The sequence below is a fragment of the Acinetobacter sp. OYA S30 genome (assembly GCF_033599315.1).
Lineage (GTDB): Bacteria > Pseudomonadota > Gammaproteobacteria > Pseudomonadales > Moraxellaceae > Acinetobacter > Acinetobacter baumannii.
In genome coordinates this window covers 1-57,671 of sequence record NZ_JAWVAV010000022.1, presented here as the reverse complement: position 1 = coordinate 57,671, position 57,671 = coordinate 1, and the positions used below count along the sequence as shown (strand labels likewise).

At 39.0% G+C, this 57,671-nt stretch carries 43 protein-coding genes (1 of these 43 running past the window's edge); 29 read left to right on the top strand and 14 right to left on the bottom strand.

Translation table 11 applies throughout. The annotated features are described in order from the left end of the window. Positions 1-76: the 5' portion of an acinetobactin utilization protein BauF gene (gene bauF / locus R5R67_RS12080; RefSeq protein ID WP_000160890.1), read on the bottom strand. Its footprint begins 785 nt before the window's first position; only the first 76 of its 861 coding nucleotides appear in the window; the start codon lies at positions 74-76; its stop codon lies off the left edge, out of view. A 390-nt stretch (positions 77-466) separates the two neighbouring features. Between bauF and basA the strand changes: the two genes are divergently transcribed. After that, entirely contained in the window at positions 467-2,314 is a 1,848-nt protein-coding gene (gene basA / locus R5R67_RS12075; RefSeq protein WP_000910249.1) for an acinetobactin non-ribosomal peptide synthetase subunit BasA, read from the top strand. Between the two features lie 70 nt (positions 2,315-2,384). Here the strand turns inward: basA and basB are convergent, their stop codons facing one another. Further along, on the bottom strand, positions 2,385-4,415 hold the full coding sequence (basB, locus tag R5R67_RS12070) for an acinetobactin non-ribosomal peptide synthetase subunit BasB (RefSeq protein ID WP_009519595.1): 2,031 nt from the start codon (positions 4,413-4,415) through the stop codon (positions 2,385-2,387). Positions 4,416-5,045: 630 nt separating this feature from the next. Between basB and bauD the strand changes: the two genes are divergently transcribed. The 5 genes from bauD (at position 5,046) to bauA (ending at position 11,065) form a co-directional block, all read left to right on the top strand. Then, positions 5,046-5,987, top strand: a complete 942-nt coding sequence (gene bauD / locus R5R67_RS12065) for a ferric acinetobactin ABC transporter permease subunit BauD (protein ID WP_001210793.1) — start codon at positions 5,046-5,048, stop codon at positions 5,985-5,987. Further along, entirely contained in the window at positions 5,987-6,934 is a 948-nt protein-coding gene (gene bauC / locus R5R67_RS12060) for a ferric acinetobactin ABC transporter permease subunit BauC (RefSeq protein ID WP_001223290.1), read from the top strand. Before bauD ends, bauC begins: the two co-directional genes overlap by 1 nt. Then, a complete protein-coding gene (gene bauE, locus R5R67_RS12055) occupies positions 6,931-7,701 on the top strand; it encodes a ferric acinetobactin ABC transporter ATP-binding protein BauE (RefSeq protein ID WP_000582111.1) in 771 nt (256 codons plus the stop codon). Before bauC ends, bauE begins: the two co-directional genes overlap by 4 nt. Positions 7,702-7,707: 6 nt before the next feature. Beyond that, on the top strand, positions 7,708-8,676 hold the full coding sequence (gene bauB, locus R5R67_RS12050) for a siderophore-binding periplasmic lipoprotein BauB (protein WP_001104134.1): 969 nt from the start codon (positions 7,708-7,710) through the stop codon (positions 8,674-8,676). Positions 8,677-8,761: 85 nt separating this feature from the next. Continuing rightward, positions 8,762-11,065 carry a TonB-dependent ferric acinetobactin receptor BauA gene (bauA, locus tag R5R67_RS12045; RefSeq protein WP_001073037.1) on the top strand — a complete coding sequence of 768 codons (2,304 nt, stop codon included), beginning with the start codon at positions 8,762-8,764 and terminating at the stop codon, positions 11,063-11,065. A gap of 64 nt (positions 11,066-11,129) precedes the next feature. Here the strand turns inward: bauA and basC are convergent, their stop codons facing one another. Then, positions 11,130-12,440 carry a putative histamine N-monooxygenase gene (gene basC / locus R5R67_RS12040; protein WP_000717772.1) on the bottom strand — a complete coding sequence of 437 codons (1,311 nt, stop codon included), beginning with the start codon at positions 12,438-12,440 and terminating at the stop codon, positions 11,130-11,132. A 47-nt stretch (positions 12,441-12,487) separates the two neighbouring features. Then, entirely contained in the window at positions 12,488-15,430 is a 2,943-nt protein-coding gene (gene basD / locus R5R67_RS12035) for an acinetobactin non-ribosomal peptide synthetase subunit BasD (RefSeq protein ID WP_001177729.1), read from the bottom strand. Between the two features lie 161 nt (positions 15,431-15,591). Here basD and basE point away from each other — a divergent pair, with 161 nt between their 5' ends. The 9 genes from basE (at position 15,592) to basJ (ending at position 25,691) form a co-directional block, all read left to right on the top strand. Next, on the top strand, positions 15,592-17,220 hold the full coding sequence (basE, locus tag R5R67_RS12030) for a (2,3-dihydroxybenzoyl)adenylate synthase BasE (protein WP_000744370.1): 1,629 nt from the start codon (positions 15,592-15,594) through the stop codon (positions 17,218-17,220). A gap of 17 nt (positions 17,221-17,237) precedes the next feature. Continuing rightward, positions 17,238-18,107 (top strand): acinetobactin biosynthesis bifunctional isochorismatase/aryl carrier protein BasF, encoded by an 870-nt coding sequence (basF, locus tag R5R67_RS12025; protein WP_001018265.1) that lies wholly within the window; start codon positions 17,238-17,240, stop codon positions 18,105-18,107. Between the two features lie 117 nt (positions 18,108-18,224). After that, positions 18,225-19,376, top strand: a complete 1,152-nt coding sequence (gene basG, locus R5R67_RS12020; RefSeq protein ID WP_000603880.1) for an acinetobactin biosynthesis histidine decarboxylase BasG — start codon at positions 18,225-18,227, stop codon at positions 19,374-19,376. A 97-nt stretch (positions 19,377-19,473) separates the two neighbouring features. After that, complete coding sequence (locus R5R67_RS12015) at positions 19,474-19,629, top strand: hypothetical protein (RefSeq protein ID WP_001176141.1); 156 nt, start codon at positions 19,474-19,476, stop codon at positions 19,627-19,629. After that, entirely contained in the window at positions 19,622-21,232 is a 1,611-nt protein-coding gene (barA, locus tag R5R67_RS12010) for an acinetobactin export ABC transporter permease/ATP-binding subunit BarA (RefSeq protein WP_001281553.1), read from the top strand. Before R5R67_RS12015 ends, barA begins: the two co-directional genes overlap by 8 nt. After that, positions 21,229-22,824, top strand: coding sequence for an acinetobactin export ABC transporter permease/ATP-binding subunit BarB (gene barB, locus R5R67_RS12005; protein WP_001095750.1), 1,596 nt, complete (start codon positions 21,229-21,231; stop codon positions 22,822-22,824). Before barA ends, barB begins: the two co-directional genes overlap by 4 nt. Positions 22,825-22,896: 72 nt before the next feature. Continuing rightward, the gene (gene basH / locus R5R67_RS12000) at positions 22,897-23,631 is read left to right on the top strand and encodes an acinetobactin biosynthesis thioesterase BasH (RefSeq protein ID WP_002040594.1); all 735 of its coding nucleotides are present in this window, start codon (positions 22,897-22,899) and stop codon (positions 23,629-23,631) included. Between the two features lie 10 nt (positions 23,632-23,641). Further along, the gene (gene basI, locus R5R67_RS11995; RefSeq protein ID WP_001093101.1) at positions 23,642-24,397 is read left to right on the top strand and encodes an acinetobactin biosynthesis phosphopantetheinyl transferase BasI; all 756 of its coding nucleotides are present in this window, start codon (positions 23,642-23,644) and stop codon (positions 24,395-24,397) included. A 124-nt stretch (positions 24,398-24,521) separates the two neighbouring features. Next, positions 24,522-25,691, top strand: coding sequence for an acinetobactin biosynthesis isochorismate synthase BasJ (basJ, locus tag R5R67_RS11990; RefSeq protein ID WP_000983826.1), 1,170 nt, complete (start codon positions 24,522-24,524; stop codon positions 25,689-25,691). Positions 25,692-25,811: 120 nt separating this feature from the next. On the opposite strand, the gene R5R67_RS11985 is transcribed toward basJ, so the two are convergent. Further along, positions 25,812-27,059, bottom strand: coding sequence for a L,D-transpeptidase family protein (locus R5R67_RS11985; protein ID WP_000498089.1), 1,248 nt, complete (start codon positions 27,057-27,059; stop codon positions 25,812-25,814). Between the two features lie 299 nt (positions 27,060-27,358). Between R5R67_RS11985 and hemE the strand changes: the two genes are divergently transcribed. The 4 genes from hemE (at position 27,359) to R5R67_RS11965 (ending at position 31,802) form a co-directional block, all read left to right on the top strand. After that, positions 27,359-28,432, top strand: a complete 1,074-nt coding sequence (gene hemE / locus R5R67_RS11980) for a uroporphyrinogen decarboxylase (protein WP_000209397.1) — start codon at positions 27,359-27,361, stop codon at positions 28,430-28,432. A 6-nt stretch (positions 28,433-28,438) separates the two neighbouring features. Beyond that, positions 28,439-29,233, top strand: a complete 795-nt coding sequence (locus R5R67_RS11975; protein WP_001199671.1) for a DUF817 family protein — start codon at positions 28,439-28,441, stop codon at positions 29,231-29,233. Positions 29,234-29,377: 144 nt separating this feature from the next. Then, entirely contained in the window at positions 29,378-29,848 is a 471-nt protein-coding gene (locus R5R67_RS11970) for a DUF3015 family protein (RefSeq protein ID WP_000914200.1), read from the top strand. 61 nt (positions 29,849-29,909) lie between these two features. Continuing rightward, entirely contained in the window at positions 29,910-31,802 is a 1,893-nt protein-coding gene (locus tag R5R67_RS11965) for a DUF4105 domain-containing protein (RefSeq protein WP_000055517.1), read from the top strand. Positions 31,803-31,867: 65 nt separating this feature from the next. On the opposite strand, the gene R5R67_RS11960 is transcribed toward R5R67_RS11965, so the two are convergent. Together R5R67_RS11960 and folE are read right to left on the bottom strand one after the other, a co-directional pair. After that, entirely contained in the window at positions 31,868-33,019 is a 1,152-nt protein-coding gene (locus tag R5R67_RS11960) for an extended-spectrum class C beta-lactamase ADC-249 (protein ID WP_001211200.1), read from the bottom strand. Between the two features lie 161 nt (positions 33,020-33,180). Next, a complete protein-coding gene (folE, locus tag R5R67_RS11955) occupies positions 33,181-33,729 on the bottom strand; it encodes a GTP cyclohydrolase I FolE (protein ID WP_001187844.1) in 549 nt (182 codons plus the stop codon). Between the two features lie 262 nt (positions 33,730-33,991). Between folE and xdhA the strand changes: the two genes are divergently transcribed. From xdhA to xdhC, 3 genes are read left to right on the top strand one after another with little or no spacing between them, the layout of a single operon-like run. After that, entirely contained in the window at positions 33,992-35,491 is a 1,500-nt protein-coding gene (gene xdhA / locus R5R67_RS11950) for a xanthine dehydrogenase small subunit (RefSeq protein WP_000893679.1), read from the top strand. A gap of 1 nt (position 35,492) precedes the next feature. Then, on the top strand, positions 35,493-37,868 hold the full coding sequence (xdhB, locus tag R5R67_RS11945) for a xanthine dehydrogenase molybdopterin binding subunit (protein WP_009519537.1): 2,376 nt from the start codon (positions 35,493-35,495) through the stop codon (positions 37,866-37,868). A 6-nt stretch (positions 37,869-37,874) separates the two neighbouring features. Then, positions 37,875-38,858 (top strand): xanthine dehydrogenase accessory protein XdhC, encoded by a 984-nt coding sequence (gene xdhC / locus R5R67_RS11940; protein WP_001180528.1) that lies wholly within the window; start codon positions 37,875-37,877, stop codon positions 38,856-38,858. Positions 38,859-38,868: 10 nt separating this feature from the next. On the opposite strand, the gene R5R67_RS11935 is transcribed toward xdhC, so the two are convergent. The 3 genes from R5R67_RS11935 to trpD are packed head-to-tail and all read right to left on the bottom strand — an operon-like array spanning position 38,869 to position 41,439. Next, complete coding sequence (locus R5R67_RS11935) at positions 38,869-39,564, bottom strand: Smr/MutS family protein (RefSeq protein WP_000066126.1); 696 nt, start codon at positions 39,562-39,564, stop codon at positions 38,869-38,871. Positions 39,565-39,573: 9 nt separating this feature from the next. Then, positions 39,574-40,380: an indole-3-glycerol phosphate synthase TrpC gene (trpC, locus tag R5R67_RS11930; RefSeq protein ID WP_000608305.1), complete on the bottom strand. Its 807-nt coding sequence runs from the start codon at positions 40,378-40,380 to the stop codon at positions 39,574-39,576. Between the two features lie 9 nt (positions 40,381-40,389). Further along, positions 40,390-41,439 carry an anthranilate phosphoribosyltransferase gene (gene trpD, locus R5R67_RS11925; protein WP_001982145.1) on the bottom strand — a complete coding sequence of 350 codons (1,050 nt, stop codon included), beginning with the start codon at positions 41,437-41,439 and terminating at the stop codon, positions 40,390-40,392. Positions 41,440-41,794: 355 nt separating this feature from the next. On the opposite strand from trpD, the gene R5R67_RS11920 reads away from it, so the two are divergent. Together R5R67_RS11920 and R5R67_RS11915 are read left to right on the top strand one after the other, a co-directional pair. After that, the gene (locus tag R5R67_RS11920) at positions 41,795-44,527 is read left to right on the top strand and encodes a TonB-dependent receptor plug domain-containing protein (protein WP_000281153.1); all 2,733 of its coding nucleotides are present in this window, start codon (positions 41,795-41,797) and stop codon (positions 44,525-44,527) included. Between the two features lie 13 nt (positions 44,528-44,540). Continuing rightward, complete coding sequence (locus tag R5R67_RS11915; protein WP_001189796.1) at positions 44,541-47,306, top strand: M1 family metallopeptidase; 2,766 nt, start codon at positions 44,541-44,543, stop codon at positions 47,304-47,306. 95 nt (positions 47,307-47,401) lie between these two features. Here the strand turns inward: R5R67_RS11915 and R5R67_RS11910 are convergent, their stop codons facing one another. The 3 genes from R5R67_RS11910 to R5R67_RS11900 form a co-directional block, all read right to left on the bottom strand. Then, positions 47,402-47,986, bottom strand: a complete 585-nt coding sequence (locus tag R5R67_RS11910) for an anthranilate synthase component II (RefSeq protein ID WP_000925673.1) — start codon at positions 47,984-47,986, stop codon at positions 47,402-47,404. Between the two features lie 297 nt (positions 47,987-48,283). Further along, positions 48,284-50,086 (bottom strand): aminopeptidase P family protein, encoded by a 1,803-nt coding sequence (locus tag R5R67_RS11905; RefSeq protein WP_000999150.1) that lies wholly within the window; start codon positions 50,084-50,086, stop codon positions 48,284-48,286. After that, positions 50,083-51,624, bottom strand: coding sequence for a peptide MFS transporter (locus R5R67_RS11900; protein ID WP_000872628.1), 1,542 nt, complete (start codon positions 51,622-51,624; stop codon positions 50,083-50,085). Before R5R67_RS11900 ends, R5R67_RS11905 begins: the two co-directional genes overlap by 4 nt. A 734-nt stretch (positions 51,625-52,358) precedes the next feature. On the opposite strand from R5R67_RS11900, the gene glnA reads away from it, so the two are divergent. The 5 genes from glnA (at position 52,359) to R5R67_RS11875 (ending at position 57,163) form a co-directional block, all read left to right on the top strand. Beyond that, entirely contained in the window at positions 52,359-53,774 is a 1,416-nt protein-coding gene (glnA, locus tag R5R67_RS11895) for a type I glutamate--ammonia ligase (protein WP_000061267.1), read from the top strand. 125 nt (positions 53,775-53,899) lie between these two features. Then, entirely contained in the window at positions 53,900-54,409 is a 510-nt protein-coding gene (locus tag R5R67_RS11890) for a chorismate--pyruvate lyase family protein (protein WP_001231791.1), read from the top strand. Further along, the gene (gene ubiA / locus R5R67_RS11885; protein WP_000205472.1) at positions 54,406-55,284 is read left to right on the top strand and encodes a 4-hydroxybenzoate octaprenyltransferase; all 879 of its coding nucleotides are present in this window, start codon (positions 54,406-54,408) and stop codon (positions 55,282-55,284) included. Before R5R67_RS11890 ends, ubiA begins: the two co-directional genes overlap by 4 nt. A 110-nt stretch (positions 55,285-55,394) precedes the next feature. Then, entirely contained in the window at positions 55,395-56,852 is a 1,458-nt protein-coding gene (locus R5R67_RS11880) for a lipase family protein (RefSeq protein ID WP_000830589.1), read from the top strand. 110 nt (positions 56,853-56,962) lie between these two features. Further along, positions 56,963-57,163 (top strand): hypothetical protein, encoded by a 201-nt coding sequence (locus R5R67_RS11875; RefSeq protein ID WP_000082790.1) that lies wholly within the window; start codon positions 56,963-56,965, stop codon positions 57,161-57,163. Between the two features lie 9 nt (positions 57,164-57,172). On the opposite strand, the gene R5R67_RS11870 is transcribed toward R5R67_RS11875, so the two are convergent. Further along, positions 57,173-57,616, bottom strand: coding sequence for a DUF2726 domain-containing protein (locus R5R67_RS11870; RefSeq protein ID WP_000464147.1), 444 nt, complete (start codon positions 57,614-57,616; stop codon positions 57,173-57,175). Between the last annotated feature and the right edge of the window lie 55 nt (positions 57,617-57,671).

Sequence of the window (57,671 nt, the reverse complement as noted above, 5' to 3'; positions counted from 1 at the left end):
CCATATCTTGTAAATGGTCTTTTTCTTTTAGTAAGTCGCCATATTCTTGTTTCGATTTTTCTGCAATTTTTGTCATATATATAACCCAAGCTTAATGATTACTATAGAGCGCGATAATTGATATAGATGTAATCTCTCTATGGCTACGATAACCAAGTTAGCCCTTAATGTAAATAATAATCATTATTAATTGTGGGTTTTAGACGATAGAAATAGTTCACTAAACGACTAAACCGAATAGAAAAATTATTTTATTATTTTGATATTTATCATTTTTTATTAATAGTTTTTAAAGGAGAGAAATGATATTTCTCACAATATTAATTGTAAATGATTATCATTTATATTATTGTGCTGGGGTATCTATTATTCAAACAAACAGCGATGAAAACGACATTTTTATAACTTTGTTTTGAATATTAGGTTGGGTGGTATTGCATAAAGAATAGGGTGAGGACCAAGATAAATGCTAAAAGATTTGAGTCAAAATTTAGGGCAAATGAATGATAAAAATAACAACGTAGAAAATTTCTTAAAGCAAATTTATGAAAATATTTTTGATAAAAATTCCAATCGAACAGCACTCATTTTTGAAGATCGTAGCATTAGTTATGCTGAGGTAGGGACTCAGGTCGCCAAAGTCATGTATGCGCTAAAAATGCAAGACTTGGCAACAGGGTCAGTGGTGGCAATTTGCCTGAGAAAAAGTCCTGAGCATATTTATACAGCTTTGGCATGTGCGCTTACAGGTATCATTTGGCTACCTGTAGATATGGATTCTCCGCCGTCGCGACTGAACTATTTATTGACGAATAGTCGGGCAAATGTTGTGGTGAGTGACTCATCCATTGCAGGTGTGCAAACACTAAATATTAATGAGATTTTATCGGCTACAACTAAGTACAAACCGAGCTTAAATGCCGAAATTAACCGACGTCCGGCTTATTATTTATATACTTCGGGAAGTACAGGGACTCCAAAATGTGTGGTCCTAAATAATCAGGCCACAGAAAACACGCTACAACAGACGATCTCGGAATGGAAAATTACTGCTGACGATGTGATTATGGCGGTAACACCGTTTCATCATGATATGTCGGTATTTGATGTATTTGCTTCAATGGCAGTGGGTGCAACTTTAGTGGTTCCATCTTTTGAGCAAAGTAAAAATGCTGTTGTCTGGGCCGATTTAGTAGATCGTTACAAGGTTACGATTTGGAGCAGTGTGCCTGCCATTGTCGATATGTTGTTCAGTGTAGCTCAAAAAGAACAATTACAATCTTTGCGTTTAATTGCCCAAGGCGGCGACTATATCAAGCCCTCACTTATAACGAAGTTAAGACAACAATTACCTAACGCTCGTTTATTTTCATTAGGTGGGCCTACCGAGACCACAATTTGGAGTATATGGCATGAAATAAATGAGCAGGATCAGGAAATTATTCCGTATGGAAAAGCTTTAGAAAATAACCGTTATTTTATTTTGGATGAAAATCTGAAGCCTTGCCAAATGGGCGAGGTCGGTACGATGTATATGGCCGGCCTGAATTTATCTAATGGTTATTTACTTGATGGGGAAATTAATTATAAAGATTTCGTTGATATTCAAGTGAGTGAAAATGAAACTCAAACTGCTTTTCGCATGAGTGATCAAGGATATTTTAGGGAAGATGGAAATATTATTTTTGCTGGACGTGAGGAAGGTTATTTAAAGATAAAAGGTGTGAGAATCTCTGCGGCCGAGGTTGAAAATGCTTTAACCAAGCATCCGTATATTCATAACTGTGTAGTAGTAAGTTGTGTACACCCAACAACTGAAACTCAAGAGCTAGTCGCCGTTTATACTCTAGAAAATAAATACAAAACTACTCGCTTAAATAGCCTCGAATTAAAGAACTTTTTAAAAGTGCATTTGCCAAGTTCACATATTCCTTCGAAATATTTAGGCATCGAAACCATACCTTTGACCCGAAATGGAAAAATTGATCGTAAAGCTGTGCAAGAAATGGCTCAGAGTAAAATTTACGTATCTTCTAAGTTCTCTGCAAACTCTTCTAAAGCATCGTCAGCAGTAGCTGAGGTGGGGGATTCGGTTTTATCGGTTTTCCGTGAATGCATAGCTGACAGCCAAGCTGAAAAAATGGATATTTTTTATAGAAGTGAAATATTAGATATAGGAATTCGTCCGAAACAACTCATGAGTATTGCTCAGAAACTTTCTCAAAAGCTCAATACACAAATTGATTTTTATACGCTAGTTAGCTGCAAAACAATTCAGGATGTGGTGAATAAAGTAGAGCAGCAAATAAAATAGAAAAATTGAAATGTGCTTAAAAGCGAAGTTGAGATGTTTGCTTTTAAGCACATGGTGAATTTTAGGGCAACTAGATTTGAGCTAAGGTTGCCTTAATTTTTTCGCAAATACTTTCCACTGTTGTAGTCGGGAAGCGGTGGGCTTGATACGTAATGATCATGCTTAACTGATGCTGTCCATCAATCACATTTTCCATAATTTCAAAATGTAACCCGAACATCGATTCATCACGTTCCGGCAAAATCTGACGATAAGGAAGGTCTTGTCCCTGAGGTGTTTTGAGCGCGCCGTTTAAAGCGTTATTTGAATGGATATGAATAAACACATCAAATAACAGTCCTTCATCTGCGCTCATCCCTAACGCATTTTGTATATGATTGATGGGAATGTCTGCATAGGCCATCGAGGTATTAATCATTGTGCTGATATTGTGGAGCAATGATTGGAATGAATCTGAAGGGCTAAACTGTGTGTGATGCGCCACCATGGTCGTAAAGTAACCCACCGTATCAAAGAACTCAGGATCAGTTCGTCCAGATGCAGAAGTACCAATCACAATATCTTTTAAATTACCTTGTTGCTGTAATGCATGGGCGATAGCAGTATAGAGAACCGCGAAAATAGAAGAGCTGTGTTGTCTCGAAAATGCGAGAAGCTTTTCATGCATTTCTGGTGCAAATTTAAGTTCGAGCCATTGGACTGGAGGTTTTTCCTTTTCAGCATTTAATTCATGTTCCGAAACAGGAAGGTTTAGTCCTTTGGTTGCTCCTCTTAACAGGTTAGTCCAATAATTTAGATGGTCTTGGTTAATACCTTGTTTTTGCTGGAGTAAAGAAAAATCAAGAATGGATTGGGCGGGTGCTTTCCAGTTTGGGGCTTGAGCATTTGAGCGAGCAAGATAAGCATGCGCAAGGTCAGCCATAATGGTATTTAAAGACCATTCATCAATCACCATGTGGTGGACTAAAAACGATAGAGTTTGGCGACCTTTGGCATTTCGAATTAAACGAATTCTTAAGGGAAGTTCACGGGTTAAATCAAATTTATATGAAGCTTCACTGGCAAGCGTTGCATCGTGACTTTCGGCACTGTTCCAAAACCATTTGAATTGTTGAAGTTCAGACGTAGGAACAACCTGCTGATAGGTTTGACCATTGGCGCTATTAAAAATTGTGCGTAAACCTGCATGGCGCTCCACAATATCTGTAAACGCCTGAAAGAAAACATCTTCATTAATTTCTTCAAGGAATTCTACGGCAAATGGTAAGTTATAAATTGGGCTAAAATCGAACGCGGAATAAGCTTGCCACAGGAAATCTTGAGCTAAAGTAAGCGGGGCTTTATCTACACTTTGTAAGGTGGTTTTTTCGGTTTTTGCAGATTTAACGAAAGCGTATTGAGCTAAATCGGCAGCAGATGGAGATTTAAAGAAATCATTAAATTGAATCTCAATTCCATGTTTATTAAGTAGGTTCCCAATAATTCGCGTTGCTAATAGTGAATGGCCGCCAAAATCAAAAAAGTCATCATGTTGACTCATTTCTGGTTCAGCGAGCGTATTTCGAAACTCTTCTAAAATAATTTCTGATACATAGTTTTGGTTAGATTGTTCTGACGCTTTTGTAGAACTTGTATCTAGATGATGTGCGATATCAATTTCCGTCAGCACCAATGGCATATTATTTGGTGAATATTGTTGATAACGATTTAGTATAGCCTGAATGAAATCTGACTTTTGATAGCTTTCATCAAGAATCGGGTGGAGCGCTAAAATAAGAAAATAGTCTTGTTCAGTTTCTACGAGACTTGTAAAAAAAGGGGGATGAAATTCTGCGTTCCATGCTTGCGCTTTTAAGGTAGCGACCTGCTCAAATACGTGTTCTGCATTGCTCTTTTTTACTTCTAGGCAAGCTGAATGATCATCAAATGGATATTTGTATAAATCACCTTCGTCACTAAATGTATAGCGAACATTTAAGTCAGGTGTAGTTTTAATAATGTCTTGAATTGCTTTAGTGAGCAGTTGAATGTCTAAATCTTGATTAAGTTTCCATAGATTAAAACGTCGGTTAACTTGTTCAGGCTGTTGTAATTGCAACATCCAGATATGTTCTTCGTAATCAGTAACCGAAAGGAGAGAGGGCGATTTGGAAAATTGTTCCAACATAAATGAATCCTGGTTTATCAAATGGCTATTTTCATCAATTTTTATTTCGCAAATTTTTACATTAGATTAAATTTCATATAATTCATAATGTTATAGATTTGCTTGTTTGCAAAAATTGACCTTTTTCTAATGAGTTGATGTCCACATGAACTGTACTGATGTAACAGTAGGGTTACATTTTACCTTTAAACATACTATAATTGATTCTCATTTACATCAAGATTATTATTTGCAAGTAGATAGTACCAATTGAGAATGACGAATTTTTAAAATAGAAAATAAATAATAAGTGATTGATTAATATTTATTTAATTCGAAATTGGTTGGGCAAAAATAATTTAAAGATGAAAAAAACGCTCCTCGGAATAGGGCTGTGATTTTGCCTATTCAAAAGGAACTTATTTTGTTGTCTCGATAAAATTGAGGAATTTTCATGAGAATATTCAATCATGAAAGGTTAATAAGCCCATCAAATGTTGAACAAATTTTCCCTCGCTTTAGTTTGATGGGACTAAATTTGCGATTTGCATCGGCTTTATTACGCTCAAGTGGGGCACGCCACTGATGCGATTTGGCTTATTCTGTATTTTTATCATTTTATGTATTTGTTCGTTATTGCTCGGGGCTGAGCAAATACAGTGGTCTACCTTATTTTCTTTTTCTCATGAGAGTTGGCTCACTCTTACAGCCAGCCGTATCCCTCGTTTAATTACTATTGTGCTCACCGGTATTGGGTTGGCGGTATGTGGCGTCATCTTGCAGCATATTGTGCGTAACAAGTTTGTTGAACCGGAAACTTCGGGTGGTTTAGATGCTGCCAAACTGGGAATTTTAGTGTCTTTAACTTTAGTTCCGGTAACCAGCACGCTGAGTAAGATGATATTTGCGATCATTTTTTGTTTTATTGCCAGCTTAATTTATATCGCAATTATCCGCCGGATCCGTTTTAGAAATACGGTTTTAGTACCGGTTATTGGCTTGATGTATGGCAGTGTAATGAGTGCCTTAGCTGAGTTTTATGCCTATCGCTTTAATATTTTACAAAGTATGCAAGGGTGGCTTTTAGGAGATTTTTCAAAAATTGTCCAAGGTCATTATGAAGTCATTTACATTATTTTTCCGATTGTTGTTCTGACTTATCTTTTCGCACACCGCTTTACCGTGATTGGTATGGGTGAAGAGATGGCTTCTAGCTTAGGACTTAGTTATGCAGCTATAGCCGCCATTGGTTTAATACTGGTTGCCATTACAGTTTCGACCACAGTAATTACTGTTGGTGCTATTCCTTTTGTCGGGCTCGTGGTCCCCAATTTAGTCGCACTGAAATACGGAGAGAACTTAGCTAAAACCTTGCCGATTGTGGCTTTGGGTGGAGCGTCTCTATTACTGGTTTGCGACATTCTTGGTCGTTCAATTATTTATCCATTTGAAGTGCCAATCGGACTTACCGCAGGTGGTGTGGGGGGAATTATTTTCCTCATCCTCATTTTGAGGGAGTTCAGATAATGCGTATTACAAAGCTATGGATGATTTACCTGATTGTCGTCTGTCTAGCAGTAGTTTTTTTATTTTTAAACTCAGGGTTAGATTTTGATTACGTCATTCCTAACCGACTTCTGCGTCTTGCCACGATTGTGATAGCTGGTATTTGCGTTGCTTTTTCCTCGATTGTTTTTCAAACGTTGGTGGGTAATCGTATTTTGACCCCTTCCATTATGGGCTATGAAGCGATTTATCTCTTATGGCAAGTTTTGTTGTTGTTCTTTTGGGGAACGCATGGACTAAGCCAGTTAGGAATAAATGGTAATTTCTTTATCTCTATCGTTTTAATGCTGCTTTATTCGTGGGTAATCCATAAGTGGTTATTGCCATATGGCAGAAATGATGTCTTTCTCCTGTTGCTTTTAGGTTTAGTCCTTACGATGGTCGTCGGGACGGTTACTCAATTTATTCAACTCAAAATTAATCCTGGTGAATTTTCTGTTTTCCAAGGCCTTAGCTATGCTTCGTTTAATCGCTCTCAACCAGAAACTTTATTGTATGCCAGCTTAGCCGTAGTCATTGTTCTATTCCTCGGTAGAAAAGCGCTCCCTGTTTTGGATGTTCTGATTTTAGGGCGTGAGCAAGCCATTTCATTAGGCATTCATCATCACCGCTATGTCAGTTTCTATTTAGCTCTAATTGCTATTTTGGTTGCGGTATCTACCAGTCTGATTGGCCCGACAGTATTTATGGGCGTATTTATTGCCAACATTACTTATGCACTAGCAAGAAGTTATAAGCATAAATTAACGCTGCCCATGGGTTGTGCCATCACGATTGCCATATTTATTGCTGCTCAAATTTTAGTTGAGCACGTTTTTAATTACAAAACGACCGTCAGCATTTTGGTCAATCTCGTATGTGGCATTTATTTCCTTGCGCTGACGGTTCGTACCCGAGGTGTTGCATGATTCATGTCAAGAATATCAATAAGTCATATGGAAATAAGCCAATACTGACTGACGTAAATGTTGAATTTCCTACAGGTCAGGTGACGTCACTCATTGGTCCAAATGGAGCAGGAAAATCGTCTTTGCTCATGATGATGGCACGTTTAATTGAGCCGGATAAAGGCGAGATTTTTCTTAATCATCAAAATATTGCGGGTATTAAAACCGCTGTTTACGCCAAGCATGTCGCGACTTTACGTCAAGCACCCGGCTTTAATTTGCGCTTAACCGTAGAAGAGCTGGTGTCATTTGGACGCTTTCCCTATAGCCGTGGTGTTTTAACCGAGCAAGATCGTCAGGTGGTTGATGAAGCGATTGAGTTTCTTTCTTTAGAGCCGCTGCGCAAATCTTACATAGATGAAATTAGTGGTGGTCAAAGGCAAATGGCCTTTTTGGCGATGACGATAGCCCAGCAAACAGACGTACTTTTATTAGATGAACCCTTAAATAACCTTGATATGAAACATGCCGTTCAAATTATGCGTGCACTCAGACGTTTATGTGATGAACAAGGGCGCACTGTGATTTTAGTCATTCATGACATCAATTTTGCCACGAATTACTCGGACCATATTGTCGCGCTCAAGAACGGCAAGCTTCATTTCAGTGGGTTAACGGAACAAGTGATTACAGAGGCGCAATTAAATGATCTGTACGAGCTTGATTTTGAAATTACATACAGTGAGCGTGGCTGTATGTGTAATTACTTCAACTCATCTGGAGCTTGAATACATATGAACTGGAAGAAAAAGTATGGGGGAGTAGCCCTAATCATAGCGGCAGCTGTCACTCTACAAGCATGTGATCAAAAAGTTGCAGATACCACTCAAGCTTCTCAGAAGCTAGCAGAACCGATTACGGTGAAACATGCGCTTGGAACTACGGTGATAGATCATCTACCGCAACGCGTTGCCGTACTTGATATGAATGAAGCTGACTTTCTAGATCAACTCAATGTCCCGATTATGGGAATGCCAAAAGATTATGTTCCACACTTTTTGGAAAAATATAAAAAAGATGCACAAATTCAGGATTTGGGTGCAATTGTACAGCCCAATATGGAAAGGATATATGCATTAAAGCCAGACCTGATTTTGATGACGCCATTACACGTTAATCAGTATCAGGAACTGTCCAAAATTGCCCCGACCATTCATTACGATATTAATTTCAACAATAGCGAGAGTAATCATATTGGTCTGGTTAAAGACCATATGATGACCTTAGGAAAAATATTTAATAAAGAAGACTTAGCTCGCCAGAAAGTTTCTGAACTTGATGAACAGGTGAAGCAAGTACAAGCCGTAACGGACAATCGCCCAGAAAGAGCATTAGTCGTTCTTCACAACAATGGGGCATTTAGTAATTTTGGTATTCAGTCACGCTATGGCTTTATTTTTAATGCTTTTGGGGTAAAGCCTGCAAGTAGTGTGGTGGATACAAGTCTACATGGGCAACCTATTTCGAGTGAATTCATCAAAAAAGCTGACCCCGATATTCTTTATATCGTGGACCGAACTGCTGTGATGGAACATCGCTCAAACATTAATGCTGCCAGTGTTGAAAATCCATTATTACGTCAAACCAAAGCATGGAAAAACGGTCGTGTCATTTTTGTCGATGCCGATGCGTGGTACACCACGGCTGCAAGCCCAACCTCACTCAAAATAGTGATGGAAGATGTGAAAAAGGGCTATCAATAAATTTTTAGGCACATCATTTAGTCAAATTTTACAGCATAAATTTTCACTATTTTGCTATGAATTTTAAGCAGATAGTTAATAAAAAATGAATCAAAACATTAAAGGTCTTTCAATGAACAACGTTAGCTATAACCGTAATTTTAAAACTGGGAATGATCAAAGAATTAATCACCGTTCTTTTGTATTAAATGGTGTTGCATCTGCACAAATGGCCCTTCGATTAGGCTATGCATTAGGCACCGTATTTGTTCTATGTGCATCAAACACCTATGCTGCTGTTATTGATAATTCAACAAAAACTCTAGAACAACAACAGGCTGCTCAAACAAATGTAGCAGCTTTACCCGCAATTACCGTAAAAGCTGAACAAGATGATACTTATGCGGGAGGGCAAGTTGCAACATCGAGCAATGTTGGATTTCTCGGTAGTAAAAAATTTCTAGATACGCCATTTAATACGATTAGTTATACCGATAAGTATATCGAAGATAAACAGGCAAAAGATATTACAGAAGTGATTGCAGCAACTGATCCATCGATATATACCAACGGTGCAAGTGGTGGTTGGAGTGAAAACTATTATATTCGTGGATATGCTTCGAGTACGAATGATATGTCAATGAACGGACTTTTTGGTATCACACCGTTTTATCGAACTTCTCCGGAAATGTTTGGCCGCGTTGAGGTGTTGAAAGGTCCCTCCGCTTTGTTAAATGGGATGCCGCCAGCAGGATCGGTGGGTGGAACGGTAAATCTAGTGACCAAATATGCGGCTGATGAACCGTTTGCACGATTGACCACAACTTATATGTCGGATGCCCAGTTTGGTGGACATGTCGATGTTGGAAGAAGATTTGGTGAAAATAAAGAATTCGGCGTTCGTATCAATGGAATGTATCGAGATGGAGATGCAGCAGTTAATGATCAGTCTAAAGAAAGTCGTTTATTTTCGCTTGGCTTAGATTGGCAAGGTGAAAATGCACGTGTTTTTGTTGATGCTTACGATGCCTTAGATCATGTTGATGGCGTGACACGTGGTGTTAACGTCTCTACTGCAGTTGGAATTCCGAAACCGCCGAAAGCGGATACCTTACTTAGTCCGGATTGGGGCTCTGTTGAAACCAAAGATAAAGGCGCAATGATTCGTGGCGAATATGATTTTTCTGATCAGTTGATGGCATATGCGGCTTATGGACAAAGTACAACTGAATATAAGTACAATGGGGCAAGTGCAGGGACGATTACGAGTAGCACTGGAACACTGAGTTCAACACTTGGACAACTTGCTTTTGACGTCGATAAAAAATCAGCAGATGCTGGTTTTAAAGGCAAGTTTGAGACGGGGTCTGTGAAACATCAATGGGTCGCCAATGCAACCTACTATAATCATACACAAGATGATTATGGTTATAGAATTATCCCAGGTTTTAGTGATCCTGTTATTACGAATATTTATGATCCCAATCCAAATTGGGGGCCTAAACCGGAATTTACACCGCCGTTTCTATTTCATTCGACACTCTCTACCTCTAGCTTTGGTTTAGCCGATACATTGTCGTTTGCTCAAGATAAAGTACAGTTGACTTTAGGACTTCGTCATCAGACTGTAAAAGCAACAAGTTCTGTTAATACATTACCTGAAAATGCTAAATCAGCAACCACGCCTGGTGTCGCCTTACTGATTAAAGCGACTGATAAAATTTCTGTTTATGCAAACTATATTGAAGGTTTGACAAAGGGTGATCAGGCACCTGCAACTGCATCAAATCCAGGGGAAATATTTCCTCCTCAAAAAACCAAACAACAGGAACTTGGTTTGAAGGTTGATTTGGGGACATTTGCGCATACCTTGAGTGCATTTGAAATTACCAAACCAAGTAGTTATTTAGATCCTTCAAAGCTTGTGAATAACTTACCTACCTTTGTTTCGGATGGAGAACAACGAAATCGTGGTATTGAATGGTCATTTTTTGTTTCACCGATTGAACATGTGCGTTTAATGGGTGGCTTTACCTATCTTGATCCTGAACTTACCAAGACTAAGAGTGGAGGAAACGATGGTCATACAGCAGTTGCTGTGCCAAAAAATCAGGCTAAGCTTGGAGCAGAGTGGGATACTCAAGTAGCACAAGGGACTTTAACCTTATCAGGAAATATCAATGCAGTTTCCAAGCAATATATTAATGCAGAAAATACCTTGTCCGTACCAGGGCGTACGCTCTTAGATGTTGGCGCACGCTATAGTACGAAAGTCGAGGACCACCCAGTTACTTTCCGTGCCAATATCTACAACTTAACCAACAAAGCGTATTGGGCACAGCCACAATTGACGAATTTGGCTCTAGGCGCACCAAGAACGTATATGCTATCTGTATCATATGACTTTTAATTTGTTGTAATCTTCAACCGAATAAAAAAACCCGCAATCGCGGGTTTTTTATGATATTCATATTTTATTTTGGTAAACCATAATGCTGGAAAGAAGACTGTTTAGGAATTCGATAAGCATTACGCCCCAGTAATTGATTAATAATGACTGAGTTTCGAGTTGCTCCAATCCCTAAGTCAGGAGAACCAACGCCTTGCTGAAAAATCTCGGCATTTTGAATGAAAATTCGACCTTGTCCCTGATCACAACGTAAAGCCGTAAAGTCTTCTTGAACAATACAATCATTTTTATCATCAACAGCTAAAATAGAACCCTTCATATTTTGGAACCATTCAGGCCAATCATGAACATAGCCTGTAGCTGCAACAAGGGCATCAGTTTCTAATTCGCAACGTTGATCGAGTTGGGTATGCAAACAAGTTAAACGCAGAGAACCCGATTCAAGTTCTTTAACCGATTCAACCTCACAGCTTGTGTATAGGCTTAAACCGGATTTCTCACCAGCCACTGAACGCTCATAAAGCACATCATATATATCACCAATGGTTGAGAAGCTAATCCCTTTATAGATCAGGCCCTGACTAGCAGCAATATCGCGGCGTTTATCTCTAGGCAGGCTTTGGAAATATTGCATATATGCAGGGGTAAAGCACTCTTGTCCAAGTTTAGAATATTCCATTGGGTGAAAGCCGGCAGAACGTGTGATCCAACGAATAGATGCGCCTGCTTTTACTTGTTCTGGTGTAAGTGAATTAAATAAAGCAAGTACACATTCTGCCGCACTCTGGCCCGAGCCAATAACCGTGACCTGTTTACACTGTTTGAGTTGTTCCTGAATTTTTGCAAACTCCGCAGAATGTTTTACTAAAGGGTGCTTGCATGTTTCTAGCCATGTAGGAATTCGAGGTTTAGTCCCAATACCAATCGCCAGATTTTGGCTTATATATTTTTGTTTTTCGCCTGAGGCTGATTCACTTTCTATAATAAATTTATCCAGCTTGGTGTCATATTCCACATGGCTTACGTTTTCTCCAAATCGACAATCGGGTAATTGTTTTGAAGCCCAACGGCAATAATGGTCATATTCACGGCGTGGAATTAAAAAACTGTCGTAATAATAAAACTGATGCAAGCGATCATGTTGATGTAAATAATTAATATAGCCTAAGGGATGGCAGGGATTGGCCATAGTAACCAAGTCGGCAAAGAAAGGAACTTGTAATGTCGTGCCCTGCAATAGCAATCCTTCATGCCATCGAAATTCTGGTTTGCGTTCTAAAAATACGCTTTTGATTTCGGGATGATGAGACAAAAGAGCAGCTAAACCTAAGTTGAATGGCCCAATACCAATTCCGGTAATATCTATTTTTTTCATGTTTATACTTTATCTGTTTCCAAAATGATGAAAGTTCAAAATACGAATTAATGTGGTGTTAGTAGTTTCTCTACATCAGCAATATTGCGACATTGAATAAGTTGAACAGGTGAGAGCTGAATCGCGTATGTTTCATTAATACGTTTTGAAACGGCCTTTAAATGATGTGGACGTAGCCCGAGATGAGTAAAATGAGTTGAGTTGTCCACTTCCTTATTTGGCGTGTGGCCTATCACTTCTAAGTAAATGTCGAGTAGTTGATTTTGCTGTTTAGCATTATTTTCAAGTGGTATAGATGAATGATCGGACTCATTATTTTTAAAATATGGTCGTTTATTTTGAAGCTCACTGAAAAAATTGCTGAGATCAAAACTGAATATTTCTGAACCAATAATTTGCTTGATTGCTAATTGCAGTGCATCCAAGAAATCGTCAATCATGTTGGGTGGAAATGCTTCTTGAGCATAATCAATATCGAAAATCAAAGCGCCGTCATTTCTTGTGCTAAAGCGAATATCAATTGCAACTTGAGGTGTTTGAGTAAGGCCATCTAGTTGCTGAATAGGATGAGATTCAGATAATACCGGCCATGACAAACCATTTGTAATTACAATTGGCAATACTGGAGCAGTGCCAACTTTTTCAAATAATAGTCGAGCGAGATCAACGCCTGAAAATGAAAGATGCTGTAAACCCTCTAAAACTTCAGTTTGTAAGCGGTTTGCTTGTTCAGCAAATTGATCTGAAGCTTTCCACTCAACAGCAATAAACGTAGAACTATTGGAAAATGGTCCGGCATAGAGGGGAAGTGTAGGAACAGCAACACATAGAGATTTGTCAGTATTCCAATGAGATAGCACTTCCAAAATAATCGCCATGATGACTGAGTTTTTAAACAGTGAATGTTTTGCGCCAATTTTAGACAACTGTTTAAATTGATCTTTTTCTATAACCAGACTGTTACGTTGGTAACGTGAAGTCGGTAAATGCTGTAAGGGTGTTTTCCACGGAAGCGCAGGAATAGCCGATAATTTAGAAAATTTTCTTTCCCAGTAAGCCATATCTGCGTGATGAACAGACAGGCTATTTTCAACTTCATTTTCTTCTATTTGCGTTTGGATATCATGTTGTTGTCCATCAAATAGCTCTAACATAAGTGAAGCTATAGATCGGCCATCTAAAATTAATGCATCAAAGCGGACAAAAACCGTTAATAGATTATTTTTTAATAAAAATACGGTGATATTCCAAGGCGACTGATTTAAATCAAATAGCTCATGCGTATAACTATTTTTATAGGACTGGATGTGGTGAGAAGCACGTTCAGGTTCCCATGTAGTTAGGTCTATTTCTTTTAAATTGACACTCACTTGATCGCTTACATATTGTATTAACCTATTTTTATCAATATAGGTTCGTAAGCTGTCATGCCGCCGTACCATTTCTGCCAATCGTTGTCTTAATAAAACAATATCCATTGTGCCGTGATACTGCCTAAACTCTTGCATGGCAACACCACCTAAAGGAAGGGCTTGAGTTCGGCCTAATAGGTAGGCTTGCTGTAATGCATTTAATGGTTTTTGAGACGTACGATCTGACGAGGTATTTTGTGCTGGGCTTATAATTTGTGTATTCAGTTGCTCAGGATGTGCGGCAAGATTTTTAAGTAAATGAATGAAAGATTCAAATAAATTCGTGATCCATTCTTTGGGTAGAGCATCTAAACGGATGTCCCAATTAACTAAAATACCGTCATCTACATGAGCAACTTGTGCATCAATTGCAACTTGCGGCCCTTGTGAAATGACCCAATTCATTGAGCCAAAAACACGGCGGACACGCTCAGAAAGCAAATTATCATTTTCTATGTCGAGCGCCGCTGTAAATACCACGGGAGCAATCTGTGCACTACCATGATAACGAGACAGATCACGTAGAACATTCACACCCGAATAATGTGAATGCTCTAATAACTCAAGCATTTGATTTGCTATTTGTTTGCAGAATGCAGCTAAGGTAGTTATTCCTTTCATATCGACATCAAGGATGACTAGATTAGCAAAATCACCAATAGTGCCTTCGACATTTTTTAAAACCGGTTCGCGCCAAAAAGTAGGAATATTTAATCGGAAACTGTGATCTTTGGTTGCATGACCAAGCGTATAGGCAAATAGACCTAATATCAGATTGGTCACAGTAATGCGTTGTTCTCTAGCAAGTTGTTGTAATGCTTTTCGTTCTTTTGGCGATAACCAAGTACTTAAACGATCACTTTTTGCTGTTTTGAATTCTTGATGAATGAAAGGTAGAGACGGAGCAGGGCTAATATGAGGCAGACGTTGTTTCCACCATAAGCGGTCTCGTTGGTTTAATTTTTTTAGGTCAGGGTCTGTCCGTATTTTTTGATACCAGTCAAAAAAATTAGGCGGACGGGAGAATGATATTTTTGGGTCTTCATAAAATAAAGAAAGATCTTCCATCAAGTTCAAAAAACTGGACGGATCTATAGCAATCATGTCCGTATCTACATGAAAACGAAAAATATTATTTTTAAGAACACTTATAGAAAATCTTGCAGTCTGGCCCTGACTTAAATCAAGTTTTTGATGGGTCCATTGCTCCCGTTTTTGCATGAGCATTTGCTCAATTTGATGATCGCTAAGCTTTGAAAAATCATCGACTTCTAATATCTGTTGAGCTTTCTCAGCCATGATGTTTGCGATGCCATCGGCACTCAAACTTAATCTCAAAATAGGGTGTTCTTTATAAAGTCGTTGAAGTGCTAAATGTAATTTTTGTAGATCAATAAATTGACCGTCAAATTCTGCATAGAGATGGGCAGCAACCCCACCTAAAGTTGCGTTGCCAGAGCGACCAAACCAGCAGGCCGCTTGCATCGAAGTTAATTCACACATTGAACGATAACTCGGTTGACAAATTAATCTTGTTTCAGCATCATACAAACAAATGAAAATGATTACCAGTTGCATTTGTTAATCATTTCCAATTTTGCTGTGAATATATAGCTTGTCCGTCTTAAGAGTTTTCTTTAGTCGGTATTCAAATTAAATATTTATGCCGAGATGTAAGAAAATTTACCAAGAATCAATAGCTTGATAACCATTAAATTAAATTGAATATTTAGAATGTCATGAAAAAACAGTTGATTGAGTTTGTTCGCTGGTCTCCCGAGAGAGCGCAACACTATCGAAATAAAGGTTATTGGATTGACCAACCTTTGACGCGCATTTTAACGGTAGGGGTTCAATCGCATCCGCATTCGCCGGCAATTATTTGTGGTGAACGTCAGTTGAGTTATATCGAGCTGGATCGGCTATCAACAAATTTAGCTTCTCGACTAGCTGAAAAAGGCTTGGGCAAGGGTGATACTGCTTTAGTACAACTTCCCAATGTTGCGGAGTTTTATATTGTCTTTTTTGCCTTGCTTAAAGCAGGCGTGGTTATGCTCAATGCGCTATATAGCCATCGCCAATATGAACTAAATGCCTTCATTAAACAGATTCAACCTAAGCTTTTAATTGGTTCGCGTCAGCATGAAGTCTTTAGCAATAATCAATTTATTGACTCACTTCATGAAGTAAATTTAAGTCCTGAAATTATTTTGATGTTCAATCATCAAGCTACCGATTTTGGATTATTAGACTGGATTGAAACACCAGTAGAGACCTTTGTCGATTTTTCATCTACACCTGCTGATGAAGTTGCTTTCTTTCAGTTGTCAGGTGGAAGTACGGGAACACCAAAACTTATTCCACGCACGCATAATGACTATGACTATAGTGTGCGAGCCAGTGCCGAGATTTGCGGTTTAAACTCAAATACCCGGTTATTATGTGCTCTGCCAGCTCCGCATAACTTTATGTTGAGCTCACCTGGTGCATTAGGTGTTTTACATGCAGGTGGATGTGTTGTTATGGCACCAAATCCTGAACCGCTCAATTGTTTTTCTATTATTCAAAGACATCAAGTCAATATGGCATCTTTAGTGCCGAGTGCTGTCATTATGTGGCTAGAAAAAGCCGCGCAATATAAAGATCAAATTCAGTCTTTAAAGTTGCTTCAAGTAGGTGGAGCAAGTTTCCCTGAATCTTTAGCCCGTCAAGTTCCTGAAGTCCTCAATTGTAAATTACAACAAGTATTTGGAATGGCCGAAGGCTTGGTCAATTACACCAGACTCGATGACTCCGACGAGCAAATCTTTACGACACAAGGGCGTCCTATCAGTTCTGATGATGAAATCAAAATTGTAGATGAGCAGTATAGAGAAGTTCCGGAAGGTGAAGTAGGAATGCTTGCGACTCGGGGGCCTTATACCTTTTGTGGTTATTACCAAAGCCCTGAACATAATTCACAGGTCTTTGATGAGGACAACTATTACTATTCGGGCGATCTCGTGCAGCGTACCCATGATGGCAATTTACGTGTAGTAGGAAGAATTAAAGACCAAATTAACCGTGGTGGTGAAAAAATTGCTTCGGAAGAAATAGAAAAACTTATTCTTTTACATCCGGAAGTTATGCACGCAGCTTTGGTTGCAATTGTTGATGAACAATTCGGTGAAAAAAGTTGTGCCTTTATTGTTTCTCGGAATCCTGAACTTAAAGCTGTTGTGCTCAGACGCCATCTCATGGAGTTAGGTATTGCACAATACAAACTTCCAGACCAGATCAAATTAATCGAAAGTTTGCCACTGACCGCAGTCGGTAAGGTGGACAAAAAACAACTTCGCAGCATTTTAAATATATCTACAACATCTTAGTAAATATTGAGCAGCATATGGCTATTTCAAAAATTTCTACTTATCTCATGCCCGAAAGAGAGAGTTATCCAAATAATAAAACAGACTGGCAATTAGATCCTTCTCGAGCAGTTTTATTAATTCATGATATGCAGCGTTACTTTTTAAATTTTTACGATGCTGAAAGTGAATTAATTAAAACGGTTGTTAATCATTTAGTTCAACTAAGAACTTGGGCACATCAGAACAATGTTCCTGTTGTCTATACAGCACAGCCTTATGAACAGCCAGCGGCAGATCGTGCATTACTGAATGCCATGTGGGGACCGGGTTTGCCAGCCTCAACAATCGATCAGCAAAAAATTATTGATCAACTTTCTCCTGCTGAACATGACATTGTCTTAACGAAATGGCGTTATAGCGCGTTTAAACGTTCGGATTTGCTTGAAAGAATGCAAAACTGGAATCGTGATCAGCTCATTATTGGCGGTGTCTATGCCCATATCGGTTGTATGGTTACGGCAATTGAAGCTTTTATGAGTGACATACAACCTTTTCTGGTTGGAGATGCAGTTGCCGATTTTTCAGAAGAAGAACATCGCTTAGCTTTGAAATATGTATCTTCACGTTGCGGTCAAGTTGTGGATACCGAATCTGTAGTGGGGCAGGTGGCAACAGGCATTACACGACCTTGGCTAGAGCAAAAGGTCCAGCAGCTTATTGAAGAAGATGGATTAGATCCAGAAGAGAACCTGATTCTTTATGGACTGGACTCATTACGAATTATGCAGTTTTCTTCGGAACTCAAAGCGCAGGGAATCAATATTAGTTTTGAAGAATTAGGACGCACACCCACTTTATCAAATTGGTGGTCATTGGTTGATGCACGGCAAAGGATTGCAGGGTAGAGGGTTGCCATCATAAGGCATACGACAAATCCTGGTCGCTAAATTTATACATAAAATTTATATCTTTGATAGCGACTCCTTAGACGACTTGTAATCGTCATATTAACGGAGCAAAAAATGATTTTATCGCCTGCTGATCAAGAGAGAATAGAGACATTCTGGAATTACTGTTTAAAACATCAATACTTCAATATTGGATATCCTGAATCTGCAGATTTTGATTATTCAGCTTTATTCCGTTTTTTCAAATTCTCTATTAATAATTGTGGTGATTGGAAAGACTATAGCAATTACGCATTGAATTCTTTTGACTTTGAAAAAGATGTGATGGCGTATTTTGCTGAAATTTTTCAAATTCCCTTTGAAGAAAGCTGGGGATATGTGACCAATGGTGGTACAGAGGGTAATATGTTTGGCTGCTATCTGGCGCGTGAGCTATTTTCTGATTCCACATTATATTACTCAAAAGATACGCATTATTCGGTGGGAAAAATCGCCAAATTATTGCAGATGAAATCTTGTGTGATCGAATCATTGGATAATGGTGAAATCGACTATGATGATTTAATCCATAAAATAAAAACCAATAAAGAAAGTCACCCCATTATTTTTGCAAATATTGGTACGACCATGACCGGTGCAATTGATGATATTGAAATGATTCAAGAGCGCTTAGCGCAAATCGGAATCATGCGCCGAGATTATTATATTCATGCCGATGCTGCCTTAAGTGGCATGATTTTACCTTTTGTTGATCATCCTCAAGCGTTTTCCTTTGCTCATGGTATCGACTCAATCTGTGTGTCTGGTCATAAAATGATTGGCTCACCGATTCCGTGTGGCATTGTTGTGGCCAAACGCCAAAATGTAGAGCGTATATCAGTAGATGTTGACTATATCTCTACACGTGATCAAACCATTAGCGGTTCTCGTAATGGTCATACCGTCTTGCTGATGTGGGCGGCAATACGTAGCCAAACTAATTTACAAAGACGACAGAGAATTCAGCATTGCCTAAAAATGGCCCAGTACGCGGTTGATCGCTTTCAGGCAGTGGGCATTCCTGCTTGGCGAAATCCGAATTCAATTACTGTGGTATTTCCGTGTCCTTCTGAGCACATCTGGAAAAAGCATTATCTGGCAACCTCTGGAAATATGGCTCATTTAATTACTACGGCACATCACCGAGATACACGTCAGATTGATAGCTTAATTGACGACGTTATTTTTGATTTACAAGGTGCTTCTAAACGTACAGTTGGCTTTTAGTCATATCAACCAAGATGATTTAGACAAATCCATATTAATTTTTACAGTCTAGAAAATGATCTAAAAATATTTTGATAGGGTGGTTAGGAAGTTTTTGATGCAATTAAAGTTTTTAAAAAAATACTTTTTATATGATTTTCTTATTCCTGCTTTTTTAAAGCCGAAAATGGCAATTCTTGCTGGTCAATTGAAGCGAGATTTTATTTTAAGTACCGCTTTTTTTATGAATATAAAGAGAGATAAGCATGTCTGATTTAAAGTTATCTCATCTGATGACAGACTCTTCCTTGGCACCTGCACTCAAGCCAGCATTTCCTAAATTATTTGTAGGAACGCTTGCTGCCGTATTTTCTGGTTTAGCCATTTTAACTGCCCTGTGGGGCATGATTCAGTTGATTGGTTATTTATCTTCTTATTGGGTGATCTTTTCAGCGGTTTTTTGGATAGTCGGGGCGGCTCTGGCAGCACTGGCTTCATGGTTAGTGCATGATGCAGAGGCGGGATTTTCGGCACGATTACGTCGTCAAATTGCTCATCATTTAATTCGGTTACCTAACACAACCCTATCAAAACAGGGTGACCAAAACTTAAAACGACTGGTTTCAGACGATATCGCAACCTTACACCATATGGTGGCACATTTACCGTCGGAAATTGCGATTTTTGCTGTAATCCCTTTAGTTTCTATTGTTTTATTAGTTGTGTTGGTTGGCCCGATGGCACTTTGGGTATTATTACCTGGGGCAATTGCTTCACTCTATTATTTAATTATTGTTCCCCATGTATCAAAACGGGATGGCGCTGCGCGTATGCAGGTCATGTTAGATATTATTGGTTCTGCTGATGATTATGCGCGCGGCATTCGTGATAACCGAATATATGGGCAACAATCAGGTGCTTTAACAGCCTATACTCAATCAGCACAAAATTTCACTCAAAATATGGTGTCTTGGGTGAGTAAAGTCGCAACACTCGCTGCTGTTGCCACTGCATTACTACAAGCTGTTGCAACCTTTGCCATAGCCTATTTTGTAGCTTATCAATACGACAGCATGACCTTGGCTGCAACACTTTTCTTTAGTTTGGCCATCGTGACACCTTCGCTACGTTTAGGGCATGGTCTTGATTATGTCGCTGCTGGGCGAGCTGCAGCTAGTCGTTTATCTGCTTTCTTAAAAGAGCCAGTACTCTCATCGGGCAATCTACAACAGATTGAGGGAGATGTAACCCTCGAAATAGTTAATGCAAGCTTTGCAATTGAAAATCAAAAAGTATTTGATCGATTAAGTTATTCATTTCCAAAAAATTCAATGACTGCAATTACAGGGCCGAGTGGAGTTGGCAAAACAACCTTACTGCGAGCACTTGCTGGTTTAGCCGTATTGCAAGAAGGTGTCGTTCAATTAGCAAAAACAGATATTTTGCAATTACATGAAAAACTAAGGCATGAAAAGGTTTTGTTTATTCCACAAGGTGGAGATGTATTACCGACCACAGTAAGAGAAAACTTGTCCTTATCTGCCGTTAATGCAAATGATGCACAACTTGAGCAGGCATTACTCAAGGCCCAACTAAAAGTAGATTTAAATGCAGATGCAACTTTACTTTCAGGCGGTGAAAAACAGCGCATAGGAATAGCGCGTGCGTTTTTATCCTCAGCTCCTATTATTTTATTAGACGAGCCAACGAGCGCACTCGACCAGACCAATGCGACAAAAATAATATTGGAGTTAAGCGACTTAGCTAAAAACCAGAATAAAACCATCGTCATGGTCAATCATGATCTTGCCTTAGCTGCTCATGCCGACAACAGGTTAGTGCTTCAAGGCCCAACTGACTCAGGGAAATCTTTATGAATACTCCTGCTAAATTAAATAAAGATCAGATTTTTTCGATGCTTCCTCGTGCGGCCAAACAAAAATTAATTATTGTTGGTATCGGATGGATCATTGTTGCAGCAATTGAAGCAATCGCATATACCGTATTGGCATTTGCAATTGTCAATCAATGGCCTCCAAGTTGGGTTCTCATCAGTGCAATTGCAGCAATATTAGTGACAGTGGTGGTCACTCGTGCTGGCTTCCTTACTGGTGTGCGTTTAGCAGGAGACTTATTTGCTGAGTTAGGCAAATCTTTAGCTCGTGCCAAGCTCTCTTGGTTTACCAATGAACAGCGTGCTCAGATTAAGACAATTGCTGGACAGGGCATTCCTGGGTTTATGAGTATCCCTGCTCATCAATTGCAAACCTTTTTACATGCGCCTTTTATGCCTTTGTTTCTCACAATAGGAATAGGCCTGCTTGCCGGAGCAGGCGTAGCATTTGTCGCTTTAGGCTTACTTTTACTCTCTTTATTTGCTCAATTCCTAGCACAACGTGCACTCATGCATATTGATAAAAAACGTAATACTGCCGATTTAGCGGCTTCACAAGCAACGTTGGAATTGGTTGATCATGTTGAGTTATTACGCACAGCAGCCGGTCCTGAACGTGCGGTTCAAAGGCTGGAACATCGTTGGGAAGAGCAAGAAGAGACATTAGTACGGATCAACCATGCTGCTGCATTTGCAAGTTTTATTGCAACCTTAGCAAGTGTTTTACCCATTGCTGGGATGGCAACATATCTGGTGATCGCTGGAGTCAATCATGCTGCTTTGGTATTGGCATTACTCGTCTTAATTGGACGTGCAGCAGCGCCGTTAGGTGAACTTGCTACTGCAGGGTTGCATATCAATGATTTATTTGCTGCACTACGCAACTTTAATCAGATCACCCATCCACCTGAGTTGCCTGAGCCATTACACCCTCAAATTCCTACTGGCCATCATATTTCGGTACAAGGCGTTAGCTATGCGCCAGCACTTGAAAATATATCTCTCGATATCGCATTGGGGAGCAGAGTATGGGTTACCGGACCAAGTGGTAGTGGTAAGAGTACTTTACTTGAATTGCTTACACGGTTTGATGATCCACAAATAGGAAAAATTACCCTAGGTGGTATAGCTCTTGATCAAATGAAATATGAAGATTTGGTCTCGAATATCGCTTATGTCACACAAGAACCTATTTTGTTCACAGGTACACTGGCTGAAAATATCCGTTTAGGAAAATCTGATGCAACTGATGATGAAATAGAAAAGGCTGCAAGAGATGCCGCATTAGGAGCAATGATTGACCGTAGTTCAGAAGGAATTAATCAATCGGTGGGTAAACAAGGCACCGCATTGTCTGGTGGTGAACGTCAGCGGGTCGCAATTGCCCGAGCATTACTCAAAAATGCGCCGATTTTAATACTTGATGAAGCAACCTCTGCCTTGGATGAAGAGACTGAGCAGGAAATTGTTACAACGATACGTGCTCTTTCTTCTACGGTTATTTTTGTCACACATCGTGATTCAGCTATTTGGCAACCGACTCAAACTATCAATTTAGCTTCAACTTCTGTTTAAAAAAATAGCGCAGAAATCTGATTTAAGCATTTTTTATAAAAGAAAAATGCTTAATATTTGGAGAATTCTTAAGTGAATAAACATCAATATAATATGTTCTGTTTACCGCCTGCGGGGAGTAGCGCAAGTATTTATCATCCATGGAAAAAGCAGATCTCTGACAATATTCGTATTATTCCTATTGAATATTCGGGTCATGGTATAAAAATAAATGAACCATTGATTGATGATCCTGATCTATTGGCTATGCAAATTGCCAATGAAATACAAGCTTACTCAGACACACCCTTCATTTTATTTGGACATAGTGTAGGAGGTAGCTTGATTTGGAAAGTACTCAATTATTTGAATGAAAAAACCATAATTGATCAGTTGAGATTAATTGTTATAAGTAGCCGACCTGAGCATCACTATATTCAACATATGCGGTACAAGCATGAGCTAACTGATGAAAAAATTATTGATGAATTAAAGCGATACAATAATTTTCCTGATGAAATTTTAAATAATCAGGATGCACTCACATTCTTTCTCAAAATCATTCGTAATGATTTCTATCTTAGTGATCAATTACTTGGCGAGAAGATTCATAAGACTGAGGTTCCGATCGTTGCATTTTATGGCAAACAGGACCCTGATATTCCTAACAAAAGAATGATGGATGCATGGCAACAACACACAGAAAATTGGTTAGGAAGCATTGAGTTTGAAGGGGACCATTTCTACTTTCTCAATCCCGAAACTCGAGTGAAGATGCTTGAAAACATTGCTGCCATCGTTGAAACATTGACCGTGAATATTGAATAAAGTCCATGCTATGAATACGAAGAAGCAGCTAAGTAGAGGGGCTAATTCATGTCTGGATGAAATAAATATTCAATATGAAAAGCTAACAGCTTTCGGGATAGATATACATAAGGTCCAGCTCAGCCAAATCAAAGAAATACCTCAGCTTGATCATATCTATCAGGAGCTGAATATATTTCTTCCACCGAATATAAAAAGCTCACGCTTCATTCGTCAATTAGAGTTCTTGACGGGGCGCTTAGCAGCAAAATATGCATTACAAAGCTTTAACTTACAAGATTCTATTGTCTATCAAGGTAGACATGGGGAACCCCTATGGCCCGAAGGAGTGATGGGGGGGATTAGTCATGTTGGATCAAAAAAATCATGTTATGCCATCGCATATGCTAGAAATAACACACCTAAAGAAAAAATATTTGGAATCGATATAGAGTCTCAAAAACATTATATTTTTTTTCAAAAGAAAGATGAATTTTATGATGTTTTTCTCAATAAAAACGAGCAAGAAGAAATTGAAAAGCTACTAAAAGATCAAGCATATTTATATTTGATAATATTCTCCGCTAAAGAAAGTATCATTAAGGCATTTTATTTAAAATATAAGCAAATTATTGATTTTAAAAATATAAAACTTAAAGCACTAGATGGCGCGTTTCTTTATTTTTACCTTAGACAAGAAAGTTTAAGCGGGATAACTCTAGAGGTTAAAGTTTATTTTTTTCATACAAATAACGAGATAATTACAATTTCTTGCATTGAAAACTAAATTTGTTATTGATAATAATAATCATTTGCATTAATGTGTGTTTTAGTATTTTTATATCCTTATATTTAAAAAGAAGTACTACAGAATTTGCTTGAAAAAAATCAATGTGAGAGGTGATATACAGATGATGCAGACTCAAATATCAGTAGAGCAAAATTTAGATCATATCGGTCAAAAGAAATTTTCATGTTTTTCTACGAAGAATTATTATCTTGAGGTGAGCGAATTTATTAAAACGTTAAATACACCTGCAGCAAATACCACACTATTGAATGAAGAGATTGCAAAATGCTTTGAAGAGATTAAAAAGCAAGGCCATCAAAATCCAGTTTTAATTGGTGCTATACCTTTTGATATTACAAAGAAAAGTAGCTTAAATTTTTATGCTAATCATAAAAAAATAACACAAGCATCTTCTACGATTAACTCATTAAAAAATCGTAATAACATTGAGATAATTAATAAATCATTACTCATTCAACGACAAAAATTTGAAGGTACAGTACAGCTAGCTTTAGATGCTTTTGAGAAAAAGAAGGTAGAAAAAGTTGTTCTCTCTCAGGCTGTTGAATATGAGTTTAACCGTCATCAAGAGCCTGAAAATCTATTGGCTGCTTTATTAAAACAAAATCCAAATGCTTATAATTTTGTGATTCCAGTCGAACATAATAATTATATCCTAGGTGCAAGCCCTGAACTGCTTTTGTCAAAACAAGGGCGTATTGTAACCAGTAATCCTTTGGCCGGCTCTCGTCCTAAATCTAAAATTTCTGAAAAAAATTTCGTCAGCCAACAAGAATTAAATCATTCCGAGAAAGACCAACATGAACATCGAATTGTGGTTGAAAATATTATTAGAAATTTAGCTACTCATTGTGTAGAGCTTAAGGTTTCTGAATTTCCAGATATTTTAGAAACTTCAACGATGTTGCATTTATCATCAGAATTCCAAGGTGTGCTTAAACAACAGGCTCCCGATGCCTTAAACCTTGCATTAGAATTACATCCAACACCAGCAGTTTGTGGCTCACCAACTCATGTTGCTAAGCAATTTATTTTAGATCATGAAGGTTATGACCGACATTATTACACGGGGTTAGTCGGCTGGATGGATGCGGAGGGTAATGGTGAGTGGGTAGTGACAATTCGATGTGGTCTACTCAGTGAAAATAAAATGCGCTTATATGCTGGTGCGGGGATTGTTGAAGGGTCAGATGCTGAAGCTGAATGGCTGGAAACAGAAGCTAAAATGCAAACCATGTTAAATATTCTAAATACAAAAATTGCTGTGTAATTAGTAAACCTAGGCTGGTTTTATTTTTATAGCCAAAACAATAACTACATATTCCACGGGGCTATGCTAAAAAATTTAATAAAAAAGCCTGCATAAAGCAGGCTTTTTTAATTAAGAGGATTATTCTAAGAATTTAACAGTTACGCCTGAACGTACTTTATTACCTAAATCGTTAGCATCCCAGTTCGTTAAACGGATACAACCGTGTGATGCAGTTTTAGAAATTAAAGACGGGTTTGGTGTACCGTGAATACCAAATGATTTTTTGCTTAAACCAATCCAGATATTACCTACAGGAGCATTTGGACCTGGTGGTAATGAAAGCGGTTTTAAGTTATTGCCTTGTACAAAGTTAGAAGGAGAGTAGCTGTACCAAGGGTTACGTGCTACACCTACTACCTTGTAAGTACCGGTCGGAGATGGCGTATCAGTACTGCCAATTGTTGCAGGAAATGACGCAATCATTTGATTACGGCTGTTAAACAGATACAACTGTTTTGCACCTTTATGCGCAATAATCAAGTGAATATCTTCTGGTAAGTCATTGCGTACATTTGGAACAATGATTTTTTCACCAACTTTTTTGAATGTCGCAGTCGGGTTAATTTTCTTTAAGAAGGCTTCATCAATATGAAACTTCTCGCCCAACATTTCACTTACGCGTGTGTAGTACAAACCTTTCATTTTTGCTTGTAAAGCATAGTCAGAAGGAATTGATTGTGCGTAAGGACCTTTTAAATCGGCATCGGTAATGGTGTATTCAATAAATGCTGGTTTGTTTTGTTTAGCAACAAGCGCATCCCAAGTCTCTTTAGTTAACTCGCCAGTAGGAGATAAACCATTCATTTGCTGGAAAGATGCAATTGCTTTTAATGTATTTTTACCGCTCATGCCATCGATAGCACCCGGTGAAGCATGTGCATTATTAAGCATAACGTGAGCGCGTGCATAAACTGGAAGTTGGCCTTTGCCAATATTTTCATACCACTCAGCGTTGTTTAAGCTATCTAATGTCCATGTAACCGCTGGCGCAGAAGTTGCTGTAGACGCAGTAGCTGTTGTGGTTTTAGCCGTAGCTACTGGCGTTGAAGCGGCAATACCTGAATCAGCATTTTGGTCTTCAGCTTTTTGTAAATTTTGTAATGTTGTTGACGCTCTATTTAGGTCATTTTGTTCTTGTGCAGTAATCTGAGTCTGAGCTTGAGCTTTTACAGTTGAAGCAGCATCTACAGCAAGCGGATCAATCGGATCTTCTACAGGAGCAGATACTTTATTAGGGTTCAGTGGTTGCTCAGTTGTTGACGCAGCCAAAGCAACATTAGCAATAATACAACTTAAACTCATAGCGAGTAATGAGCGAACAAACATGTAATTCAACCTTAAGAATTTTCATATAAGCAATAGGGAAAATCAGATCCTTTAGGCCATAAACTCACCAATCATTCATTCTTATGAATTTAATATTGGCTTATTTGAGACTCGAAGGGATATAAATAAACCCGATGTAACATGCTGCAAGTATTGCAGAAAACGTTTCTTCTTGCAGTAGACTTTTGTGTAAATATGCATTTTTTAGTAGATTGGCAAGTTTTTTATGTGAAATTGAAATTATAAAAACACTCACCTTTTGTTATGATGCTGCCACATGAAAAAGATAGAGATCGGCAATGACGACACTTAAAAATGATCGTTTCTTACGTGCTTTATTACGTGAGCCTGTAGATACCACTCCAATATGGATGATGCGCCAAGCAGGACGTTATTTGCCTGAATATCGGGAAACACGCTCAAAAGCTGGTGACTTTCTATCTTTATGCAAAAATACAGAATTTGCTTGTGAAGTGACTTTACAGCCTTTGCGTCGCTACGATTTAGACGCAGCAATTTTATTTTCAGATATTTTAACTATTCCAGACGCATTAGGACTTGGACTGTATTTTGAAACTGGAGAAGGTCCGAAGTTTCATAAAACGGTACGTACTGAACAAGATGTGGCTAACTTACCTAAGCTTAATGCTAAAGCCGATCTTGATTATGTCATGAACGCAGTAAGTACGATTCGTTCTGCTTTAGGTGGACAAGTTCCACTGATTGGTTTTTCGGGTAGTCCTTGGACACTGGCGACTTATATGGTTGAAGGCGGTTCAAGCAAAGAGTTCCGTTTTACCAAGCAAATGATGTATGCGCAGCCAGAAGTTTTGCATGCGTTGCTCGACCATTTAGCAGATTCAGTCATTGATTACTTAAATGCGCAAATTGATGCAGGCGCTCAGGCAATTCAAATCTTTGATAGTTGGGGTGGGGCTTTAGCACACCGTGAATATGTAGAGTTCTCTCTTAACTATATGAAGAAGATTATCGCGGGCTTACAACGTGAAAAAGATGGACGCCGTATTCCAGTGATTGTGTTCACTAAAGGTGGCGGTCAATGGTTAGAACCAATGATCACGACAGGTGCCGATGCATTAGGGCTGGACTGGACGACACCATTAAATACGGCTCGAACCACGGTGGCAGGTCGTGTTGCCCTACAAGGGAACCTTGACCCGGCTGTTTTATATGGTTCGGCGGCTTCAATTGAAAAAGCTGTAAAAGCAATGTTAGATGATGCTTATGCAAACGGTGAGAAGACCGGTTATGTTGCTAACTTAGGGCACGGTATTACCCAATGGGTAGATCCGGCGCAGCCAAAAATCTTTGTAGATACGGTACATGAATATAGTGCTAAATATCTAGGATAGTTTTTTATGCAATATCTGTTTTTACCTCTTCAATTTATTGGCAAGGCTGTTTCGGCAGCCTTGTTTGGTATTTTGCTTCTCATTGCTTTTGCCCTAACTGCGTCGATGGGAAGCCATGAATATATGGGTTTTTATCGTTATGATTATTTACTCATATATGCACTGATTATTCAGATATGTCTCTTATATTTAAAACTTGAATCATGGGCAGAAGCCAAAGTTATTGCTTTATTTCATGTCATGGCGATGGCCATGGAAATATTCTTGACTCATCCTGCGATTGCTTCATGGCAATATCCGCAGCCTGCGGTATTTAAAATTTTGACTGTGCCTTTATTTGCAGGCTTTATGTACTCTGCCGTAGGTAGTTTTTTTGCACGCTCAATACGTCTACTACAAGTTTCATTTGAAAAACTTCCGAGTTTTGGAAGTATGCTTTTACTGGCATTTTTCTCATATATAAACTTTATGAGTAAATTTTTTGTACCCGATATTCGCTATATTTTATTTGCCATCAGTGTTTTTATTTTTTGGAAAACAAAACTTTATTTCCACTTAAATGAGCATAAATTTAAAATCCCGATGTTGCCTATATTGTTTACACTCGCTTTTCTGATCTGGATTGCTGAAAATATTAGTACCTTTTATAAAATTTGGCTTTATCCAAGTCAGGTAGAGGCTTGGCATATGGTGGGGTGGGGTAAACTTGGATCATGGTATTTATTATTGCTTTTGAGTTTAGTGTTAGTACTTAAAATATTAGGTCATCGAGATAATCAAGGTAATTGGAATTTAAGATAAATTTTTCTTTTACACTTTTTATCATATTATTTATTTTTTAATTGCTAAATGATTGGCTTATCGCTATCTTTAATATCGTGTAATAAGAATTACACATAACAATACATAAGAAACAATCAATAATGATTTTGGAGATATACATCTATGTTAAAAAAATTAGCTTTAGCTGCTTTGTTAGCAGCTGGTTCAAGTGTTGCTATGGCTGATAACGATGTAGGTTGTGGTGTGGGTACGCAAGTATGGGCTGGCCAAAAAGGAGTGGTGCCTAAAATTCTTGCTGCAACAACAAACGGTATTTTTACTAACCAATTATTAGGTATTACTTTCGGTACTTTAGGTTGCCGTCAGGGTGGAACAGTTACAGCACAAGTTGTTACTTTCACAAATGAAAATGCAGAAGCTTTAGCGCGTGACATGGCTGTAGGCCAAGGTGAAAGCCTGAATGTACTTGCTGAGTTAATGCAAATCAAACCACAAGATAAAGACCGTTTCTTCAAAGTTTCAAAAGCAAACTTTGGTGAAATCTATTCAACAAACAACCAAAACACACTTCAAGTATTAGCATCATTACAAAACGTAATGGCTAAAGACGAAGTTTTAAAAGCTTACGTATAAGTTTGAAATTGAAAACCCTGTCATTTGGCAGGGTTTTTCTTATATTTAATGATTAAAATTGATGAGCTTAATGAAATCGGTTGTTTTAATTTTTGCCTCTTTGGCAGTGAATATTGCGTATTCAGCAGAAACAAATCCATCTATTCAAAACTACTGGTCCATTGCAGAACAAAAAAAATTAGACCAAGACATTACATGGCAAAGGCTCATGTATGCCAATAAAAACCAGAAAAGTGAGGTCACTTATGCTGGCTATTTTCTATCAGAAAATGGTAAAAATAATTTAAAAGAAGAACTGAAAGCAGACATCTCGGCATTATTTATACCTACGCAAGATAACCAGTCAATTCGCTGTAAATTTCCGGCACGCAGTCAGTGGCTTATACAGCAATTAGGCATTCAAGAAAATGAATTGCCGCAAGTAAAATGTTCAGAATTTGAAAACTGGATTGGGCAGATTAAGCCTTATAAAGCGACCCTAATTTACGCCACAGATTTTATGGGTAATCCAAGCTCAATGTTTGGCCATACCTTATTGCGTCTAGATCCTAAAGATCAACAGCAGTTAAACCTCGTTTCTTATGCCGTAAACTATGCAGCAACTGTGGCAGGCAATGACAACTGGTCATATGCATGGAAAGGCTTAACCGGGCAATATCCGGGTGAATACTCCCTTATGCCTTACTATCGTAAGGTAAAAGAATATGGTGATTTTGAGAGCCGTGATTTGTGGGAATATGAGTTAAATCTATCTCCAGAAGAAACGCGGTTTTTGGTGAGCCATATTTGGGAAATGCAACATGTAAGCTTCCCTTATTACTTTGTGAGTGATAACTGTGCATATCGGTTATTGGGCTTAGTCGATTTAGTTAAACCTGAATCTCATCTACAAGAAAAGTTTAACTACGCTTCTATTCCAATGGAAACCATTAAAGCGATGCAACAACAGGGACTCACTAAAGCTCCTGTGTATCGACCTGCTTTAGAAACTCAATTATTGGCCCAAGCTCACCAGCATGGCGCATCTTTAGCTAAAGTTGCTCATCAGTTAGCAATGAAGCCAATTAAAGAGTCTTCGGAAACACTTAAATCATTTAGCCCATCAGATCAGGCCAAAATTCTTGAGATGGCTTATGATGATTTATATCTACAGTTTATTGGTCGCAAAGTTGAAGAAAGCTTTGCTCAGCCACAGCTTAGACAGCTTTTAGCACTACGAAGTCAGATTGATTTAGACAAACAGCGCCAAGAACCTAAAAGACCATCAACCGAGCCGACTCAAGGCCATAATGCACGTAATGTCTCGCTAAAACTGGGCGAGGTGCAAGGTGACAAGTTTATCGAGATAGGTCATAGGCAGGCTTATCATGACTTAATAGATCCGCAGGGCGGATACCGTGCCGGTACTCAATTATTATTTTTAAATGGTAATGCACAGTGGCGAGATGATCATTTAAAACTAGAACATCTTGATCTGTTAGAAGTGAACTCTTATAACCCGATTCAACCATTTAAAACTCCGCTGACTTGGGGATTTAACTTAGGCTGGCGTCAGGAAGCGGTTCATGACGGCGTTTATAGTGATGAAAAGCAGCATGGCGTAGCGAGTTTTAATGCTCAGGTTGGTTACAGTCTTGCAGATTATGAGCGCAAACATATTTGCTATGGGCAGGTACAAACTTATGTCCAAGCGGGTTCAAATTTAGATAAAGGCTGGCGTGTGGGAGTAGGGCCGACATTAGGATGTATGAATCAGTGGTTTGAAAAATTTAATACTGTGGTACAAGTTGAGCTGCCATATTGGGAAGACCAAAACCAATGGAACTTACGGCTAAATACACAGTGGCAATATGCCATTAATAGTAATAATGCCATTCGCTTTAATTGGGATTATGAAAAACAAAATCATCTAGATTGGATGAAATCAAGCTTAGGATATGTTTGGTTCTTTTAAAGAATAAGTGCATAAAAAAGAGAAATGAGATTATCCATTTCTCTTTTTGTTTTTGGCTAAAACGGTTATTTCTTTATTGCATTTAAAACTGTATACGCTGCTTTAATGCGCTCTTCATTTGGAATACGTTTATTGGTTAACATGACTAAGCCAATATTTTCTTTAGGAATAAACACCACATACGTTCCGAAACCGTTAGTTGAGCCAGTTTTATGGTACATCTTAACTGAAGGTTCTTTTGAAATAGCAGTCACTTTATTAGGTTTCATCACAATCTGTTCTGAATTACTGTCTAGTAAAGTTTGTAACATTGCCGGATAAGAAAACTCTTCCCAACCGAGTGCCTGATACATGGTATTTACTTGATAGTGACCCTGATGTGTTTCATTAATTGCCCGTTGAATATCTGCCGGATATTTCTGTGGGTTAAGGTTGGCATGAATAAAACTCAACATGTCGGGTAGTGTCGATTTGACGCCGTATGCTGGGGCATCGAGTGGGCCGGGGTTAACTCGAATCGGCTGATTTTCTTGGTTATAGCCAAAAGCATAGTTTTGCATTTGAGTCTTAGGTACATTTACATAGCTATGTTTTAAGCCAAGGGCCGGAAAAATTGTTTTTTCTAAGACTTGATCGAAAGGTTTATTCATAGACAAAGCAACAACTTTTCCAAATAAGCCAATACTTGGATTTGAATATTGTCTGTATTCACCGATTGGGTTTTTAGGTTTCCAGTCTTTGAAAAAAGTTAAAACTTGTTGGTCTGTTTGTACTTCATCTGGGAACTGCAAGGCAAGGTTACCACTTGTATACGTCGCGAGTTGAAGTAAGTTAACTTGGTTAATCGGTGTATTTTTTAGCTCTTTCCAATATTTACCAGGCGTATCGTCAAAAGAGATTTTTCCTTTATTTTTTGCATATCCACCTGCTGTCGCGGTAAATAATTTACTAACAGAACCTAGCTCAAAAATGGTACTGCTATTTACGGCTTTTTTATCTTGAACAGATTGAAGACCATAATACATTTCATACTTTTTATTATTTTGAATAACACCCACAGCCATACCTGGCACATCATATTTTTCTAATAACGGTTTAAAATTTTGATCTACCAGTTTTTTAATTTCTTGGTCTTTTGGTGTATTGTCCGCATAAATTGAGGTACTAAAAATAAAAAGCGGGGATAAAAGTAGACAAGAAATTTTTTTAAATCGCATGATTAGCTCATAAATTATTTAAAAAGAAAGATGCCTACTTTTATAACAAAAATCACCTAATTTAATTGTTATGTTTTATAGGATTGGATTGAAGTTTATCGCGTTCAGCTATAAAAAAAGCCCAACATTGTCGGGCTTTTATTTAGGCAGTAAAAACTATATTAGTAGCTTTCTGGTACTGCACTTAAGAATTCACGGCGCGCTTCTTTATCGGTTTTAAAATCTCCGACAAATGAAACTGTACGGGTGGTAGATTCTTGTTTACCTACACCACGCATCATCATACACATATGTGCTGAATCGATGACTACAGCGACACCGCGAGCACCAGTGACTTCTGCAACAGCTTCAGCGATTTGCTGAGTAAGGTTCTCCTGAATTTGCAAACGACGAGCAAACATCTCGGTAATACGTGCAAATTTAGATAAGCCAAGAACTTTGCCTTCTGGTAAATAGGCAACATGAACACGGCCATAGAATGGGAGAAGATGATGTTCGCAGAGCGAATAAAATTCAATATTCTTCACCAATACCATTTCATGGTTATCTGATGGGAAAACAGCATTATTGGTGACTTCTTCTAAAGTTTTACTATAGCCAGAAGTTAAATATGAAAAAGCTTTAGCCGCACGCACAGGCGTATCTTTAAGGCCGGGACGATTAAGGTCTTCACCGACGGCAGTCAGAATATTTGCGTACGATTGCTGCATTGACATAAGACGTATAAATTTACTCTATTAGACAAGCTCGGCATTGTATCAGAAACATGACCTGATGTTCATAAATCCTCGCACTATATTTATTTTGGTTTTTCCTTACGCTTGATAAAAGATGAATAAATTTCATGTTTTTTATCGTTAATAGTCAAGTGTTTGGACATGAAATGTGCGCTTAATATTGATAAGTTCTAAATGATCGCCTAATGGCATCATATTTGCACAGAAGCATTATTATAAAGCATAAGGATAAAACATGTTAGAACGTCCAATCACCTTCTTTTTCCGTGGTGGTCAGCAGCAAGTAGAAAATATAGTACCCACAATGACGGTTTTACAATTTCTGCGAGAATATACTCAAACTGGTAAGACTAGGGAGACTGGTACAAAAGAGGGATGTGCTGAGGGCGATTGTGGTGCATGTACAGTAGTGATTGGTGAGTTGGTCAATGACAACCTGCAATTACGTAGTGTGAATGCGTGTATTCAGTTTTTACCGACTTTAGATGGTAAAGCCTTATTTACAGTAGAAGACCTTCATAGCTTATTGCCAGTACCAGATGGCACACTTCATCCGGTACAACAAGCGATGGTCGATATGCATGGTTCACAATGCGGTTTTTGTACACCCGGTTTTATCATGTCGTTATGGTCAATGTATGAAAATGAACAACAGTCTCTAAGCAAAGATAAAATCAGTGATTATCTTTCTGGAAACTTATGTCGCTGTACAGGCTATCGCCCTATTTTAGATGCAGCACAAAAAGCTTATGACTATCCACGTGTTGTATTAGAACGTCAAAAAGTAATTGATGTATTAAAAGAGATCAGAACATTACCTGCATTGCATTTGAATGATCAAAAGCAGCAATTTTTTGCACCCAAGACTTTGCAGGATTTTGCTACTTTACGTTTACAGTTGCCACAAGCACGTATTGTTGCAGGTAGCACAGATGTAGGTTTGTGGGTAACAAAGCAGGGCCGTGATTTGGGCGATATGCTTTATATAGGTCAAGTTGAAGAGCTGAAAAAGATTGTAGTCACAGACCATACTTTAACGATTGGGGCAAATGTAAGTTTGAGCGATGCACTCATTAAAATTTCAGATTTTTATCCCGACTTTCAAGAATTACAGCGCCGTTTTGCTTCCATGCCGATTAAAAATGCAGGAACACTAGGTGGAAATATTGCTAATGGTTCGCCTATTGGTGATTCAATGCCGGCATTAATTACGCTAGGTACACGATTGATTTTGCGTGTAGGTGAGCAGACTCGTGAAATTGCTTTGGAAGACTTTTATTTAGACTATCAAAAAACAGCATTACAACTTGGTGAGTTTGTTGAGGCGATTGTTATTCCGCTTCGCGAAGGGCAGACACGTTTTAAATTTGCCAGCTATAAAATTGCCAAACGTTTTGAGCAAGATATTTCTGCGGTATGTGCAGCCATTTCTTGCGAGTTAGATAATGATGATGTCACTCACAATGTAAGAATTGCTTTTGGTGGTATGGCAGCTATTCCCAAACGTGCAAAATATGCAGAAGCCATATTAGAAGGCCAGCAAATTACAGCAGAATTGATCGTTCAGGCGCAGCAGGCATTGTCGCAAGACTATCAGCCTTTAGATGATGGACGTGCTAGCTCGGCATATCGTTTACACGTCGCAAAAAACTGTTTACAGCGTTTTTATGTAGAAAAAATCCTGTCTCAAACACTCACTCGTGTGAATGACCTGATTGCTATGGTGGAGATCTAATATGAATCAAACCATTGACTTAAATATTTCTAAAAAATCAGCTAAAGCAGGCGACTCGATTCCACACGAAAGTGCACATTTACATGTGACGGGGCAGGCAACTTATATTGATGATTTACCCGAGCTTGAAAATACACTGCATTTGGCAGTTGGATTTTCAAGTTGTGCCAAAGGCAAAATCAGTAAGTTTGATTTGGATGCAGTACGTCAGGCCGATGGCGTCCATGCAGTTTTTTCTGCAAAAGATATTGAGGTTGAAAATAATTGGGGGCCAATTGTTAAAGATGATCCAATTTTTGCCGAGGAACAGGTTGAGTTTTATGGACAAGCCTTGTTTGTGGTTGTGGCCGAGAGTTATCAGCAAGCCCGTCAGGCAGTTCGCTTAGCAAAAATTGAGTATGTGCCCGAAACCCCAATTTTAACGATTCAAGATGCGATTAAAAAAGAATCGTGGGTGTTGCCGCCTGTTGAATTTAGCCATGGTGAAGTTGAGCAGGCATTTCAAAACGCAGCACATCAACTTTCAGGTGCTATTGAGCTGGGTGGGCAAGAGCATTTTTATCTTGAAGGGCAAATTTCCTATGCGATTCCACAAGAAAATCAGAGCTTAAAAGTCTATTGCTCGACACAACATCCAACCGAAATGCAGTTACTGATTTGTCATGCATTAGGCATGAATATGCATCAGGTCAGTGTGGAAAGCCGCCGTATGGGTGGTGGTTTTGGTGGTAAAGAGTCACAGTCAGCGCAGTGGGCATGCATTGCATCTTTGGCAGCGAAAAAAACAGGTCGTCCATGTAAATTACGCTTGGATCGTGATGATGACATGAGTGCTACAGGCAAACGTCACGGTTTTGCTTATGAGTGGTCTGTGGCTTTTGATGACAGTGGTGTTTTGCAAGGCTTAAAGGTACAACTGGCTTCAAACTGTGGTTTTTCGGCTGATCTTTCCGGGCCAGTGAATGAACGTGCGATTTGCCATATTGGCAATGCCTATTATCTAAATGCAGTTGAGCTACGTAACTTGCGTTGTAAAACTAATACTGTTTCCAATACGGCATATCGTGGTTTTGGTGGACCGCAAGGTATGTTTGTCATTGAAAATATTATTGATGACATTGCTCGTTATTTAGGTTGCGATCCGGTTGAAATTCGTCGGCGCAATTTCTTTGCCGAGCAGCCCGGTGGGGGACGTGACCGTATGCACTATGGGGCAGAAGTCCGTGATAATGTTGCGCCAAAATTGGTAGCCGAACTATTGCAAAGTAGTGATTACGCGAAGCGTAGACAGACTATTCATGCCTTTAATCAGAACAATGACATCATTAAGCGTGGTATTGCGTTAACCCCATTAATGTTTGGTATTTCATTTAACGCTGTGCATTACAATCAGGCGGGTGCACTGGTCTACGTGTATATGGATGGCACTGTTGCGATTACGCACGGTGGTACAGAAATGGGACAGGGGCTATATACCAAAGTACGTCAGGTTGCTGCACATGAGTTGGGTTTACCCATCGATAGCGTTCGTTTAATTGCAACCGATACTTCTCGTGTGCCCAATACTTCGGCAACTGCAGCATCGAGTGGAGCAGATTTAAATGGTAAAGCTGTTCAAAATGCCTGTATTAAAATTCGTGAGCGTCTGGCAAAACTTGCAGCCGAAATAAGTCAAAGTGAAGCTGACCAAGTCCAGTTTGAAGATAGTATGGTCACAACAGCGAATGGTCATTCATGGACATTTCCTGACTTGGTTCAACGGGCATATATGGCACGTGTACAACTATGGGACAGCGGTTTTTATAAAACGCCAGAAATTCACTATGATCAGGTCAACCATTTGGGGCGTCCATTTTTCTATTATGCCTATGGTGCAGCGGTTAGTGAGGTCGCAATAGATACCTTAACTGGAGAAATGAAAGTATTACGTGCCGACATTTTGCATGACGTCGGGTGGTCAATTAACCCTGCAATTGATATTGGACAAATTGAAGGCGGGTTTGTGCAAGGGATGGGATGGCTCACGACAGAAGAGTTGTATTGGCAGCCGCAGGGGCCACACGCAGGCCGTTTGTTTACCCATGCACCTTCAACTTACAAAATCCCGACCAGTGTGGACATTCCTCATATTTTTAATGTCAAACTGTTTAATAATCAAAACCAGGCAGACACTATCTATCGCTCTAAAGCGGTAGGTGAACCGCCATTTATGTTGGCATTATCGGTTTTCTCTGCAATTCGTCAGGCAGTACAGGCGGCTATTCCAGAAAATGCACCGCTCGTACTCAATGCTCCGGCAACTGCCGAGGAAATTTTACGTGCAATTGCGATTGGACGGGGACAAGCTTTGGCTGCTCGCCCACAGGCTAAAATGTAGAAGATTATGCAAAATTTACAATGGTGGACTGATTTTGTAGCGTGGCAAGCCGATGCATTGCCTATGGTATTAGTCACAGTGGTCCGTGCTGATGGTTCAACACCACGAGAGGTTGGTGCAACGATGTTGTTGCGATTTAATTTGCAACAGCAATGGCAGCAGTCAGATACGATCGGTGGTGGGCATTTAGAGTTTCAGGCGATTGATATTGCTAAAGCAATGTTAAAAGAATCGGAAACTTGCGTGAGGCGTATTGAACGCTTTAACCTCAGTGCCCGGTTGGGGCAGTGTTGTGGCGGAGTGATGTGGTTATTGTTTGAAAAAATATCACCCGCTGAAATTGCGTCGGATTTATCTGGGAGTTTGCCAGCATGGCGAGCTGGAAAGCATATATGGCGTAACGTCTCACATCAATATGCATCCACTTGGCAGACTATGGATATGGAACAACAACCAAGTTTCGAGTTTCATTCTGGCAGCGGTGAAGAATGGCAATTTGGCCAGCAGATTCAATCAAATGCCATGCAAGTGCTGATTTGTGGCGCGGGGTATGTGGGTGAAGCAATTGTCCGTTGTTTATTGCCTATTGGTGTGAGGGTGAAATGGATTGATCCGCGTGATGATATTTTCCCATCCGATTTACTGGAACAGGCGTACTGTATAACAACTGATACCTTAGACGCCGAGATCGAACATTTTGACCGTTCAGGTGCAGTTTTAATTTTAACGCACGATCATCAACTAGATCTGCAACTGTGTTTTACAGCCTTAAAACCTACAGCAAAACCATTTGCTTATGTTGGGATGATTGGCTCAAAAAGTAAAAGGGCCATTTTTGAAAAACGTATGCAGGTGCGAGGTTATACTTCGGAAACATTACAACGTTTGGTTTGTCCGATCGGGATAGACGGGATTTCATCAAAACAACCTGCAATGATTGCCATTGCAGTAGTTGCTCAATTATTACAGGTATTTGATGTAAAAAAATGATCCCAAAGGATCATTTTTTTTGTTCAAATTTTGGATTTTTTTCTGCACGTTTAAGCAGTACGAGAACAGCACCTGTGCCACCTTGGTTTTCAGGGGCACTTACAAATGCCAAAACATCACGATGTTGGCGTAGCCATCCATTGACATAGGTTTTTAAGACCGCTTCTGGGCCTTTACCATGCACAATTTTAATGACATTTTGATTTTCATCTTTTGCCATCTGGATGATTTGTAAAACTGCGTCACGTGCTTGTTCAATGGTACAGCCGTGTAAATCTACAGCTTCAAACCAACGCATCTTGCCTGCTTTTAAGTCTTCAAAAACCTTATGTTGAAGAGTCGCAATGCGATAGCTTAACGTTGCTTGGCTTGCGACCGGATTTAAAGCAGCTTGTGTATCTGATAGCTCGGCATGTTCGGTATCACGACCACCTTCGGCAGCTGCACGTTTCGCCAGAGTTTGTGCATCAACTTTTTTGGCACGTGGGGTTTTTACATCGGCAATATTACTATTGTTGATGGGTTTAACGCCTGCAACAGCCTGCTTAAATAGATGTGTGTCTTCCAATTCTTCAGACTCAGCCTGAGATTTTTTAGACTCAGGCTGATTTGCGATTTTGCTTGAATGAGGATTGGAGATTTGCTTTTTAAATTGCTTCAATAACTTTTGTTGCTCTTTAGAAAGCGATGAATCTTTATTACTCATATATCTTCATTAAACCGTTTGAGGTTGTCCAAAAAGGGCAGTAAAAGCTTGATCTGGACGTGGTTGTTTCATAAAACTTTCACCAACCAAGAAACTGTGAATATCATGCTCTTGCATCATACGTACATCATCTGGTGTCGCAATACCACTTTCAGTGATCAATAAACGTGAGGCCGGAAGTAATTTTTTCAACCGAATAGTAGTATTTAAATCTACATCAAAGGTTTTTAAATTGCGGTTATTCACGCCTAATAGACATTGCTCAGAAAGCTTTAAGGCACGCTCTAACTCTTCTTCGTCATGAACTTCAACCAATACATCAAGTTGATGCTCAAACGCAGTTTTAGACATTTCTTCGAGTTGCTGGTCAGACAAACAAGCAACAATTAATAAAATACAGTCAGCATGCAAAGCACGTGCTTCAACTACATTGTACGGGTCGACCAAAAAGTCTTTACGTAAAGCAGGTAGGGCACAATGATGACGAGCAATCGCAATATTTTCATCTGCACCCTGAAAGAAATCAACATCGGTCAATACCGATAAACATGCTGCTCCAGCTTGTTCATATTGCTGAGCAATTTCGGCAGGGTTAAAGTCTGCGCGAATGATTCCTTTTGATGGAGATGCTTTTTTAATTTCAGCAATCACGCCCGGACGTTTATGTTGTAAAGCATTTGCAAAGCCACGCACCGGAGTCGCTGCTTTTGCAAGTTCTTCTACGTCTTGCAAATTACGTTGTTTTAAACGCGCAGCAAGTTCCTCATGTTTACGGTCAACAATTTTACCTAAAATGGTATTTTGAATATTAATCATGAGAAGTCCTTAATCTGCCTGAGATTGTTTTAATGTTTTAGTAAATTCAGCTAAAACACTCATTTTCTCTAATGCTTGCCCGCCGTAAATAATATCTTGAGCGAATGCAACAGCCTGAGCATAAGTCTTGGTAATGCCCGCTACATAAATACCTGCGCCTGCATTAAGCGCAATCATGTTTGCAGCTTTTTCACCAATATCAGATTTATTTTTGCTTAAAGCATCTTTAATAAGCTTTAGACTCGCCGTTGCATCTGCGACAACCAAACCATTTAATGTTTGTGACTCAATTCCGACATCTTCAGGATTAAGGGTCCATTCCGTAATTTCACCGTCTTTAAGCTCAGCAATAGTTGTCGGAGCTGCAAGACTGATTTCATCAAGACCATCTTTTGAATGGACAACCATGACATGTTCGGCACCAAGTTGTTTCATCACTTCGGCAATTGGGCGGCACAGTTCATCTGAAAACACACCAATCACAAAGCGTTTTACACCAGCCGGGTTGGTCAGTGGGCCGAGTAAATTAAAAATACTTCGAATACCAAGTTCACGACGTGGGCCTGCAGCATATTTCATGGCTTTGTGGTGGTTTGGTGCAAACAAGAAACCTACACCCATTTCACGGATACAGCGTTCGGTTTGTTGCATATCTAAATCAAGATGAATACCTGCTTGTTCAAGTAGGTCTGATGAACCTGATTTACTTGAAACGCCACGATTGCCATGTTTTGCAATGGTCGCACCTGCTGCAGCAATCACAAAGCTAGACGCTGTAGAGACGTTAAATAAATTTTGTCCATCACCGCCAGTTCCCACAATATCAACTAAATGTTTGATATCGCTCACATCGATCTTGATCGCAAATTCACGCATGACACGTGCGGCCGCTGTCATTTCGTCAATGCTTTCACCTTTCATGCGTAGGCCCATCATTAAAGCACCAATTTGTGCTTCGGTTGCCTCACCTTGCATGATGCTGCGCATAATTTCTTCCATTTGAGGCTGAGTCAAATGAATGTTCTTGGTAATGTGGTTGAGCGCCTGTTGGATATTCATAGTCATGATTTACAGCATTAATGATTAAAATTTTTAGGTGAAGTTGATCGAGTGCGGGAGGTTCGGCCTATTGCGTTCCATGATTCACTAGCTAGGGGGCTATGTTAGCAGAAAATAACCAAAGATTTTTGCTGTTCGATAAGAGTTTTAAAAATTTTGCTCAGTTAGGGTATGGGGTTGAGTCATAAACAGAATTTATTTATTGAAAAAGGTTTTAGTTTATTGTGAGTTTTTATGATAAATAATTAACCATTTGGTATATCTTAAACATCAATATATCTAGAAAAAATGTGTATAAATCAACCAAATAAAAGTGGATATAGTAGGGCGATCTTTATTTTGTCTATTAATAAATATGTATTTAAATAACTTGAAATATGTAGGGGCTTTAAAAAATAAGCGCTCATTTATTTTTGTATTTGTTGTACTGTTTCATCCATTAAAAAGCTATGCGCAAGAAACCGTAGAGCAAACACAAAACCAAGCTAAACCAGATAAAGTAGTCCGTGTTGCAGTAACAGGATCTCGAATTTCAAAAGCACAAAAAGATGGCCCGACTAGTGTGACCGTCATTACCGCAGCCGATATTGAAAAACAAGGTTTTAGTAACGCATTTGATGCACTCAATAACCTGACGCAAAACACTGGTTTTGTGCAAGGTGCCGATTATGGAAATACTTTTACACCTGCGGCTAATGCCATTAGCTTACGAGGCTTAGGACCTAATCATACTTTAACTTTAATTAATGGACATCGGGTTGCAGACTATCCTGTACCGTACGACGGTTCTGTCAATTTTGTAAATTTAGCCAATATTCCAACTGCTATTATTGACCGTATTGAAATATTAAACGGTGGCGCTTCTGCAATTTATGGTTCAGATGCAATTGCAGGCGTGGTAAATATTATTCTAAAAAAGAAAACAGATGGCACACAATTTAATATTAAGGCAGGTGGAACCAAAGAAGGTGGTGAAAATTTACGTTTACAACTAAGTGGTAGTAAAACTTTAGACAAGCTTAGTCTCGTTTATGGGGTTGAACTCAGCGGCCGTGAACCGATATGGGCAGCCGATCGAGATTTTATGAAGAGCCGAACTCGTTTAGGAGAAAAACCAGACACGATTGTGGGTCGTAAAAATGCTGATACTGGTAAATATCTTTCAATTGGTGGGTGTCAAGCCTTTAATGGTTTATTTAACGGATCAGTCAATAATATTGGACAAGCAGGGGCGGACAATTGTGCCAGTGGCTTGGCTCGACCGACTTATTGGACTGTTCAAACTCAAAATCGCAGTCAAAATGGTTATCTCGGTTTAGATTATGAGTTAAATGATAAAACTCAATTATTTGCCGATTTTTTAATTGGGGCAAATCAAATTGAAAACAATACCCGTAGTCCGATATGGACTTCTCTTGGGGCATCAAGTGGTTATTTCCTAAATCAAGATTCGGGAAATTATGAAATTTGGAATCGCCGCTTTGCGCCTGAAGAGTTAGGCGGGGTAGAACGCATAAATAAAAAGTGGAAAGAACTTTCTTCGAACTTAAACTTCGGAATTCGAGGGGATATTGGAGAAACGAGCTGGAGTTATGAAGCAGCTTATAATGGTTCCATTTATACCAGTCAGCTACGCCGCCAAGGTTTATTACGTTCGAATGTTGATGAGTACTTCTTAGGTCAGCAACTTGGTACAGATGCAGATGGTATTCCTATTTATTCACCTCATTTAGATCGTTTAAGTCGACCACTAACAGCAAGTGAATTTGAAAGCATTTCGGGCACAACAAAAGAAAAAGATAAGTCGTGGGCGCAAAGTTTAACCCTAAGTGCGAATGGTGACGTATTTAAGCTACCTGCAGGAACTGCCAAACTTGCGGCTGTGGCTGAAATTGGGCGTCAAGGCTTTTCGATTAAGCCAGATCAGGCAGTTGAAAATGGTGAGTTTTATAATACGAGTTCTAGTGGAGAATATAGTGGTACTCGTACACGCCAAGCACTTGGTGCAGAATTATTCTTACCTTTAGCAAAACCGTTAAATTTAACCTTGTCCGGACGTTATGACCGTTATGCTTTGTCAGATAACAGTATTGATAAGCTAACTTTCGGTTCAGGCCTCGAGTTTAGACCACATCCGACTTTGTTGGTGCGTGGTAACTATGCGACTAGTTTTCGTGCACCAGATATGAACTATCTGTTCTTAAATAAGCAAAAAGGTTATTTCGCAAGTACGACTGACTATTTACGTTGTAGCCAAACGGGACAACCTTTAGATAAATGTAGCTTTAAAGATTACGCACCTGGGGCGAACTACACTTTAACCGGAAACAAAGAGCTGAAACCTGAAGAGGGTAAATCTTATGGTGCAGGATTTGTTTGGTCGCCAACCAATAAATTTGATATCAGCATCGATTACTGGGATATCAAAATTGATAATCTTGTGACCAACTTAAGTGCGGACAAAATTCTACGTTTGGAAGCAGATTGTCGTTTAGGCAACCAAGATATTAACTCTGCAGCCTGTATTGATGCATTAGCACGTGTAGAGCGTAACCCTGCAAATGCAGTTGTCGACCCGAATGTGATTAAAAATATTAATATCGTTCCGATTAATGCAGCATCAGACCATACCCGCGGGATTGATTTCACTAGCAGATGGCGCTGGAAAACAGACAGCTTTGGTAACTTTCTCTGGACGGTAAATTATAGTCGTGTACTAGAACATGAATATCAACAATCAAAAGATGGCCAGAAAGATGACTACTTAAAAGATTTAAGTATTCCGGATTGGCGTGACCGTTTTAATACCAGTCTCAGCTGGAGCTTTGGTGATTGGGCATCAACAGTATTGGTTAATCGTTACGGCAAAATTCCAAACGGCGACCAGACTGCCTATTTAAGCCCAACGTATTTGGTGAACTGGAGTGGTACTTATGAAATCTCTCCAAAAGCTTCTGCTTCAATCATTATCAATAACCTGTTTGACAAAGTGAAACGAGATGACACGGGTGGTTGGCCGTATTATCCGATAGGATCATATTCACCATTCGGCCGTCAAGGTTGGTTGGAGTTTAACTATAAATTCTAAGAATGATGTATGGATGCAGCGAAGTGGTACAGCATTTGCTGCATCTTTTTATTTAAAACTACAGAGGATAAAACCCCTTATGCTGGTCAAGCCTTCATTTAAAAAAAGATTGTTACTTACAACATTATTATCTTTATCGGCTACACAGATTTTTGCATCTAATAACAGTGAACAAATCCCGATTGGTAAATTACCTGAGTGGGTCGTACCCGAATCTTATGATTTAGATTTTAAGATTGATCCCGCACAAAAAGGCTATACCGGTAAAACTACGATTCATTTAAAGCTGGCTCAAGCCACAGATCACATCTGGATTCATGGTAAATCTTTGACGGTGAAAGATGTGAATATCACATCGGCAGAGGGTACTAAAACCAAGGCAAAATATGAGCAAGCTTCTGAAGTAGATGGGGTAAGTAAAATTAAATTTGCCAAAACCTTGCCCGCAGGACAGTATCAACTTGTTCTAGATTTTAATGCAGCGTATGACCAGCAGCTCGATGGTATTTATAAAATCGAGTTTGAGGGTAAACCTTATGTGATGACGCAAATGGAAGCAATTAGTGCACGCCAGTCATTTCCGTCATTTGATGAGCCACGTTTTAAAACGCCGTTTAATATTCGTTTGACGATTCCAAGCAAATATTCAGGGTTTGCCAATACCCAACAAACGTCGGAGCAAGCAGAGAAGTCGGGTTGGAAAACACTCAGTTTTGCACAAACCAAACCACTACCAACATATTTACTTGCATTGGCTGTCGGGCCGTGGCAATTACAAAAAGGACCTGATATTGGAGCAACTTCATGGCGTAAGCAGCCGATCCAGTTACGTGGTATTGCGCCCGATGCTAAAGCTGAAAAAATGCAGCATGCTTTATCTGAAACGCCAGCCATTTTAAAAACTTTAGAAGATTATTTTGCCTTTGGTTATCCATTTGACAAGCTCGACTTACTTGCAGCACCAGACTTTGCTGCTGGGGCAATGGAGAACCCGGGGTTAATTACTTTTAGAGACTATCTAATGTTGTTAGATAAGGACTCACCAGTATCTTTTGTACAGAATTCATTTAATGTCAATGCACATGAGCTTGCACATCAATGGTTCGGTGATGTCGTCACGATGCCGTGGTGGGATGATTTGTGGCTAAATGAATCCTTTGCCACATGGATGCAAAGTAAAATCACCCAAAAATTACATCCCGAATTTAATGCTGATCTAGAACGTATTGCAGACACCGCAGATGCGATGAAAAGTGACAGCTTAGTAAGTGTGCGCCGTATTCGCCAGCCTATTTTAAGCAATGCCGATATTCAAACGGCTTTTGATGGCATCACTTATCAAAAAGGTGCAGCTGTTTTAAATATGTTTGAAAACTATTTAGGTGAAGAAAAATTCAAACAAGGGGTGCGCAATTATATTAATAAGCACCAATATGGTAATGCGACAGCTAATGATTTAATTAGCGCTTTAGCAGAGCAATCTGGACAAGGTGAGCACTTTACTAGAGCGATGAAAAGTTTTCTTGATCAACCAGGTGTGCCTTTAATTAACACCGCATTACAGCAAGAAGGCAATAAAGTCTTTTTAAATGTGAAGCAAAGCCGTTACTTACCTGTAGGCTCAAAAGGTGATGCAAGAAGCCTCTGGGGTGTACCATTATGTGTACGTTATGAAGTTCCAAATGCAGGTAGTAAAGTGCAATGTGAATTGGTAGACCAAGCAGAAGCCAAAATTGAACTCAAAGGTGCCAGCCTTGGCAGTTGGTATATACCAAATGCAGATGCGGCGGGATACTACCAATTTAGTTTGCCACAGAAAGAATTTACTCGTCTGACTGCTGCTACAGAAAAGCTTTCTAACACTGAACAGTTGGCTTATGCCTATGCAATTTCAGCTGCATTTAACCACGGTGATATTAATTTGTTGGCTGTCGTAGATGCTGCGAAGAAATTTGCCAATTCAAATAGCCGACAAATTAGTACAGCGCTGTTTTCCCAGTTAAGTACCATTCATCGCCATGTATTGAAAACAGAAGCTGAACGTGAACATTTTAGAAAAGTTTTGGCAAATTTATATTTACCTAAATTAAATCAGTTGGGTTATGTCAGCAAAACAGGTGAATCAGCTGAAGACAGTTTATGGCGTAGTGAGTTGGTTAGATTTCTTGCTCTAGATATTCAAGTTCCTGAAGTTCGTACCCAACTGTTAAAACAGTCAGATGTTCTATTTGCCCAAAAGCAGCTTAATTTTGCGCAAGTAACACCTGAATTATTGCCAACCATTTTAGCTGTACGTGTACAAGAAAAAGGTCAACCAGCTTTTGACCGATTGTCTGGAGAGTTACAACGCGTGACTCAACCAACACAACGTCTTGCGATTCTTACAGCCCTAGGTTCAGCAAATCAAGAAGCAACACGCCAACAAGCACGTCAGTTGATTTTAAATCCGCGGGTTAAAGTAGGTGAAGTTCGTACCGTGGTCAACTCCATCAATAATTATGGAGATGAACAAGGTGGCTTATGGTCTTGGTTTAAGGTAAATCATGACGCCGTGTTTGATCGTTTAGGTAAATCTTCGGCTGGGCGTTTCCCTGCAATGTTTAGTGGGGCAGCATGTACCCAACAACAAGCGGCACAGTTAAATGACTTTTTTGCACCACGAACTAAAGAGTTGGTTGGGGTAGAAAGAGGATTGAAACAAACCAAAGAACGTATTCAACTCTGCGAATCGCTGGTAGCAAAACAAGATGGGTCAATTGTGCAACAGTTAAAGTTGTAATTGATTCAGCCATAAAAAAGCCAACTGATCGTAGTTGGCTTTTTTATTAAGGGTTCTTATCAAATTACTTTTAAAACAATCTATTGACGGCTGACTTATGCGTAGATGTCTAAAAAGTTTTTAAAGATTTGATGGCCATGTTGGCTCAAAATAGATTCCGGATGGAATTGCACGCCTTCAACAGGAAGTGTCTTATGTTTAACGCCCATGATTTCTTCCATTGAGCCATCTGCTTCATTGGTCCAGCACGTTACTTCAAGACAGTCAGGTAGGGTTTCCTGATCAATCACTAATGAATGATAACGAGTTGCCGAGAATGGGCTAGGAAGATTACTGAAAATACCTTTATTGCTATGGTACATGTCAGATAAACGTCCGTGCATCACCGTTTTGGCTCTTACAATTTTCCCGCCAAAAGCTTGCCCAATACTTTGATGGCCTAAACACACCCCAAGCAAAGGAATTTTTCCGGCAAAATGATTAATTGCAGGAATTGAAATACCTGCCTCGCTTGGAGAGCAAGGGCCAGGACCAATCACAAGATATTTTGGTTGCCATCGTTCAATATCCTCTAATGTGACTTGATCATTGCGAACTACTTTTACTTCCTGATTCAACTCGCCAAAGTATTGAACGATGTTGTAGGTAAAAGAGTCGTAATTGTCGATCATTAGAAGCATGATGAACTTAACCTCATGATAATTAAAATATATTTAATAAGTGACTAAAAAAGTTACCCATATTGATACCCGTTTTCAGAAAAGACTTTTTAGGTTTGAAAAATAAGAAGCCGTTTTCTAATGGGCTAATATAGCAAAAAAAGAAGTAACCAGTTTAACTATTTCATTCGTTAGAAATTTGCAGAAAAAACGGCTTTAAGAAGTGAGGCTTTTTGAAATTATAGATAAGTACAAATAAGGCAGAATAAGCTTCTATTATAAATAAAAAAACTATTCTGCCTTGGTCATACAAGAAGATTAAATCTTACGTGTGTTATAAATCAACCAATCTAAAACATCGCCAGATAAATGTTCAGCCAGTCTTTCTTGAACAGTTTGATGATAACCATTTAACCAGTCTTTCTCTTCATCCGTTAGCATGTCAACGACAATACAATCTAAATGAATGGGGCAAAGGGTCAGCGTTTCAAACTCTAAGAAATCGCCGTAGGTTTTCTCAAACCCTGAGTGAAGTCTGTTTGCAACCAGATTTTCAATACGAATACCGTATTGTCCTTCATGGTATAAGCCCGGCTCGTTGGAAAGGATCATACCTTCACGCAACTTACTATAGGCATGAATAGGCGCGTAATAAGAAAGAACTTGTGGTCCTTCATGCACGTTAAGCGCAAAGCCTACTCCATGACCTGTGCCATGGCGATAATCTAAACCATATTGCCATAACGTATGGCGACAAATTGAATCGAGTAGAGGAGCCGCTAAACCTTCCGGATAAATCGTTTTTGCCAAAGCAATATGACATTTTAAAACCAGAGTATAGTCACGTTTTTGTTGTTCTGTTGGTGTGCCGACGGGAACAACACGAGTAATGTCAGTAGTGCCGTCTACGTATTGTCCACCAGAGTCAATCAGTAATAGGCCATCGCCTTCAATGAATGAGTAATGTTCTTCAGTTGCACGGTAGTGAGGTAGAGCACCATTGGCATTAAAGCCGGCAATTGTTGAAAAACTCGGCCCTATAAATCCATCTTGTTGAACACGGAAAGCCGTAATCTTTTCATCAATGGTGAGTTCTGAAATGCGTTGACCTTGATGAAGTGCTTTTTCTAACCAGTTGAAGAAATGGCAAAGGGCAACACCATCTTTCACCATGGCATGACGGATATGAGTAATTTCGCTTTCATGTTTACGCGATTTAAAAAGTGTACTTGGGTTGATGTCGTAGACAACCTGAATATCTGTTGCGATGGCTTGTTCATGAAAAATCGAGACTTTGGCTGGATCTAAAAGTACTGAGGCATCAGAAATATTCGATAAAAACTTAGCTGTATCTTCGTAGTCACGAATCTCAATGCCATCAGCTTTAAAAGCCTGTTGGGTGGTTAAATCAACTTTGTTGCTATCAATGAATAAAACAGCCTGTTGAGCACTGATATATAAATGCGAAAGGAATATAGGGTTGTATTCTACATCTTGTCCACGTGCATTTAAGACCCAAGCAATATCATCTAAAGATGAAATGAAATGTCCTTCAATCGCTTTAGTTTTTAATGTTTCGCGTATTGCCTGAATTTTTTCTTTACGAGATAGGGCATTTAACCCTTCAGGCATTAAATGAATCTGCTCTAAAGGAAGTTCTGGACGATTAGACCAGATCGAATCAATTAAATCTTGCTGTGTTTCAAGCTTAAAGCCACGTTGCTTTGCTGTATTTTCCAACGCTTTAAATTGCTGGATTGAAAGTGTTTGCCCATTTACTGAAATAACCGAACCAGCCGGTAGATTTTTCTCAATCCATGCGAGATGGGTAGAAGATTCATCACTGGTCAGTTTTTGTAATTGAAAGCCAGTTCCAGCGAGTTGTTGTTCGGCTTGTACCCAATAGCGCCCATCGGCCCAGAGTCCTGCAAAGTTTTGGGTCACAACTAAAGTGCCAACAGAGCCACTAAAACCGCTTAACCACTGCCTTGCTTTCCAATAGTCTGGTAAATATTCAGACATATGGGGGTCTGCACTCATAACAACCAAAGCATCAATACTTTGATTGGTCATGAGTTCTCGAAGTTTCGCTAGTTTTTCTGGAACAGTTAAGTCGTTCATATCGTTTCCAAATCAGGTTGAACTTTGTTGGTACTTTTGTCCATTAATTTATTCATTGGTTTCTTTAATAAAAATAACACGATTGCGCCAATAACCAAGGCTAATACACAGCGCATAAATAGGCTAGGTAAATGATTAATACCATCTGCCGAGACTTGCCCGCCAATTAAACCTGCCATGAGGTTGCCAAGGGCTGTACCTGTAAACCATAAACCCATAATTTGACTACGTATGACATCAGGTGCAAGTTTGGTCATGGTTGATAAGCCAATTGGGCTTAAGCAAAGTTCACCTATGGTAAGAAGAAATAAAGTACCGACTAACCAAAATGGTGAAACTACTCCACCATGAATAGCAAAATGACTGGCTAGAGACATAAGTAAAAAGCCACCTGCGGCGAATAACAACGCAATAATAAATTTGCTGATATAGCTTGGATCTTTATTCGCTTTACCTAGCTTCGCCCATAGCCAAGCTGCAACTGGAGCAAAGATAATAATAAAAAGAGCATTGATTGATTCAAACCATACAGTGGGAATCTCAAATCCGAAAACAATACGGTCCGTATAATCTTGCGCAAATAAAGTAAAAGTTGTGGGTTTTTGTTCGAAAGCTGACCAGAATAGGGCAGAGGCTGCTAATAAAACGAAGCAAATAATTATTTTAAATTTTTCATGTTGCTCTAAATTCAGGAAAAGAAGTAAATATGCAAAATAAGCAATAATCCCAATGCTAATACCTACGGTTAAATAGGTCGCGACAGCCACGGGATTGATGTGAATGATACCAAGGAAGGTTAGCGCAATAACGACTGCAACTGCGAATAAAAAGCTAAATACAATTTTAGGCGCATTTTTATTTTCTACGACAGGTTTGCTACAGCTATTGGCTTCTTGGCGTAGCTCATTAAAAGTTTGGAGCTGAGGCATTGCCATAAAACGGAAAATTAATAAAGCAATTAACATCCCAATGCCACCAATACCAAAACCTAAATGCCAGCCATGGTCTTTCGCCAAAAGCCCTGTAATAAGTGGGGCAATAAATGATCCCATGTTAATTCCCATATAGAAAATGGAAAAACCTGCATCACGTCTTGAATCATTGGCTTTATATAGTGTTCCCACAATCACGGAAATACATGTTTTAAATAACCCTGTACCTAAAACAATCAGTACTAAACCTAAGTAAAAGAAAGACTGATCAAATACAGACGTAAGGGCAATTGATAAGTGGCCTAAGGCAATAATAATTGAACCGTACCAGACAGCACGTGCTTGGCCTAACCAGTTATCAGCAACCCATCCCCCAAAAACGGTCATTAAATACATGGAGCCTGCAAATAATCCAACAATCGCTGCGGCAGTGGGTCGATCAAGTGCTAGACCGCCGTCATTGACCATCGCAATCATATAAAGAACGAGTAAGGGCCGGATTCCATAATAAGAAAATCTTTCCCAAAGCTCTGTAAAAAATAGCGTTTGTAAGGGTTTAGGATGGCCGAAAAAAGCTTTATCCGATTGTTCAAAGTCATATTTCATTATTCAAATCCTTGAATGCTTTTAAGTTTTTTATAAACATAACTTTTGGTTTGTTTATTTATAACAAAAATTTATGCATATAGTTTTTAGTTTTTTTTAATAATAAAAGCAAGTTTGGCCTGTATAAAAAAAGTGAATGGAAAAGAACATGAATAGTAAAATTTATTTTTTGCTGAGTAATGTGAGATCTACTATATGTGGTCTTATTAACTGCTTAGATAGCGACTAAATAGTGCGTTTATTTAGAGAAATTCATAAAAATGAAAAATAATTATTAGATTTTAACTAAAGCAGAAGGCATTTAACTGATGGTTTAAGTCATAAATTTAAGTTGCTGAAATAAACCAAAGGAACTCATTGGGGAAGATCGATGTCAAAGGAGTGATTATTTTCAAGTAATCAGATAAGAATCTCAGCATTATATATAAGAAAGTATTATGATCATGGACGACTGTTAGAAATTGATGCAGCGGTTTATATCAGTGCAACAATTTTGCACTAAATTAGGGCAATAATGAGCTATTTAAATATGCCATAATTTGAAAATGTGTGAATATGGTGCATTTACACAAGCAAACAGTATAATGGGTTCAAGACAAGGGGCCTAAAGCATGAATACTTATAAGTAATTCAATGTTTTAGGTAAGTCTTATAAAGTTGGTATGAGAATTGCTTAATAAATACCAGCAACTAACACGCACTCAACAAGTGCAACAAAATTTCATTGGAGCAAAATGAGCATGGCGAACAAGGTCCTTCAACTCATACAAGAAAGTGGCGCAAAATGGGTCGATTTTCGCTTTACTGATACTAAGGGTAAAGAACAGCACGTAACTTACCCAGCTGATTCTATTGATGAAGATACTTTTGAAGACGGTAAAATGTTCGATGGTTCTTCAATCGCTGGTTGGAAAGGTATTGAAGCATCTGACATGATTTTACGTCCGGATGCAGAAACTGGTTTCATCGACCCGTTCTTTGCTGAGCCAACAGTAGTTGTGACTTGTGACGTTATTGAACCTTCAACTGGTCAAGGTTATGAACGTGACCCACGTTCGATTGCTCGCCGTGCAGAAGAATACTTAAAATCTACAGGTATCGGTGATACTGCATTCTTTGGTCCAGAGCCAGAATTCTTTGTATTTGACGAAGTGAAATGGGACATCGATATGTCTGGCGCTCGTCATACATTAATCGCTGAAGAAGCTGCTTGGTCTACTGGTAAAGATTATGAGTCTGGTAACTCAGGTCACCGTCCACGTGTTAAAGGTGGTTACTTCCCAGTTCCTCCAGTTGACTCTGCACAAGATATGCGTGCAGAAATGTGTGCAAAAATTGAAGACATCATGGGCCCAGGTCGTGTAGAAGTACACCACCACGAAGTTGCTTCTTGCCAATTAGAAATTGGTGTGAGCTTCAATACGCTTGTACGTAAAGCTGACGAAGTTCAACAGTTCAAATATGCTGTTTGGAACGTTGCACATCAATATGCAAAAACAGCTACGTTTATGCCTAAACCAATGGTAGGTGATAACGGTTCTGGTATGCACGTTCACATGTCTATCTCTAAAGATGGTAAGAACTTGTTTGCTGGTGATGAATATGCAGGCCTTTCAGAAATGGCGTTGTACTTCATCGGTGGTATCATCAAGCACGCTCGTGCATTGAATGCAATCACAAACCCATCTACAAACTCATACAAGCGTTTGGTTCCTCACTTCGAAGCACCAATTATGCTTGCTTACTCAGCGCGTAACCGTTCTGCATCTATCCGTATTCCTTACGTTTCTAACCCTAAAGGTAAACGTATCGAAGCTCGTTTCCCAGACCCAATGATGAACCCGTACTTAGGTTTCGCTGCGTTGTTAATGGCTGGTATCGACGGTATCCAAAACAAGATCCATCCGGGCGAAGCTGCTGATAAGAACTTGTATGATCTTCCTCCAGAAGAAGAAGCAAAAATCCCAACAGTTGCTCATAGCCTAGATATGGCTCTTGAAGCACTTCAAGCAGATCACGAATTCTTGTTAAAAGGCGGCGTGTTCACTAAAGAAATGCTTGATGCATACATCGAACTTAAAACTGAAGATGTACGTCGTCTTAACACGACTACTCACCCAGTTGAATTCGATATGTACTATAGCCTGTAATACATACTTCATAAAAAAGCCTGCTTATGCAGGCTTTTTTATTGCTTGGAATGTTGATTGAATTCTCTACATTTTTTATCAAAAAATTGGGGTAAACTAGGTGCGAGTTTTCATGTGAGCAGATTATGCGTAAACGACAACCAGTACTTAAGCAGGAAAAGACTTTAAATCCTGAATTGAAAACATGGTTGTATGCGTCTGGTTCTCTGACACAACAACTCACTGAGCTGGGTGGTGGGAAGTTCAGCGTAAAGCCTTTCAAAGAACATTTCCAGCGTTTAACTTTTGCCGACAGTCAATGGATGAACATGCCCCATACCCACACTTCTTGGGTAAGGGAAACCTATTTATATGGCAGTGATGTAGAGCCGTGGGTGAAAGCAAAAAGTATTTTTCCCATTCAAAGTTTACAAAAAAAAGCCCGTATATTTCAGCATATTGGTTCTAAGCCAATAGGTCTTTTTTTATTTCAAAGAACAACACCACTTTGTGATCGCCGGGTTATTCGTTTACCAGAAGGCTGGACGCGACAAAGTTGCTATACTTGGCATGGATGTAAATTTATTGTTCAAGAAACATTCTTACCGGCTTTTGAAGCTTTTTTATATCAGCAGCACGACAAGGAATTACTATGACGACCGCAACAGGTACAACATGGCGTCAGCGTTTAGAAGCTTATTATTATCTATGCCGATTTGATAAGCCAATTGGTACAGAACTTGTGTTTTGGCCAACCATGTGGGCACTTTGGGTTGCATCAAAAGGAATACCGAATTTAGGTATTTTATTCGTCATGATTTTAGGCGTCATTTTTATGCGCGCTGCTGGATGTGCCATTAATGACTTTGCTGATCGTAAAGTAGATGGTCATGTAGAGCGTACAAAAACACGTCCGTTAGCAACAGGGGTTATTCGAGCCAGAGAAGCAGTATATGTATTCTTGGGTCTTGTTTTAGCAAGTGCATGTTTGTTGTTCTTTTTACCCATAGAAACTTTCTACTGGTCATTTGGAGCATTATTTTTAGCTTTCATTTATCCATTTATGAAACGCTATACCAACTTACCGCAAGTTTTTTTAGGAGCAGCATTTTCATGGTCAATTCCAATGGCCTTTACTGCGGTAGGTAAAACTCCGGATCTGACTTGCTGGTTGCTGTATTTTGGTAATTTGGCTTGGACAGTGGCTTATGACACTCAATATGCAATTACAGATCGCGAATATGATTTAAAGATTGGTGTGAAATCTACAGCTATTCTTTTTGGTCGATATGACATCCAGATTATTGCGCTTTTACAAGCAATAAGTCTTGTTTTGATTGGTACAGCGCTATATTTAGAAAATATCTTATTTCCTTGGGCCATTATTGCTTTAGTTGTAGTGGCATTTGATTTTATATATCAAACAATTAAAACCAAAGACCGCAACCCTCAGGTATGTTTTTGGGCATTCCGTCACAATCGTTGGGTTGGATTAATCATTTTTCTAGGAATATTTTTAAATTTCATATAGTAAAAATGACCGTGAGGTTGAAAAGTGTTCTATGCAGAGCACTTTTTTTATGTCTTAATATTTGTGCATGAAAAATATGCGGAATAAATAACACATAAAAAGGATATTCTATGAAACGGTCAAAAATTGCTTTAGCTATAACATTATCAATTTCAGCATTATTTCTTACGGCATGTAATGACGATGATGATGACTACACAGGGATAGACACAAATAAAGCTTATGTCTCAGAAAGTAATTACGCAATTGATAAAGTTGATAATGCTTCATCAATTAAAGTAATGACTTATAACATGGCAAATGTTCAAGGAAAAACAGCAACTGCTACAGCAATGGTATTGTTTCCAAAAGCAACACAACCGAAAGATGGTTATCGTGTAATAGTATGGGAACACGGAACTGTTGGGGTGGGTGATGGTTGTGCTCCAAGCAAAAATGCTATTAATCCGCGGTTTAAAATCCTTGCTGAGTCTTTATTAGCAGCAGGTTATGTGATTGTGGCACCAGATTATGAGGGTTTAGGCACCCCAGGGGTACATCCGTACTTAAACTTATCTAGCGAAGCAAAATCAGCATTAGCTGCAGTTAAAGCAGTAAAAGAGCATTATGGTGCTCAGTTAAAAGGTGATTGGATGTCGATTGGTCAGTCTCAAGGTGGCCATGCATCATTGGGGACTGCTGAATTTGCCAATACGGATGCGAGTTATAAAGGTGCGGTAGCCGGAGCACCTGCTTCAAGTTTGGGAACAATCATTCAAATTTATATTGATCCTGAAATGAATCAAGACAGTAATTTTGCAGTTAGTAAGCTAGATCAGGCAATTAGAGCGCGTAGACAGATTGATGCAGCGATTGCTGCAGGTCAAATGTCTCCAAATGATCCACTAGCACTTGCTGTACCTACAATTGATAAAACCGCAGAAGGATATGCCGAATTATTAGCATATGCAGCATTCGCTAGTGCGGGAATTAAAGCACAGCAACCAGACTATGACTTGAAGGCAATTTTTACATCGGGAGCAGCTGACATTGCAGAATTGGCCTATGGTCGTACTGGTGATGATGGTGCTTGTTTAAGTTATCCTGCGCCTGATACTGCAAACGGCCTGCAAGAGAAATTTAAAGCGGGAATATTAGCTTTCTTGGCTGACCCTACACATCAAATTACTCAGTACGGTATCGATCTGAATAAATTTAAGACAGATCAAGTTGTTCAAAACTTTTTGAAAGCGACTCAACCTGCGACGAATGCTACAGCCGAGAAAGTTATTAAAACACCAGTATTTATTATTCAGGGCGAAAAAGATCAAGCGGTATTGCCTGTGGTGACGCAAGGCTTATTTGCCAATATGAAAGCGAATGCTTTGAAGTTTTTCCCTCAAGCAGGCTACGATCAAGGTTATAAGCTAACCATTGTACCGAATGCGACCCATACTCAAGCAATCGTATGTCAAAATGCCAATGCTGTAGATTTCATTCAAGCTAAAATGTCAGCGGGTACAGGTATTGTGTTAACTGATGCGCAGAAAGATGCCAGCCAAAGCCCTCACTGTACAGGTAAATTTTAAGATCTATTTACTTGATTAAAATTAGTTTTAAAAAGAGTCTCTTTATAGAGGCTCTTTTTGTTATATTGTTACGCATTCTGAAATCGATATTATTTGAGTTTGAAGAACTTATGAGCCAGCAATCTGTTGAAAAAAAATCTGTTCCTTGGTTATTAATGGGATTAGGTTTACTTATTCCTTTTCTGATTATTGGAATACTTTTTTTGGCTGCAAAAAGTGATGCTCAGAATAAGAAACAATATGAACAGCAGCGTTTAGAAATGGAAAAAAGAATAGCTGAGAAAGAAGCTGCCAATTCTGACAAGAAATAACAGTAGTTTTTAATAAATATCTTTTTGTAGCTGGCGTACACTCGGGATGTTTGTATAGCGTCTTACGATATAACCTGCCTCTATGAGCATTTGATCACGAAGACGATCTTCTTCTACTTTCTCAAGGTGAGTAGGGTCATCTAGCTCAATAATGGCTATTACTTCCATGTTTTCATCAAGCAAAACAAAATCAGTGACTTTACGGTTGAACTGACTACGAATCTTATAATCATTACTGGTTATTAATGCGCTAAAAGCCACTTGTGCTAGAACATGATAACTTGGGAAACTCTGTTTTAAGCGTATAAACATTTGAGTTTCAAAATTAGTAATAACAGGACGGGCAAAGAACTTTTGTTTTGGAAATAAATAAGGACGTAAACAAACAAGAAGAAAAATACAGGTGCTTAAGCAACCTAAAATAATAAAAAATAAGTGACTCGATTCAAACATGTGAAGACATCATACAAATAAAAACCCACTCATAAGGAGTGGGTTTTTAAGAATC

Excerpts from the sequence above, each read along its gene's own strand:
- basA (WP_000910249.1), top strand. The coding sequence starts at position 467 with ATGCTAAAAGATTTGAGTCAAAATTTAGGGCAAATGAATGATAAAAAT.
- basB (WP_009519595.1), bottom strand. The coding sequence starts at position 4,415 with ATGTTGCAATTACAACAGCCTGAACAAGTTAACCGACGTTTTAATCTA.
- bauD (WP_001210793.1), top strand. The coding sequence starts at position 5,046 with ATGCGATTTGGCTTATTCTGTATTTTTATCATTTTATGTATTTGTTCG.
- bauC (WP_001223290.1), top strand. The coding sequence starts at position 5,987 with ATGCGTATTACAAAGCTATGGATGATTTACCTGATTGTCGTCTGTCTA.
- bauE (WP_000582111.1), top strand. The coding sequence starts at position 6,931 with ATGATTCATGTCAAGAATATCAATAAGTCATATGGAAATAAGCCAATA.
- bauB (WP_001104134.1), top strand. The coding sequence starts at position 7,708 with ATGAACTGGAAGAAAAAGTATGGGGGAGTAGCCCTAATCATAGCGGCA.
- bauA (WP_001073037.1), top strand. The coding sequence starts at position 8,762 with ATGAATCAAAACATTAAAGGTCTTTCAATGAACAACGTTAGCTATAAC.
- basC (WP_000717772.1), bottom strand. The coding sequence starts at position 12,440 with ATGAAAAAAATAGATATTACCGGAATTGGTATTGGGCCATTCAACTTA.
- basD (WP_001177729.1), bottom strand. The coding sequence starts at position 15,430 with ATGCAACTGGTAATCATTTTCATTTGTTTGTATGATGCTGAAACAAGA.
- basE (WP_000744370.1), top strand. The coding sequence starts at position 15,592 with ATGAAAAAACAGTTGATTGAGTTTGTTCGCTGGTCTCCCGAGAGAGCG.
- basF (WP_001018265.1), top strand. The coding sequence starts at position 17,238 with ATGGCTATTTCAAAAATTTCTACTTATCTCATGCCCGAAAGAGAGAGT.
- basG (WP_000603880.1), top strand. The coding sequence starts at position 18,225 with ATGATTTTATCGCCTGCTGATCAAGAGAGAATAGAGACATTCTGGAAT.
- R5R67_RS12015 (WP_001176141.1), top strand. The coding sequence starts at position 19,474 with ATGCAATTAAAGTTTTTAAAAAAATACTTTTTATATGATTTTCTTATT.
- barA (WP_001281553.1), top strand. The coding sequence starts at position 19,622 with ATGTCTGATTTAAAGTTATCTCATCTGATGACAGACTCTTCCTTGGCA.
- barB (WP_001095750.1), top strand. The coding sequence starts at position 21,229 with ATGAATACTCCTGCTAAATTAAATAAAGATCAGATTTTTTCGATGCTT.
- basI (WP_001093101.1), top strand. The coding sequence starts at position 23,642 with ATGAATACGAAGAAGCAGCTAAGTAGAGGGGCTAATTCATGTCTGGAT.
- basJ (WP_000983826.1), top strand. The coding sequence starts at position 24,522 with ATGATGCAGACTCAAATATCAGTAGAGCAAAATTTAGATCATATCGGT.
- R5R67_RS11985 (WP_000498089.1), bottom strand. The coding sequence starts at position 27,059 with ATGTTTGTTCGCTCATTACTCGCTATGAGTTTAAGTTGTATTATTGCT.
- hemE (WP_000209397.1), top strand. The coding sequence starts at position 27,359 with ATGACGACACTTAAAAATGATCGTTTCTTACGTGCTTTATTACGTGAG.
- R5R67_RS11975 (WP_001199671.1), top strand. The coding sequence starts at position 28,439 with ATGCAATATCTGTTTTTACCTCTTCAATTTATTGGCAAGGCTGTTTCG.
- R5R67_RS11970 (WP_000914200.1), top strand. The coding sequence starts at position 29,378 with ATGTTAAAAAAATTAGCTTTAGCTGCTTTGTTAGCAGCTGGTTCAAGT.
- R5R67_RS11965 (WP_000055517.1), top strand. The coding sequence starts at position 29,910 with ATGAGCTTAATGAAATCGGTTGTTTTAATTTTTGCCTCTTTGGCAGTG.
- R5R67_RS11960 (WP_001211200.1), bottom strand. The coding sequence starts at position 33,019 with ATGCGATTTAAAAAAATTTCTTGTCTACTTTTATCCCCGCTTTTTATT.
- folE (WP_001187844.1), bottom strand. The coding sequence starts at position 33,729 with ATGCAGCAATCGTACGCAAATATTCTGACTGCCGTCGGTGAAGACCTT.
- xdhA (WP_000893679.1), top strand. The coding sequence starts at position 33,992 with ATGTTAGAACGTCCAATCACCTTCTTTTTCCGTGGTGGTCAGCAGCAA.
- xdhB (WP_009519537.1), top strand. The coding sequence starts at position 35,493 with ATGAATCAAACCATTGACTTAAATATTTCTAAAAAATCAGCTAAAGCA.
- xdhC (WP_001180528.1), top strand. The coding sequence starts at position 37,875 with ATGCAAAATTTACAATGGTGGACTGATTTTGTAGCGTGGCAAGCCGAT.
- R5R67_RS11935 (WP_000066126.1), bottom strand. The coding sequence starts at position 39,564 with ATGAGTAATAAAGATTCATCGCTTTCTAAAGAGCAACAAAAGTTATTG.
- trpC (WP_000608305.1), bottom strand. The coding sequence starts at position 40,380 with ATGATTAATATTCAAAATACCATTTTAGGTAAAATTGTTGACCGTAAA.
- trpD (WP_001982145.1), bottom strand. The coding sequence starts at position 41,439 with ATGAATATCCAACAGGCGCTCAACCACATTACCAAGAACATTCATTTG.
- R5R67_RS11920 (WP_000281153.1), top strand. The coding sequence starts at position 41,795 with ATGTATTTAAATAACTTGAAATATGTAGGGGCTTTAAAAAATAAGCGC.
- R5R67_RS11915 (WP_001189796.1), top strand. The coding sequence starts at position 44,541 with ATGCAGCGAAGTGGTACAGCATTTGCTGCATCTTTTTATTTAAAACTA.
- R5R67_RS11910 (WP_000925673.1), bottom strand. The coding sequence starts at position 47,986 with ATGCTTCTAATGATCGACAATTACGACTCTTTTACCTACAACATCGTT.
- R5R67_RS11905 (WP_000999150.1), bottom strand. The coding sequence starts at position 50,086 with ATGAACGACTTAACTGTTCCAGAAAAACTAGCGAAACTTCGAGAACTC.
- R5R67_RS11900 (WP_000872628.1), bottom strand. The coding sequence starts at position 51,624 with ATGAAATATGACTTTGAACAATCGGATAAAGCTTTTTTCGGCCATCCT.
- glnA (WP_000061267.1), top strand. The coding sequence starts at position 52,359 with ATGAGCATGGCGAACAAGGTCCTTCAACTCATACAAGAAAGTGGCGCA.
- R5R67_RS11890 (WP_001231791.1), top strand. The coding sequence starts at position 53,900 with ATGCGTAAACGACAACCAGTACTTAAGCAGGAAAAGACTTTAAATCCT.
- ubiA (WP_000205472.1), top strand. The coding sequence starts at position 54,406 with ATGACGACCGCAACAGGTACAACATGGCGTCAGCGTTTAGAAGCTTAT.
- R5R67_RS11880 (WP_000830589.1), top strand. The coding sequence starts at position 55,395 with ATGAAACGGTCAAAAATTGCTTTAGCTATAACATTATCAATTTCAGCA.
- R5R67_RS11875 (WP_000082790.1), top strand. The coding sequence starts at position 56,963 with ATGAGCCAGCAATCTGTTGAAAAAAAATCTGTTCCTTGGTTATTAATG.
- R5R67_RS11870 (WP_000464147.1), bottom strand. The coding sequence starts at position 57,616 with ATGTTTGAATCGAGTCACTTATTTTTTATTATTTTAGGTTGCTTAAGC.